The organism is Desulfoconvexum algidum, assembly GCF_055382125.1.
The window spans coordinates 3,439,116-3,496,786 of sequence record NZ_AP042394.1 but is presented as its reverse complement, the minus strand read 5'-3'; the positions used below and the strand labels follow the sequence as shown (position 1 = coordinate 3,496,786).

At 44.3% G+C, this 57,671-nt stretch carries 54 protein-coding genes (2 of these 54 cut by a window edge); 29 read left to right on the top strand and 25 right to left on the bottom strand.

The window, feature by feature from the left end; genetic code table 11:
• The 19 genes from ACZ45G_RS16000 to ACZ45G_RS15910 form a co-directional block, all read left to right on the top strand.
• Positions 1–687, top strand: the 3' portion of a protein-coding gene (locus tag ACZ45G_RS16000; RefSeq protein WP_464171446.1) for an NAD-dependent epimerase/dehydratase family protein. The gene continues 231 nt to the left of window position 1, outside the view; the window shows 687 of its 918 coding nt (coding positions 232–918); its start codon lies beyond the left edge, outside the window; the stop codon is at positions 685–687.
• The gene (locus tag ACZ45G_RS15995) at positions 671–1,663 is read left to right on the top strand and encodes a sulfotransferase family protein (RefSeq protein ID WP_464171445.1); all 993 of its coding nucleotides are present in this window, start codon (positions 671–673) and stop codon (positions 1,661–1,663) included. The genes ACZ45G_RS16000 and ACZ45G_RS15995 overlap by 17 nt, the downstream gene beginning before the upstream one ends.
• Positions 1,656–2,759, top strand: coding sequence for a DUF1972 domain-containing protein (locus ACZ45G_RS15990; protein ID WP_464171443.1), 1,104 nt, complete (start codon positions 1,656–1,658; stop codon positions 2,757–2,759). Before ACZ45G_RS15995 ends, ACZ45G_RS15990 begins: the two co-directional genes overlap by 8 nt.
• A gap of 66 nt (positions 2,760–2,825) precedes the next feature.
• A complete protein-coding gene (locus ACZ45G_RS15985) occupies positions 2,826–3,851 on the top strand; it encodes a VanZ family protein (protein ID WP_464171441.1) in 1,026 nt (341 codons plus the stop codon).
• Between the two features lie 965 nt (positions 3,852–4,816).
• Positions 4,817–6,034 (top strand): nucleotidyltransferase domain-containing protein, encoded by a 1,218-nt coding sequence (locus ACZ45G_RS15980; protein ID WP_464171439.1) that lies wholly within the window; start codon positions 4,817–4,819, stop codon positions 6,032–6,034.
• An 80-nt stretch (positions 6,035–6,114) separates the two neighbouring features.
• Positions 6,115–7,557, top strand: a complete 1,443-nt coding sequence (locus ACZ45G_RS15975; protein ID WP_464171438.1) for a sugar transferase — start codon at positions 6,115–6,117, stop codon at positions 7,555–7,557.
• 152 nt (positions 7,558–7,709) lie between these two features.
• Positions 7,710–8,666 (top strand): VanZ family protein, encoded by a 957-nt coding sequence (locus tag ACZ45G_RS15970; protein WP_464171436.1) that lies wholly within the window; start codon positions 7,710–7,712, stop codon positions 8,664–8,666.
• Positions 8,663–9,157: a S26 family signal peptidase gene (locus tag ACZ45G_RS15965; protein ID WP_464171434.1), complete on the top strand. Its 495-nt coding sequence runs from the start codon at positions 8,663–8,665 to the stop codon at positions 9,155–9,157. The genes ACZ45G_RS15970 and ACZ45G_RS15965 overlap by 4 nt, the downstream gene beginning before the upstream one ends.
• On the top strand, positions 9,147–10,073 hold the full coding sequence (locus ACZ45G_RS15960; protein ID WP_464171432.1) for a hypothetical protein: 927 nt from the start codon (positions 9,147–9,149) through the stop codon (positions 10,071–10,073). The genes ACZ45G_RS15965 and ACZ45G_RS15960 overlap by 11 nt, the downstream gene beginning before the upstream one ends.
• Positions 10,063–10,359, top strand: a complete 297-nt coding sequence (locus tag ACZ45G_RS15955) for a PqqD family protein (protein WP_464171430.1) — start codon at positions 10,063–10,065, stop codon at positions 10,357–10,359. Before ACZ45G_RS15960 ends, ACZ45G_RS15955 begins: the two co-directional genes overlap by 11 nt.
• Before the next feature lie 142 nt (positions 10,360–10,501).
• Positions 10,502–10,633, top strand: coding sequence for a hypothetical protein (locus ACZ45G_RS15950; protein ID WP_464171429.1), 132 nt, complete (start codon positions 10,502–10,504; stop codon positions 10,631–10,633).
• 49 nt (positions 10,634–10,682) lie between these two features.
• Complete coding sequence (locus tag ACZ45G_RS15945) at positions 10,683–11,393, top strand: PEP-CTERM sorting domain-containing protein (protein ID WP_464171427.1); 711 nt, start codon at positions 10,683–10,685, stop codon at positions 11,391–11,393.
• Positions 11,394–11,479: 86 nt separating this feature from the next.
• Positions 11,480–13,303, top strand: a complete 1,824-nt coding sequence (locus ACZ45G_RS15940) for an ABC transporter ATP-binding protein (RefSeq protein WP_464171425.1) — start codon at positions 11,480–11,482, stop codon at positions 13,301–13,303.
• A 142-nt stretch (positions 13,304–13,445) separates the two neighbouring features.
• The gene (locus ACZ45G_RS15935; protein WP_464171423.1) at positions 13,446–13,820 is read left to right on the top strand and encodes a PilZ domain-containing protein; all 375 of its coding nucleotides are present in this window, start codon (positions 13,446–13,448) and stop codon (positions 13,818–13,820) included.
• 99 nt (positions 13,821–13,919) lie between these two features.
• Positions 13,920–14,450, top strand: a complete 531-nt coding sequence (locus ACZ45G_RS15930; protein WP_464171422.1) for a hypothetical protein — start codon at positions 13,920–13,922, stop codon at positions 14,448–14,450.
• Between the two features lie 183 nt (positions 14,451–14,633).
• Positions 14,634–15,980 carry a surface lipoprotein assembly modifier gene (locus ACZ45G_RS15925; protein WP_464171420.1) on the top strand — a complete coding sequence of 449 codons (1,347 nt, stop codon included), beginning with the start codon at positions 14,634–14,636 and terminating at the stop codon, positions 15,978–15,980.
• A gap of 10 nt (positions 15,981–15,990) precedes the next feature.
• Positions 15,991–16,794 (top strand): polysaccharide biosynthesis/export family protein, encoded by an 804-nt coding sequence (locus ACZ45G_RS15920; protein WP_464171418.1) that lies wholly within the window; start codon positions 15,991–15,993, stop codon positions 16,792–16,794.
• A gap of 2 nt (positions 16,795–16,796) precedes the next feature.
• A complete protein-coding gene (locus tag ACZ45G_RS15915; RefSeq protein WP_464171416.1) occupies positions 16,797–18,986 on the top strand; it encodes a GumC family protein in 2,190 nt (729 codons plus the stop codon).
• Positions 18,987–18,991: 5 nt separating this feature from the next.
• Positions 18,992–21,337 (top strand): O-antigen ligase family protein, encoded by a 2,346-nt coding sequence (locus ACZ45G_RS15910; RefSeq protein WP_464171415.1) that lies wholly within the window; start codon positions 18,992–18,994, stop codon positions 21,335–21,337.
• 17 nt (positions 21,338–21,354) lie between these two features.
• Here the strand turns inward: ACZ45G_RS15910 and ACZ45G_RS15905 are convergent, their stop codons facing one another.
• The 5 genes from ACZ45G_RS15905 to ACZ45G_RS15885 are packed head-to-tail and all read right to left on the bottom strand — an operon-like array spanning position 21,355 to position 24,577.
• The gene (locus tag ACZ45G_RS15905; RefSeq protein WP_464171413.1) at positions 21,355–21,885 is read right to left on the bottom strand and encodes a M48 family metalloprotease; all 531 of its coding nucleotides are present in this window, start codon (positions 21,883–21,885) and stop codon (positions 21,355–21,357) included.
• 15 nt (positions 21,886–21,900) lie between these two features.
• Positions 21,901–22,539, bottom strand: coding sequence for a methyl-accepting chemotaxis protein (locus ACZ45G_RS15900; RefSeq protein WP_464171411.1), 639 nt, complete (start codon positions 22,537–22,539; stop codon positions 21,901–21,903).
• On the bottom strand, positions 22,536–23,264 hold the full coding sequence (locus tag ACZ45G_RS15895) for a hypothetical protein (protein ID WP_464171409.1): 729 nt from the start codon (positions 23,262–23,264) through the stop codon (positions 22,536–22,538). The genes ACZ45G_RS15900 and ACZ45G_RS15895 overlap by 4 nt, the downstream gene beginning before the upstream one ends.
• A 48-nt stretch (positions 23,265–23,312) precedes the next feature.
• Positions 23,313–23,741 (bottom strand): hypothetical protein, encoded by a 429-nt coding sequence (locus ACZ45G_RS15890; protein WP_464171407.1) that lies wholly within the window; start codon positions 23,739–23,741, stop codon positions 23,313–23,315.
• 50 nt (positions 23,742–23,791) lie between these two features.
• The gene (locus ACZ45G_RS15885) at positions 23,792–24,577 is read right to left on the bottom strand and encodes a S1C family serine protease (protein WP_464171405.1); all 786 of its coding nucleotides are present in this window, start codon (positions 24,575–24,577) and stop codon (positions 23,792–23,794) included.
• Positions 24,578–24,628: 51 nt separating this feature from the next.
• Between ACZ45G_RS15885 and ACZ45G_RS15880 the strand changes: the two genes are divergently transcribed.
• On the top strand, positions 24,629–26,626 hold the full coding sequence (locus ACZ45G_RS15880) for a molybdopterin-containing oxidoreductase family protein (RefSeq protein WP_464171403.1): 1,998 nt from the start codon (positions 24,629–24,631) through the stop codon (positions 26,624–26,626).
• A gap of 3 nt (positions 26,627–26,629) precedes the next feature.
• Here the strand turns inward: ACZ45G_RS15880 and ACZ45G_RS15875 are convergent, their stop codons facing one another.
• Both ACZ45G_RS15875 and ACZ45G_RS15870 read right to left on the bottom strand, forming a co-directional pair.
• Positions 26,630–27,070 (bottom strand): DUF2147 domain-containing protein, encoded by a 441-nt coding sequence (locus ACZ45G_RS15875; RefSeq protein ID WP_464171401.1) that lies wholly within the window; start codon positions 27,068–27,070, stop codon positions 26,630–26,632.
• Between the two features lie 192 nt (positions 27,071–27,262).
• Positions 27,263–27,742 (bottom strand): GNAT family N-acetyltransferase, encoded by a 480-nt coding sequence (locus ACZ45G_RS15870; protein ID WP_464171400.1) that lies wholly within the window; start codon positions 27,740–27,742, stop codon positions 27,263–27,265.
• A gap of 246 nt (positions 27,743–27,988) precedes the next feature.
• On the opposite strand from ACZ45G_RS15870, the gene ACZ45G_RS15865 reads away from it, so the two are divergent.
• Entirely contained in the window at positions 27,989–28,804 is an 816-nt protein-coding gene (locus ACZ45G_RS15865) for a protein phosphatase 2C domain-containing protein (RefSeq protein WP_464171399.1), read from the top strand.
• 35 nt (positions 28,805–28,839) lie between these two features.
• Here the strand turns inward: ACZ45G_RS15865 and ACZ45G_RS15860 are convergent, their stop codons facing one another.
• The 4 genes from ACZ45G_RS15860 to ACZ45G_RS15845 form a co-directional block, all read right to left on the bottom strand.
• Positions 28,840–30,072 carry a glycosyltransferase family 4 protein gene (locus ACZ45G_RS15860; RefSeq protein WP_464171398.1) on the bottom strand — a complete coding sequence of 411 codons (1,233 nt, stop codon included), beginning with the start codon at positions 30,070–30,072 and terminating at the stop codon, positions 28,840–28,842.
• A gap of 89 nt (positions 30,073–30,161) precedes the next feature.
• On the bottom strand, positions 30,162–31,322 hold the full coding sequence (locus ACZ45G_RS15855) for a hypothetical protein (RefSeq protein WP_464171397.1): 1,161 nt from the start codon (positions 31,320–31,322) through the stop codon (positions 30,162–30,164).
• 5 nt (positions 31,323–31,327) lie between these two features.
• Positions 31,328–32,416, bottom strand: a complete 1,089-nt coding sequence (locus tag ACZ45G_RS15850) for a GNAT family N-acetyltransferase (RefSeq protein WP_464171396.1) — start codon at positions 32,414–32,416, stop codon at positions 31,328–31,330.
• Positions 32,417–32,478: 62 nt separating this feature from the next.
• Positions 32,479–32,826, bottom strand: a complete 348-nt coding sequence (locus ACZ45G_RS15845; RefSeq protein WP_464171395.1) for a hypothetical protein — start codon at positions 32,824–32,826, stop codon at positions 32,479–32,481.
• A gap of 223 nt (positions 32,827–33,049) precedes the next feature.
• Between ACZ45G_RS15845 and ACZ45G_RS15840 the strand changes: the two genes are divergently transcribed.
• The 6 genes from ACZ45G_RS15840 to ACZ45G_RS15815 all read left to right on the top strand — a co-directional run bounded on the left by ACZ45G_RS15840 (position 33,050) and on the right by ACZ45G_RS15815 (position 41,348).
• A complete protein-coding gene (locus tag ACZ45G_RS15840; RefSeq protein WP_464171394.1) occupies positions 33,050–34,840 on the top strand; it encodes an SLC13 family permease in 1,791 nt (596 codons plus the stop codon).
• Positions 34,841–35,077: 237 nt separating this feature from the next.
• The gene (locus tag ACZ45G_RS15835) at positions 35,078–36,004 is read left to right on the top strand and encodes a formate dehydrogenase accessory protein FdhE (RefSeq protein WP_464171393.1); all 927 of its coding nucleotides are present in this window, start codon (positions 35,078–35,080) and stop codon (positions 36,002–36,004) included.
• Between the two features lie 85 nt (positions 36,005–36,089).
• Positions 36,090–39,149 (top strand): formate dehydrogenase-N subunit alpha, encoded by a 3,060-nt coding sequence (gene fdnG, locus ACZ45G_RS15830; protein ID WP_464171392.1) that lies wholly within the window; start codon positions 36,090–36,092, stop codon positions 39,147–39,149.
• Entirely contained in the window at positions 39,149–39,907 is a 759-nt protein-coding gene (locus ACZ45G_RS15825; RefSeq protein ID WP_464179830.1) for a 4Fe-4S dicluster domain-containing protein, read from the top strand. Before fdnG ends, ACZ45G_RS15825 begins: the two co-directional genes overlap by 1 nt.
• An 18-nt stretch (positions 39,908–39,925) precedes the next feature.
• Complete coding sequence (locus ACZ45G_RS15820) at positions 39,926–40,372, top strand: cytochrome c3 family protein (protein WP_464179828.1); 447 nt, start codon at positions 39,926–39,928, stop codon at positions 40,370–40,372.
• 106 nt (positions 40,373–40,478) lie between these two features.
• Complete coding sequence (locus ACZ45G_RS15815; protein WP_464179826.1) at positions 40,479–41,348, top strand: SLC13 family permease; 870 nt, start codon at positions 40,479–40,481, stop codon at positions 41,346–41,348.
• Positions 41,349–41,385: 37 nt separating this feature from the next.
• Here the strand turns inward: ACZ45G_RS15815 and ACZ45G_RS15810 are convergent, their stop codons facing one another.
• The 5 genes from ACZ45G_RS15810 to fdhF are packed head-to-tail and all read right to left on the bottom strand — an operon-like array spanning position 41,386 to position 47,802.
• Positions 41,386–41,838: a DUF302 domain-containing protein gene (locus tag ACZ45G_RS15810; RefSeq protein ID WP_464179823.1), complete on the bottom strand. Its 453-nt coding sequence runs from the start codon at positions 41,836–41,838 to the stop codon at positions 41,386–41,388.
• A gap of 52 nt (positions 41,839–41,890) precedes the next feature.
• Complete coding sequence (locus ACZ45G_RS15805) at positions 41,891–42,697, bottom strand: NYN domain-containing protein (protein WP_464179821.1); 807 nt, start codon at positions 42,695–42,697, stop codon at positions 41,891–41,893.
• Between the two features lie 25 nt (positions 42,698–42,722).
• Positions 42,723–44,570, bottom strand: a complete 1,848-nt coding sequence (nuoF, locus tag ACZ45G_RS15800) for an NADH-quinone oxidoreductase subunit NuoF (protein ID WP_464179819.1) — start codon at positions 44,568–44,570, stop codon at positions 42,723–42,725.
• A 14-nt stretch (positions 44,571–44,584) separates the two neighbouring features.
• The gene (locus ACZ45G_RS15795; protein ID WP_464179816.1) at positions 44,585–45,079 is read right to left on the bottom strand and encodes an NADH-quinone oxidoreductase subunit NuoE family protein; all 495 of its coding nucleotides are present in this window, start codon (positions 45,077–45,079) and stop codon (positions 44,585–44,587) included.
• Between the two features lie 23 nt (positions 45,080–45,102).
• Positions 45,103–47,802 carry a formate dehydrogenase subunit alpha gene (gene fdhF, locus ACZ45G_RS15790; protein ID WP_464179814.1) on the bottom strand — a complete coding sequence of 900 codons (2,700 nt, stop codon included), beginning with the start codon at positions 47,800–47,802 and terminating at the stop codon, positions 45,103–45,105.
• 1,160 nt (positions 47,803–48,962) lie between these two features.
• On the opposite strand from fdhF, the gene ACZ45G_RS15785 reads away from it, so the two are divergent.
• Together ACZ45G_RS15785 and ACZ45G_RS15780 are read left to right on the top strand one after the other, a co-directional pair.
• Positions 48,963–49,343 (top strand): TrmO family methyltransferase domain-containing protein, encoded by a 381-nt coding sequence (locus ACZ45G_RS15785; RefSeq protein WP_464179812.1) that lies wholly within the window; start codon positions 48,963–48,965, stop codon positions 49,341–49,343.
• A 139-nt stretch (positions 49,344–49,482) separates the two neighbouring features.
• Positions 49,483–50,151: an ATP-binding protein gene (locus tag ACZ45G_RS15780; protein WP_464179810.1), complete on the top strand. Its 669-nt coding sequence runs from the start codon at positions 49,483–49,485 to the stop codon at positions 50,149–50,151.
• A 102-nt stretch (positions 50,152–50,253) separates the two neighbouring features.
• Here the strand turns inward: ACZ45G_RS15780 and ACZ45G_RS15775 are convergent, their stop codons facing one another.
• From ACZ45G_RS15775 to ovoA, 9 genes are all read right to left on the bottom strand, one after another.
• Entirely contained in the window at positions 50,254–50,634 is a 381-nt protein-coding gene (locus ACZ45G_RS15775) for a CGGC domain-containing protein (RefSeq protein ID WP_464179808.1), read from the bottom strand.
• Between the two features lie 40 nt (positions 50,635–50,674).
• The gene (locus ACZ45G_RS15770) at positions 50,675–51,628 is read right to left on the bottom strand and encodes an MBL fold metallo-hydrolase (protein ID WP_464179806.1); all 954 of its coding nucleotides are present in this window, start codon (positions 51,626–51,628) and stop codon (positions 50,675–50,677) included.
• An 89-nt stretch (positions 51,629–51,717) separates the two neighbouring features.
• Positions 51,718–52,707 carry an MBL fold metallo-hydrolase gene (locus tag ACZ45G_RS15765; protein ID WP_464179804.1) on the bottom strand — a complete coding sequence of 330 codons (990 nt, stop codon included), beginning with the start codon at positions 52,705–52,707 and terminating at the stop codon, positions 51,718–51,720.
• 47 nt (positions 52,708–52,754) lie between these two features.
• Positions 52,755–53,612 carry a damage-control phosphatase ARMT1 family protein gene (locus ACZ45G_RS15760; protein ID WP_464179802.1) on the bottom strand — a complete coding sequence of 286 codons (858 nt, stop codon included), beginning with the start codon at positions 53,610–53,612 and terminating at the stop codon, positions 52,755–52,757.
• Positions 53,613–53,992: 380 nt separating this feature from the next.
• A complete protein-coding gene (locus tag ACZ45G_RS15755; protein WP_464179800.1) occupies positions 53,993–54,196 on the bottom strand; it encodes a CooT family nickel-binding protein in 204 nt (67 codons plus the stop codon).
• Positions 54,197–54,279: 83 nt separating this feature from the next.
• Positions 54,280–55,029 carry an ATP-binding protein gene (locus tag ACZ45G_RS15750; RefSeq protein WP_464179798.1) on the bottom strand — a complete coding sequence of 250 codons (750 nt, stop codon included), beginning with the start codon at positions 55,027–55,029 and terminating at the stop codon, positions 54,280–54,282.
• Between the two features lie 695 nt (positions 55,030–55,724).
• Positions 55,725–57,125, bottom strand: a complete 1,401-nt coding sequence (locus ACZ45G_RS15745; RefSeq protein ID WP_464179796.1) for a dihydrolipoyl dehydrogenase — start codon at positions 57,123–57,125, stop codon at positions 55,725–55,727.
• Positions 57,109–57,294, bottom strand: a complete 186-nt coding sequence (locus ACZ45G_RS15740) for a hypothetical protein (RefSeq protein WP_464179793.1) — start codon at positions 57,292–57,294, stop codon at positions 57,109–57,111. Before ACZ45G_RS15740 ends, ACZ45G_RS15745 begins: the two co-directional genes overlap by 17 nt.
• Positions 57,295–57,310: 16 nt before the next feature.
• Positions 57,311–57,671: the end of a 5-histidylcysteine sulfoxide synthase gene (gene ovoA, locus ACZ45G_RS15735; protein WP_464179791.1), read on the bottom strand. Its footprint extends 1,754 nt past the window's final position; 361 of the gene's 2,115 nt are visible here — the last part of the coding sequence; its start codon lies beyond the right edge, outside the window; the stop codon is at positions 57,311–57,313.

The window sequence follows — 57,671 nt, the reverse complement described above, 5'->3', positions numbered from 1 at the left end:
TCTGATCCGGTTTATGATATTGAAAGTAATTTAATAGGTACCGTGGAGTTGTTGCGCCTTATGGATGTTCAAGGTGTTCGACGACTTATTTATCTTTCCTCAGGTGGAACAGTTTATGGAAATCCACATTCTATACCTGTTCCAGAAAACGCGCCACTTAATCCTATTTGTAATTATGGTGCGGTTAAAGTCGCTATCGAAAAGTTTATTGAGATAGCAACTTTCAACAATGGACTTCAATCAATCATTCTTCGCCCTTCAAATCCATTTGGAGAACGTCAAGGCCATAAAGGTACACAGGGACTTATTTCTACTGTATTGAACAATATGATTACTTGCCGTCCAATAACAATATTCGGTGATGGTGAAACTGTTCGTGACTACCTGTATGTTAAGGATGTAGCAGATTTGGTAACTCTTGCTGTCGTGTCTAAACATAGCGGGATTTATAACGCAGGCTCTGGTGTTGGTTATAGTATTCACCAAATTATTGACATGGTTGAAGATATTACAGCCGTTACTCTTGATAGGGAATATAAGCAATCACGAGGTTGCGATGTACGAGCAGTTATTTTGAACAACACAAGGGCTAATCAGGACTTTGGCTGGACTACATCAATGTCACTGCGTTCTGGTATAAAAAAATATTATAATTGGTTGAAAACTAGATATGATAGCACAAATTGATAATCGATTTAGAAGACTTAGTCTAAAAAAAAGCTACACCCGTTATTTAAGTTATACATTGTATGAGGGACGCCCTTTGACAACTAAGGGGCGTTGGATTAACCCATTGGTATTTGCTTTATTTCGTTTGCAGGAGTTTTTATCCCTTTCAAAACTTGTTGTGAAACCAATTTTTATTTTAGGAACTGGCCGTAGTGGTACAACAATTTTAGGAATAACATTAAGCATGCATAATGATATTGGGTTTCTTAATGAGGCCAAAGCGTTATGGAGTCATCTTTATGATAAAGAAGACTTGATTGGTAGCTACCATTCAAAACCGGCTTTTTACCGTTTGGGGGCAAATAATGTTAGTTTGTCCATGTCTACCAAGGCACATCGAATATATGGTAATTATTTACGTTTTGGGTTAGCGTCTCGCGTGGTTGATAAATATCCTGAGCTGATTTTTCGGACTGACTTTGTTCGTGAAATTTTTCCTGATGCTATTTTCCTATTCCTTTATCGTAACGGTTACGATACTTGTGATTCGATTCGTTTTTGGTCTGAACGGTTAGGTGAAAAGAGAAATGATGAAATCCATGATTGGTGGGGAAAAGATGATCGCAAATGGAAATTGTTATGTGAACAAATTGTTGCTAATGATAAAAATTTAGGTCCTTATTTTACAGAAATATATCAGTATGAAAATCATGAGTTGAGGGCGGCTGTCGAGTGGATTGTTACGATGAAAGAAGGACTGTCTTTGCTGGCTGATAACTCAACATATGTAAAGGGAGTGAAATATGAAGATTATGTTAGTCGTTCAGATATTAGGCAAGAAGTTTTAAGATTTTGTGATTTGTCTCCAGATACACGCTTTGATCTGTTTTGTGCAAAAGTGCTCAAAGCACCTAAAGCAAAAGCGAAGTTGGATTTTCCACCTATAATTCAAAATGAATTTACCCATGTAATGCGAGTCTTAGGCTATGAGTAGAATTATCCAAATCCTTGGTGTTAGAGGCATCCCGGCCCAACATGGAGGTTTCGAAACCTTTACCGAACATTTTTCTATTTATTTGAAAAATAGAGGCTGGAAGGTCACTGTTTACTGTCAGGATGAAGGTGCAGGACCGATATTTGAAGATGAATGGAATGGAATTCATCGTGTGCACATTCCGGTAACTCAGGAAGGAGCTAAAGGAACTATTGTCTTTGACTGGAAATCCACACTTCATGCGGCAAAAAAGCAGGGGGAGATCGTAACCTTGGGGTATAATACTGCAGTTTTTTGTGCTTTGTACCGCCTGAAAGGAATCAGAAACATAATCAATATGGATGGGATTGAATGGCAGAGGGATAAATGGTCTTTTCTTGAGCGAGTATGGCTTTTCATCAATGAAAAGGCTGGTGCATGGCTGGGCAATCATCTGGTGGCAGATCATCCGGAAATCAAAAATCATTTATCCAAATTCGTATCAAGGCAAAAAATCACTGTAATTCCCTATACGGCAGATCTACTGGATTCTGCAGATGAAACTCTTTTAAAGCAGTTCGACCTACAAACTGGTAAATTTGGGCTGCTTATAGCCCGGCCGGAGCCGGAAAACTCAATTCTTGAAATAGTACGGGCGTTCACAGCACGGGAAAGGGGCATAACGCTTGTGGTTCTGGGGAATTACGACCCTGAATCCAATGCATACCAAAAACAGGTTCTGGATGCGGGCAATGATGAAGTATTGTTTGTCGGAGCCATTTACAATCAGGCCATGGTCCAGGCCCTTCGTTTTTATGCCAGGTTCTATGTCCACGGCCATACCGTCGGTGGAACAAACCCCTCTCTGGTGGAGGCTTTGGGAGCCGGTTCCCCTATACTGGCTCATGACAATAAATTTAATCGCTGGGTAGCTGGAGTTGGGGCTTTTTATTTTTCCACAGAATCTGAATGTTCAGAAAAAATTAGCTTGTTAATCAAAAATGATGAGATAAATTTGATCATGAGTGCCGCCAGCAAAAAGCAATATACTCAAAACTTTACTGCCGAAAAGATTCATGGGGCTTATGAACAACTTTTTGCGGAAAATGGATTTTGATGTTTAACAAAATGATTTTAAAACTTTTGTACTCACTGTAAAGGCGGTTATGAGAGGAGCTGGTAGATGATCAAATTTGTTTCGTTTGTTATTTTAGCTATTGTAACTTTTCTTTGTCATTCCTTTGTTGAGCGGTATGAAATAAATGGTCCCGAGATACTGACCAATAGTTGGCAATCTTCTTCAGATAAGGGTGAAATCCCAAAAAATGTAAATCATGAGTTATCTCTTTTGTCCAAGAATAGCGATAAGAGCGTTCAATTTCGACAAGATATCCCAAATTTTAAACAGGGTGATATTTTAATGCTTTCTGCTGATATGAAATATTCAGATATTGTTCCCGGTGAAAAACCATGGAACCTGGCAAGGCTGTTGCTTATTCAAAATGATGGGACAAAAGACCGATATGATCACATGCATGCTGTGGCATCATTTTCCGGTAACAGGGATTGGGAAAGTTATTGTGGTCTTTTTGCAATTGGAAAAGACACGAAACATATTCGGATTATTGCCCAGTTGAGCCAGTGTACAGGTTCATTTCATCTAAAAAACATTCAACTTTATTCAGTGAATCAGACCATAGTGTATCCCTGGATACAGTTTGCTATTCTTTTTTTTTGGGGAATATTTGCTGTTTTTCTTCTCGGAACCTGTTTTGGCAATGGCAACATGATTATTCTTAAGGTCTTATTGGTGGTTTCTTTTGTTATTATTATTGTTGGTACTACCATACCACGAGAAATGCGTTATCAAGTAGCGCAGGAAGTAAGTATTCAGCTCCAGAAAACAAGCAACGTATTTCAACACAGTTTTTCAAAAGATATCGCAAAACTGGGACACTTTGGTTTTATTGCCTTGTTTGGTATTTTTCTTTGTTTGCTGAAGGGGAAAAATTCCTTTTGGCAAGTTATGTTCAATATTCTGCTGCTGGCCGGAGGAACTGAGATTGCACAAATTTTTATTGACGGCAGGTCGCCGTTGTTTGCAGATTTTTTTATCGATCTGGCTGGTGGAATTTTTGGTGTGACATTAACGTCACTTATTCTAAAAAAAAAAGAGAACAACCTTGCAGTGAAATTAAAAATACCATAAAATTATTTGGTGAAAAATTATTACTGATGAGATATGCTTATATAAATGAAAAATTCGGGGCCTGTCTTGGTAAACATCTGATGCTGATCATCCGGAAATTAAAAAATACCTGGATCAATTTGCCCTGAAACATGGGAAATATGCGATACTCGTTGCAAGGCTGGAACCGGAAAATTCAATCCTTGAAATTGTTCAAGCCTATTCAAGCCATAAAAGGGGGCTGCCCTTAGTAGTCCTAGGAATTACAATTCTGATTCAAATGATTATCAAAAAGAATTTTTAGATGCAGCTGGAAATGAAATAGTGTTTGTCGGGGCAATTTATTATCAACCTTTGGTCCAGGCGTTGAGATTTTTCATACGGTTTTATCACGGACACACGGTCGGAGGTACAAATCCTTCTTAGTCGAAGCGCTTGATGCAGGATCTCCTTTTCTTGCTCATGATAATAAATTTAACCGATGGGTTGCAGGCGAAGGGTCTCTTTATTTTTCTTCAGAGACAGAATGTGCAGAAAAAATTAGAGAGTTGATTGAAAATGATAAATTGGTTTCAGCCATGAAGGCAGCAAGCATAAAACAATATACTCAAAATTTTACCGCCGATAAAGTTCATGGTGCCTATGAAAAGCTATTAACGGAATATGGATTTTGATTTTATAGTAAGATATCATCACTTAGAAATTAGTATTGTTGATATCAAATCAATGTTTGCAAAGATATAGGAACAACATAAAAGTCATTTACCTATGCAAACCGGATGATCTCGGTAAAATGGTTTATAAAAATCTTTGGAATGATTTTTTAAAAAGTATTGTTCCTGATCTCTGGAATGGCAAAACTGCGGAACTGATAACAATAATAATAGAAAAATTATCAATGAGTGTGATAAGAGAAATTTGGCATATCCCGGTGTTGAATTTTATTCTTTTATATTCCTTGAGATCTATAAAGCCTTAAAGACAATATGAAATTGCCAGTAAAACAAGAAATATTGTTCATTATTTTATGTTCGAGAAGGTATCTTGATCATGAAACTGAAAATCAAGCAAAACAGTTAATAGATACTTCTCTTTTTGATTGGGATTGTTTTTATAAAATTTCTTTCGAATTTGGGGTTCTGCCATTGCTCTATGGGCACCTCAAAAACACATTTAAAGTGTATGTCCCCGATCATATCTTTAAAAAAGTTCACCATTTTTTTATTATAAATGCAGCCAGAAATATGGTGCTCACCAATGAATTATTAAAGATTCTTGATCTATTTAAAACCAAAAATATTTTGGCTGTCCCGTTTAAGGGGCCTGTCCTTGCTGATATGGTTTATGGAAGTGATACCTTAAGGGCATTCAGTGACCTGGATATCCTTGTGCAGGAGTCTGAGGCAGTGAAGGCCCGTATAATTCTTCAGGAATATGGATACCGCCTTATTCACGAGTTGGATGAAAAGTATGATGATTTTTATGTTGGAATTGAGCATGCTTTTAATATGCAAAGCCCAGACGGCAAGGTTAACATTGACCTCCAATGGAAATTGCTTGGAACCTATACCCCTGAACCAATTACCTTGGAAAAAATAAAACACAAGCTTTCCACGCAACAATTTGCTGGAAGGGATATATTACACTTGGGTCATGAAGACCTTTTATTTTATCTTTGTGTCCACGGAACCAAGGATGGTTGGGAAAAATTCGAATGGATAAGTTGTATTGCAGAGATGTTACGAAAATATCCTGACATTAACTGGAACAAAGTTTTTGAAAGTGCAAACCAAGAACATTGCCTAAAAAAATTAAAACTGGGGCTTTATCTTGCCAGCACATTGTGCAAAGCCCCTTTGCCTATTGTGATTGAAATAAAAATACAGGGTGATAAAGGTATCAAAATTTTAGGTGAGCAGTTTAAAGAACATTTTTTTTCAAACAAAAATTTCATTTCAGTTTTTACAAATAATCAACGGTTTTCATCATTTCATATTCAAGTTCAGGATGATCTGAAGAATAAATTCAGGTTTGTTCAGCGTCAGCTTTTTAGACCCACGACAAAAGAAATACTGCTTTGGCCTGTCCCAGGCGACTTCACTTTTCTATACTATATCTACAGACCTTTAAGGCTATTGTGGAACCTCGTTTTATATTTTTTTAGTAAGCTTAATGGAAAAAGCCCTGTGGAACTAAATAACTAACACAAAAGATAAAACCTGTTAGTTTTTTTCAATATTTCTAAAATCATATAAGTTACCATTGTCCGGACTGAGGAATAAAAATGCTCAAGGAACATAGTTCATTCATTTTAGATATGCAAAAAACCATTGATATTGGTATCACGGCTTTTTCATTTATTGCAGCCTATTTTATAAAAAGAAATCTTCTCCCTGGAAAATTTAGCAGCCTTTCCATTGAGCCCAATTATTATATTATCCTTCTACTGATTATCATTGCCTGGTATATCTCTTTTAAATGGATGGGTATGTATATGTCCTACAGGCAACAACCTTTCTGGCCATTTTTCATCACAATTTTAAAATCGTGCCTCCTGGGAATAATACTGGTGAATATTGCCATGTACTTTCTACATATTCAAAATATCAGCCGTCTGTTGATGGGTATTTTTCTGGTGCTTAATATCTCTTTGCTTACCCTATCCAAATTTATTATTTTCAAAACTTTGGAAAAGGTCAGAACAGAAGGGCTTAACACAAGGAACGTTCTTGTTGTTGGGAGCAAAGAACGGGCAAAAGATTTCATTGAATCAATTGAAAAATATAAATCCACAGGATACAGAGTCATGGGGTGTTTTGATGTGGAAGAAGAACGCCTTGGCCTGACTGTTGTTAATGGTCATAAAATCATAGGCCTTGTACAGAACCTGGAAGCATATCTGCGGGATAATATTGTTGATGAATTAATTTTTGCCATGCCACTCAAGTTGCTGGAAAAAGGGGACCGGTCTCTTGCCTTTGCAGAAAGTCTGGGAATAAATGTAAGGATTATTCCAGACTGGGAACTTCATTACCTGATGTATAGGCCGGGGATAGCCGCAATCCGGTTTGAAGCGTTTTTAGGGATCCATACCATGGCCCTTCAATCTACGCCACATAATGAAGGGGCGATGCTCATAAAGCATGTGTTTGATTTTATAGGTGCCCTGGTTCTCACTATTGTTCTGTTGCCTGTTTTTATAGGTATCGGTCTTGCCATAAAAATATTTTCCAAGGGTCCTGTTTTCTACCAGCAGGAGCGGTTGGGGATGAACGGCAGGCGGTTTATGGTGTATAAGTTCAGGACAATGGTTGCGGATGCGGATGAAAGGCTCAAAGAACTTGCCGAGATGAATGAGGCCGATGGGCCTGCCTTTAAAATTAGGAATGATCCGAGAATTATTCCCTGGGTGGGTTCTTTTTTAAGGAAGACCAGCCTGGATGAGCTGCCCCAGCTGTTTAACGTTTTGAAAAGTGAGATGAGTCTTGTGGGGCCCCGACCGCCTATCCCCAAGGAAGTGGATGAATATTCCGTATGGCACAGGCGGCGGCTGTCCATGAAACCCGGGATGACCTGCCTGTGGCAGATTGCACCCAGGCGCAATGACTTGAGCTTTGAAGAGTGGATGAAACTGGATTTGGAGTATATTGACAACTGGTCGATTTTTAATGATTTTAAGATTCTGGTGCTTACGGCCAAGGCTGTTTTGACCGGGGCTGGCAGATGATTTATTGGAAGAAGATGAACGCAGCTTTTCAGGACTTAAACCTTCTAAAAGATCATTCCACTTGATAAAAAAAATATTCTTTTTGCTTTGCTGGCTGGGGTGAGATTTTTTGTCATTTTTTTATTGAGCAATATGAAAAAAGGGGCCCTGATATGCTTGGGGATAACTGGACCCTGCACTCATTTGAAAGTGGTAGGGCAGGGGGTGAAGAAAACGGGCTGCTGCTTTTTTCTTCAGATCGAAAAAAAAGTGTCTCTATTCGACAGGAGATCCCGTCCTTTGAGCAGGGTTCCATACTTGAATTGTCAGCAGATATGAAGTGCGAGAATATCCAGCCCGGTAAAAAACCATGGAACCTGGCAAGGCTTTTGATGGTTCAGCATGACGGACAGAAAGACATGTGGAACCTGCCGCACCAGGTGGTTTCTTTTGCCGGGACTCATAAGTGGGGCAGCTACAGCCAATCTTTTACCATGGGTCTGGAGACAAAAAAACTTACGGTTGTTGCCCAATTGAGCCAAAGCACAGGGGCTTTTTGGCTTAAAAATATTCATCTGTATCCTGTATTTCAGACAAAGGTTTATACCTGTATTAAAGCAGCTCTTCTTGTTTCCTGGGGCCTCTTTTCTGTCTTTTTCCTGGGGTCCTGTTTTTTTTATGGTAATCATAAAACCAATCTCCAGGTGATGCTGGTTATTACCTTTATTGCCATCATTATCGGAACCACCATGCCCCGCGGCATGAAAACCAGTGTATCAACCCAGGTTGTAAACCAGATCAATGGGGCCACTGATATATTTTCTGACAGGTTTGAACCGGTTATTGCTTCGTATATATCAAAGGCCGGGCATTTTTGTTTTTTCCTATTGTTCGGACTGGTCCTTTCCATGCTGATGGGCAGGGAGTCCGGTATTACGGTCATGATCCATATTCTGCTGCTGGCAGGCGCCACAGAGCTTGCCCAGTTTTACATTGACGGCCGGTCCCCCCTGGTATGGGATTTTGTCATTGACGGGTCTGGCGGGTTGTGTGGAATTATTTTGGTGCAATTGTCTGGTATAAAGAAGTTCGGCGCAATCAAGTCATTTGGAAAAAGGGATCCTGATTGAAACTTGAATCAAACAGTTTACTTTTATCAAGCCAGGAGATAGCTGGTTTTCTTAAAAAGACCTGTGAAAAAGGAGTCCCTTTCAAATTTACAGCAAAGGGAATGAGCATGTCTCCGTTTATCTGCAATGGTGATTCAATAATCATTGAACCTGTATTTAAAAAGAAAAAAATAGAAACAGGTGATATCGTAGCATTCATCACTCCTGATGAAGGGCATCTCATCATCCATAGAATTATTAAAAAAAACAGTCAATACCTGTTAAAGGGAGATAATGCTTTTCATAGCGATGGCTATTGTGAAAAAAATGATATCCATGGTTATGTCAAAAATATAATCATTAATGGTAAAAATGTACCAAATTATCACAAAACTATTCGGCGCTGTTTCCTTTTTTTAAACAATTTTAAAAAAATTATTGCCTTTTCAAGCCAGTATAAAATATTAACTCCTGTTTGTCGAATTACCAACAAGGTGTTAAATGAAAAATAACGTTAAATATTATCAAGTTGCTGGGATAACGGTTCAGGTCAGTTCGGATTTTTTGATTACCGAAAACACCTTCCATCCGAAATTTAACCTTTTTGAAGTTGACGGCCCAGGGGGTGATAATGTCATGATTCACCACTATTTTCTTCTACCAGAATATTTAAAAAATCCAAAAATATATAAAAATCCAATTTATGAAACTGATTCCTGGAAAGTAATTAAGACAAAGGATGCCTGGATTTATAAATACAATCCCACCTTAGAGGAAGAATCCGGATATCCGGTTGTTGGGTTATTTAATGACAATCACACTGCCATAAAGATATATTTACCCGATATTAGTGAACGCCAATATAAGGAAGCAAATTTTAATGCCTTAAGCCTTTTTAATTCGGATCAGATACTTTTTTCAAAACTTTTATGTTGTAGAGAAGGGCTTATTCTTCATTCGAATGGATTTGATATCAATGGCAATGGTGTCCTTCTAACTGGTGAATCAGGAGCAGGAAAGAGCACTCTTTCAAAAATGTTAAAAAATAAGGGGTTCCAAATACTCTGTGACGACAGAATGTTTATTAAAAAAAATGAAACATTTTTTGCATATGGCAATTGGTGCCATGGAACCGTTCCCGATTTTTCTTCAACTCAGGCTCCATTAAAAGGCATTCTCTTTCTCGAAAAATCAAAAACCAACATGATACAAAAAATTACTAGTAAAAATGAAATATTCCAGAAGCTTATCACTTCAGTAGTTAGACCTTTTCTGAATCGAGAGGAATGGGATTCAACCCTAAAAATACTTGAAGAAATCGTTGATAGTACCAGTTGTTATAAAATAAAATTTGATTTGTCCGGTGAAATATGTGAGTTATTGGATAATTTATTTGATTTTAAAGGTAAACACTTAAATGGTTGCTAATTTAAAAGCATATTACAAAATATCTGATCAGGTTGTTACACGAAAAATAGAAGAAGATATCATTATTGTTCCTCTTAATAAGGGGATTGGTGATCTTGATGCTGAAATATTCTCGTTAAACGCGACAGGGGTTGCTATATGGGAAAAATTAGATGGAACGAAGTGTCTTGATAGTATTATAGATGACACTGTCCGAGAATTTAATGCTTCCTATGAGCAAATCAAAGAGGATGTCATTAAGCTTGTCGAGCAATTGCAAAAAGTTGAATTTTTGGTTGAGTTGTAATCAATGGGAAAAAGGATAACTTCAGGAGAATAATCTCTTTTGCTATTAGAAAAAAATGGATATTTTCTTGAGATAAGTTATTTTTTTAATGTGGTATATTTGTTGCATATACATCAAACATAATAAAAAACGGAGATTAATAATGGAACATATTCAAAAAAAAGAATGGGTAAAGCCAGAACTGATTATGATAAGCTTTATCGAAACAAGTGAAACTGTTTTAAAATTTAGTGCCCAGCAGGTTCCCCAGGACGGCTCTAATAGTGGCTCCTAAGGGATTAGGCTATTTTAAACTATTAACTATTAAATTAAGGACGGTAATTATGATAAAGAAAATGCTTTTGTTGCTCATTTTATTCTCGACACTGTTTTTACCTATTCATGTTTTTGCGACAACGGTAGATATTACGGGAGGTTCTGGAGAGACTGTTAGCTATATTGTTTCTCTTGACTCTACGGACACATCCAGCTGGGCTGGACAGATCAATGCTCAATTTGGGGATTCAAGCTCTTACATCGGTGCATATTGTGTTGACTTTTATACCGATATCACTGATAAAGGCTATTCAATCGATGGGTATTCTGATGTTCTATCCTATACGGACACCTTCTTTACTAAAGGCAACGGACTTTATGCCGCTTGGTTAATGAATGAATATTCAAGTTGGCTTGGATACACTGGTTACGGGTTTGATGAACTCGCGGCTTCAGAAGCAGGTCTGCAACTTGCCATATGGGATGCCCTATATGATGGAATCACAGATACAGATAATGATGGAATTACAGATACAGATAATTTTGTTGTGACAACTGATACAACAACTACTGCTGCATACGCTTACTATTCCGAATATATTGCCGCCTTACTTGATGCAGATCTTACTGACTTTACAGGCGAAAATTTTCAAGTGGTAAAACTAACAGATGCTCAGGATCTTATAGTTTATAATCCTGTGCCTGAACCTGGAACCGTCATTCTTTTCGGAATCGGGCTCCTTGGTATCAGTGGCATAGTCAGAAAAAAAAAAGCATAGTTTGACTTTTAATAAATTTTTCTAAAAGACAGTACGTTCGTAATACGCACTGTCTTTTTTTTTGCTTTTATGTATACTCATGCCTGATGAATCCAAACTCCTTAAATACCAAGCTTAAGAATGCCGTCCGGATTGACCGGGCCCTAAAGTTTGTATGGCAGGCATCTCCTTTATATACCGTTCTTTCCGGGATTGTCGTCATTGCCCAAGGCATCCTTCCCCTCATCTCCTTATACCTGATAAAACTGATCATTGATTCTGTTACCGGCCTTGATTTTAGTCCGGGAACAAGCCTGCTGGATCAGTCTTTTTCAAAAACCCTTTTATATATAGGGATGGCCTGCGGGGTAGGGCTTTTAGCTGCATTTTTTAATTTTTTAACCGATTATGTTAAAAAAGCGCAAGCCCTTACGGTGACGGATTATATGTTTTCTGTACTCCATGAAAAATCTGTCCAGGCGGACCTTGCCTTTTACGAATCCCCGGAATACAGGGATACGCTTTTCAGGGCCCAGCAGGAAGGGCCCTACCGGCCGACAAATATTGTGAATGGTTTGTTTGCCGCAGGTCAGAGCGGTGCTTCTTTTGCTGCTGTGTTTGCCTTGTTATTCATGTTCAACCCTATCCTTCCCATTGTTATGGTTGTCGCTGTGATTCCGGGGGTTTTACTGCGGTTAAGATACTCTGGTAAAATTTATTCCTGGCAGGAAAAAAGGACTGAAGACGAGCGCCGTGCCTACTATTTTCACTGGATGCTCACGGGAGATGCCCATGCCAAGGAGTTCAGGCTTTTCAACCTTGGGAAACATTTTATCAACCAATTTAACTCCATCAGAAAAACCCTAAAGAAAGAAAAACTGTATTTTGAAAAAAGACGGGCCTTTGGGGACTTTGTTGCCCAGTCAAGCGCCACCATGGCAGTTTTCGGGTCTTTTGTCTATATTGCATTCAAGACGGCTCAGGGCAGTATTACCCTGGGAGACATGGTGATGTATTTTCAAGGGTTTCAAAAAGGGCTTGGGTTCTTGAAAACATTTTTGGAAAGCTTTGCCCAGATGTATGAGGACAATTTGTTCTTGTCCCAGCTTTATGAATTCTTAAAGCTAAAACCCAACGTTGTTGAACCTGAAAATCCATGCCAGGTTCCGGAAAAAATCAAAACCGGCATTGATTTTAAAAATGTGAACTTTTTTTACCAGGACAAGGGTAAAAATGTGTTAAATTGTGTAAACTTTTCCATAAAATCAGGGGAAGTGGTTGCCCTGGTGGGGGAGAACGGATCGGGAAAATCTACCATTGTGAAATTATTAACCCGGCTCTATGATCCACGAGGGGGGGATATTTTTCTAGATGGGGAAAATATTAAAAATTTTAAAATAGATGAATTTAGAAAAAAAATAAGTGTGGTTTTCCAGGATCCTATAAAATATCAGCTCTCGGCCCGGGAAAATATTTATCTGGGGGATATTGAGCAAAAGGATAATTTACCCGGGATCAAAGCGGCGGCCATTCAGGCGGACGTAGACAAGAAGATATCCGACTTTTCCGCAGGCTACGACACCCTGTTGGGCAGATGGTTTAAAGCTGGAGAAGAATTGAGCATCGGCCAATGGCAGATGGTTGCCATTGCAAGGGCTTTTTTCAGGGATGCACAGCTTGTTATACTGGATGAACCCTCGAGTGCCCTGGACCCTGAAACTGAAATGAAGATCTTTTCAAAACTTAAAAAACTCATTAAGGGTCGTTCGGCTTTGATCATCAGCCACCGGTATTCTACCGTTAAGATGGCAGATAAAATTCTTGTTCTGGACAAAGGAAGCATTGTTGAACAAGGATCCCATTCAGAGCTCATGGAACTTAAGGGGAAATATGCCAGGCTTTTTACTACCCAGGCAAAGGCCTATCTGTAATGTTGATTCCATTTTTTGTCAGTGGTCTGCCATTTTTTGGGGTTTTAAGTTGTAATAAATTTTAAATTTATGTATTCCTATATGAAAATTTAGTAAAGTTATATTGTGAACACTCATTGCACTTTTGCCCGAGGGTTTAAATTTGAAAAAAAGAAACTGCAAACGATTCAATATCCCAGGAGTCACCCTTTATTTCAGGGAAAAAACCTTTTTTTTCTTTTCTGGTAAATATTCTGCCGATTATTTTCCGGTTATCAATCTCAGTAAGGGCGGGGCAAAATTCTTGTGTCATCAGCGGTTTTCACCTGGTAGCCGGATTACAATTAAATTGGATGTTCCCGGGATGGATCAGGCCCATGAAATTTTAGCAAGTATAAAATGGATCTCAAAAAACCCGGAACAAAGCTATCGATATCAGACGGGTATCAGCTTTAATTCCTATGGAAAAAGGAAAAATGAAAATTCCATGGAAGTTTTTTCCTTTTTAGAAGCCCTTGAACCAGGCACCGGGGAGTAGAACAAAACAAATTTACAGACTTTTTAGTATGGCATTCATATTGCATTGATTCTAAGTCAATTACTTATTATAAAAAAGTTTAAACACAGGAGAATAGAAATGAAAAATATAATTATAATCCTATCGATTTTCATTGGGCTGGTTGTTTTTGCTTTGCCGGGTTTTGCCCAGGAAAAGGAAACAAAAAAGTGGGATACGGAATTTGTCCAAGCGTTGGAGAAAATTCGATCCCAAAAGAAGACCGGCGGTCTTGGATACACCGTCACCGAAGAAGAAGCCCTGGAAAAAGCCATTAAAAAGGCCATGGACCAGAAGGCTCCCGCCTGTGAGGCCTTGAAGCTTGCTGTGGATCTTAATTTTAACCCTTATACTGTGGTGAGCGGGATTTTCAGCTCAGGGGCGGAGATCGATCTGGATCAGCTTTGTATGTGCGCCACAGAAAGCGGTATCTCCAAAAGCCTTATGGCTCAGGCAGCGACTGCTGCAGCGGATGCCAATTTGCTGACCCGGGATGAAATCACCCAGTCCCAATGCCTCAGGGAAGGTCTTGGTTTTACTGAGGAGGCCCAACCCTTTGAAAGTATGGTTGTCGAAGGGCCCAAAATTACATACTCAGTTGCTAGTCCCTGATAAAAAGCCTGCTTTTTTATAAAAAAGCCCTGTATCCTTGCTTGATACAGGGTTTTTTTTGGGGTTGACAAAATCTGTGTATTGGGATTAAGTGGACGTTTGATGTTATTTATACTAGTAGTTGCTTTCTATGCTATCTTTAATTGAAGTAACAGGCAGGCAAGATTATAAAGGACGTGCAGAATGAAGTGTGACGCACACCATAGATATTTTCTTTTTATCGGTTTATTTGTTTTTTTTACACTAACCTGTTCCTATGCAGCAGAAACGCCTCCCATGGGTCAAACAACGGAGTCTTCCTCCGTTCCAGTGGGCCAGTCAGAAGGAGAACTGGTTTCTGAAGAGGATGGCATAGGAGCGGATATCTTTGGCGGAAAAGGGGGGATTTTCCATCCGTTTCTTGTGGTCGAAGAACGATGGACAGACAACCTTTTTCTCACGGAATCCGATACAAAGAGTGATTTTGTCACCACCATCGCACCCGGCCTCTGGTTGGCAGTTCCGGCCAACAAGGAAAAACTCTTATCCCTGCAGACCACTACCACTTCGGTGGGAGGTCTTCAGCTGAGCAGGGTAAAACCACCGGCCACCCGAAAATACCAGGCCTATGCTCTTTATTCTCCAGAATGGGTCCTCTACTCCGACCATTCCACCCAAGATCATTGGAATCATAATGCAGAAGCCTTATTTCAATATAATTTGAATATGGGGCTTTCCTTTGATTTTATTGATGTGTTCAACGACAGAGAAGACATCAGCGGTAACGGTCTTACCGATACGCTCTACCGGTATCAGGATAATCTGCTGGATTTTATCACTACCTACGAACCATCGGAAAAGCTCAAATTAAGATTTGATTACGCCAATTATATGTTGGATTATGATGAAGACATCAACAACTACAGGGACAGAATGGATAATTCTGTTGCCCTTTACGCCTTTTATCAATTTTGGGCCAAGACCTCTCTTTTTGTTCAATATGCATATGCCAACATCGACTATGACGAAAGGACCGTTACAGACAGCATTGAAAATTCATACTATGCCGGTGTCAGCTGGGAAATAACCGCTAAAACCCGCGGGAGTTTCAAGCTGGGGTATATGGACAAGAATTTTGACAGCGCAAGCGTTGCGGACCAGGACGGATTTTCCTTTGAGCTTCAGACCCAGCACAACCTGACCGCTAAACGGTCTGTCCAGGTCAATGCATTTCGAAAATTTAATGAATCGGATTACATATTTGCCTCAAGTTATTACGCCACGGGAATTAATGTGGGTATCCGGCAGAAATTTAGGGAAAAGTGGTCTGCCACCCTTGTAGCCGCCTATGAAAGAGATGAATATAACGGGGTTAACAACGGGGTTAACAGGGATGATGATTTTTTCAGCATTGGCCCGGCTGTAAGGTATGAGCCCAGAAAATGGCTTACCTTTGACCTTGCCTATTATTGGAATTTGAGAGATTCTAATCTTACCTTCTATGATTACGCCAGCAATGAAATTCTCCTGCGAGCAACTATTTCAATGTAAACGGATACTTATGAAGTGTACAGCAATATTATTGATACTGATATCTTTGTTTTTTTTGCCCCTTGTCTGTTTGGCACAAGATTACACCGTGGGGGAGGGGGATGTCCTGGATATCAATGTCTATGAAAACGAAGACCTGACCACTACGGTAAGAGTCACCGCCAACAGCACCATTAGAGTTCCTTTGATCGGAGAAATCAGTGTCGCGGATATGACGGTCTCCCAGGTGTCCGGGAAAATTGAAACACTCCTGGCCGACGGATATCTTGTGAATCCCCAGGTGGATGTTTTCATAAAGGAACATCGAAGCAAGCAGGCCATTATCCTGGGGCAGATTGAAAGTCCGGGACAGTATGAGCTGAGGGGAAAGATCACATTTCTGGAGTTTATCTCAAAGGCTGGGGGACTGACACCCGATGCCGGGAGTACTGCCACCATAAAAAGAATCAAAGAATCTGATAACAATTCGGATAACAACAAGGAGACCCTTGTTGTTGACCTGGAAAGACTAATAAAAAAGGGAGAGACCTCTTTAAACCTTTTAATCCAGGATAAGGACAGTGTTTATATATCAAAGGCAAAAACCTATTATGTTTCAGGGGAAGTCAAAAAGCCGGACTCCTACAAATATGAACCAGATCTCACGGTTATCATGGCCATAACAATGGCCGGCGGATTTTCCAAGATTGCTGCCAAGGAAAAGGTCAGAATTATCAGAACCGTGGACGGCGAAAAACGAATTTTTGAACGAGTGAACATGGATGCAGCAGTTCTGGCCGATGATGTCATTGTTGTTCCTGAAAGCCTGTGGTAATTATGAATGAACGAGAGATCCATTTAAGAGACTATCTTCGTATTGTCAACAAGCGAAAAGCCACCATTCTCACTTTTTTTATTCTCACCCTTTTGGTCGTCATTATTGCTACATTTACAGCAACCCCCATGTACCAGGCATCAACAAAGGTTATTATCGAAAGGAATACGGCCGGTGGTTTGACAAATTCCTATACCTATACCCCCTATGACCCGGAATTTTTAGAAACCCAGTACCAGCTGATTAAAAGTGCTGCTGTGGTTGAAAAGGTTGTCAAAAAACTGGACGCTGAAAAAATGTACGATCTTTTCTTTCCGGAAAAAGAGGAAGATAAATCCTATATTGCCAGTGCAAAAGAGTGGTTTGCAGAACAGATGTCATCCTTAAAACAGATGGCAGGGATTGAAACATTTTTTTCTTCCAAGGATAGTCTTGAAAACAACATTCCCCTTAAAATGAAGATTCCCCCCACCAAGGCACGAATGCTTGAAGATGTCATCAAATCTGGCATTGCAGCTGAACCCGTGGCGAACTCCCGGGTGGTCCAGCTCAGTTTCATGTCAGATAATCCGGCAGTGGCAACCCGGGTGGTAAATTCCGTTGCCCAGGCCTATATCGACGAATTGCTGGACATGCAGATGGAGGTCTCGGGGTATAGTATCGGGTGGATGAAAAAAAAATCTGAGATACAGCGGGAACGTTTGGAAGAGTCTGAACGGGATCTATACGGCTATAAAAAAAAGCATGATATTGTCACCATTGAAGACCGCATCACGGTTCTGCCAGAAAGGCTTTCAGACCTGTCAAAAAATCTGACCCAGGCGGAGACCAGGCGAAAGGAACTTTTTGCCGTATACGAGCAGATCAAAAATATTAAAAAAGACCAGCTTGAAACCATCCCGGTCATTGTCGAAAACACCTCTGTAGACGCCATCAACAAGTCAATCCTGGCAGCTGAACAAAAAATTTCAGAGCTTTCTAAAAAATACGGTTCCAAGCATCCCCGGATGATCACGGCAAAAAATGATCTCCAGGGCCTTAAATCAAAAAAATACAAAGAGCTGGAAAAAGCGGTTCAGACCATTAAAAACGAATACCAGCTGGCCAGGTCCAATGAGCGGGATTTAAAAGAGTTGGTGGACCAGACCAAATTCCAGGCAGCCCGGCTGGGGGAAAAATCCATCCAGCTGGACATTCTAAAGAGAAAGGTGGAGACCAACCGGTTTTTGTATGATGCCCTTGTCAAAAAAATGAAGGAAAAAGGGATTACCGAGCAGAACCAGTCCGTGAATGTCTGGGTGATTGAAAAGGCACAGATACCGGATTTTCCTGCAACTCCTCGGAAAAAAAGAAATATTCTGCTGGGAATTATACTGGGGCTATTCGGCGGTGTCGGTATTGCTTTTTTCCTTGAGTACCTGGACAATACGGTTAAGACCCCGGAAGATGTTGAAGAAAAATTTAATATCCCTGTGATCAGTACCATTGATCTGTTTAAGAGTAAAAATGAAACCATTGTTGAAAATGTACTAAACGATCCCTCCTCCTTAACAGCAGAGAATTTTAAGGGCCTTCGGACTTCCATTCTTCTTTCTTCCGCAGACAAGCCCCCCAAAATATTGCTTATTACCAGCATGACCCCCGGTGAGGGCAAGTCATCGGTTTGTGCCTGCCTGGGGGCCACCATCGCCCAAACCGGGAAAAAGGTTCTCATTATTGGCGGGGACATGAGACGGCCCACCCAGTATAAAAATTTCAAGATTGAGAATAAAGTGGGGTTAAGCTCTTTTCTTGCCGGAATTTCACCGGCAATTGAAGAAATTGTGACCCGACTGGATAAAAATTTACATATCATTCCATCGGGTCCCATTCCCCCCAACCCCTCTGAGCTGTTAAGTTCAACAAGGCTTAAGGCGATACTGGTGCAGCTTGGCAAGATTTATGACATGATCCTCATTGACTCGCCTCCCTTGGCAAGTGTCACCGACCCTCTGATCATAAGCCAGCATGTGGATGGTGTTGTCATTGTAACCTGGGCAGGGAAAACAACCCAGGAAATGCTGGGAAAGGGGCTCAAGCAGCTGGAAGATATTTCAGCGCCCATCACAGGTCTTGTGCTGAACCGGTTTAGTGCCAAGAAAAGCGGATATTATTATAATTATGGTGATTATTATTATTCATCAGATGTTTGATTGACATGTCCCCAAGATTTTCAAAAGCAATTCTTTTTTTTCTGATCCTTTTCACCCCCCTTGCCTTTGGGACGGTGGAGCCTTGGTCTTATGCGGTGATGGAAATTTTAGCTGCCACGGCTTTTCTCTCGTTTGCCATTACCCTGGTTCAAAAAAAAGAGGACCTCTATGCGGTTCCCGGCATGGTTCCCCTCCTGTTATTTCTGGCATATATCTTGTTTCAACTGGTTCCCCTTCCCCCCGTTGTGGTGGAATTTCTTTCTCCCGGTGCCTTTTCAATCCAGGAAAAAGCCTTTGCCCTGACAGATACCCATTCCTGGATGACCCTGTCGGTTAACCATAAAGCAGGCCTGTCTGAGTTTTTCAGGTATGGCACCTATGTTCTTTTTTACCTGTTGACGGTTCAGAGTTTAAAGGAAAAGGATACCCTCCAGGCCATGGCCCTTGTCATTGCCGTTTTTGGCGGATTGCTGGCCTTCTCTTCCATCCTCCAGTTTTACCTGACAAAAGATATGGCCTTGTGGTTCAGGTACTCCCCTATCAATTCTATTATTGTCGGGCCCTATGTAAATCACAACCATTATGCCGGGCTCATGGAAATGATATTTCCCATTGTATTGGCCTTGTTCTTCTTTTACCGGCCGCGAATCGGTAAAACCTCATTCTTTCGGGGTATTGCCGAAATTTTGAGCCAGGAAAAGGCAAATATTCATATTCTCATCGGCAGTTCGGCCCTTTTAATTCTTGTGTCCATTTTTGTAAGCCTTTCCCGGGGGGCCATGATCAGTACCGCATTCTCCCTGGTTTTGTTCTTTTTCCTGCTGTTAAAACGGAAAATAAGCCGGGGGAATACTGCTATGGTTGTTGGCCTTGTGGTGGTTGCCTCCCTTGCAATTGGGTGGTTTGGCTGGGACCAGATACTGGACCGTTTTGCAAAACTTAAAACTGCCCAGGGCGTTGTGTATGAAGCCCGGTTGGACTTCTGGAAAGACAGCAGCAATATTATCCGGGATTTTAAACTAACCGGGTCGGGCCTGGGAACATTTGCCCATATCTACCCGCCCTATAAATCTCTCATAGACGACCGTACCCTGACACACGCCCATAATGACTATATTGAATTGCTTGTGGAAGGCGGGGTCATCTCCTTTGCCCTGATAACAGCCTTTTTGGTGACCTGGTTCCGTAAGACCTACAAAACCTTTTTACAGCGGCGGGATGCCTTTTCCATTTACCTCTATATGGGCAGCCTGACGGCTATCACTGCCATTTTGATCCATAGTTTTACCGATTTTAATCTGCACATCGGGGCCAACGGGCTATGGTTCTTTTTTGTTGCAGGGTTAGGTGTTTCTTTTGCCAATACCAATATAAGAAGGACAAATACCTTAACCCGGCTGGAACCGGTTACCGCCTCCTTTAAGCGAGGAATTTTTATTTCAGCCGTCACCCTCTTTGCTGCTGCGGCAATTGTCTATAATGTTTCCAATCTATTGGGTGGGTTTTATTACAACCCTATTAAAAATATTGAGATGGGCGATAAAACCCCTGGGGGCACCTTGGAAAAAATAGATGCCATTGCAAACCTGGCCATAAAATTTGATCCCTTCCATGCGCAATCACGATACGTTTCCGGCAATGCCGCATGGTTTTTAAAAGATATGGACGCTGCCGAATCAAATTTCAAGGCGGCCGTTCTTCTGGACCCTTTGAATTCCCAATTTTTGAAACGGTATGGCATTTTTCTGGCCCAGACAAAAGCACAGGACAAAGCTGAAACAGCCTTTTTTTTGAGCACCCTGTATACCCCGACCCGGCCGGAATTTTCTTTTCAATATGGGACCTGGCTCCTGTCAAAGGATAAAAAAGAAGCGGGCATTGCCCAGATGAGAAAAAGTCTTGAACTGGATGAAAAATATGCAGACAAGGTTTTGACATCCATGATTCTTGCGGGGTTGAGTTACGAAGAAATGGAAATGGCAATTCCGGATCTGCCCGGCCCTTTCCTGGCCTTTTCTGAATTTTTATACACAACCGGGAAACGAGAAGCGGCAACTATTATGTATATGGAGACCCTGGACCTGATAGAACGCCAGGAACCTGCCAAGCACTGGCAGTTTTATAAAATATATCGATTTTTTATCCGGCAGAATAATTTAAAAAACGCCATGGAGGTCATGGAACGGGCGGAACGAGCGTTGCCCATGAATTCCGCCATTAAAGTTACGCTGGGAGATCTTTACAAGCAACAGGGCATCTTATACAAGGCAGTAGAAAAATATGAACAAGCCCTTTATGTGGATCCAAAGAATAAGAAGGTCTTAAAAAAAATAGAGCAGATTAATAATTAGGCTGATAATTGAAACGCTTAATCATTGATGTGCTTTTCAGCATATTGGGCCAGAACTTCATGGATCTTCTGGGGAGGGGACACCTTGAAATAATTTTCCACGATTACATGACCGATCTCATGGGCCACCACCCTTAAACGCCCATTATCCGCCGAATAAAACACCCTGTTTTTGCCCGGGGAGTAAAATGCGATATAATTGACATCTATCTTGTAAAGACGCTGGAAATGCTTTTGGACGGCCTCTTCATCCGGTTCAATGACAATGTAAAACTTCAGTTGAGGGGGATACATATCCAATACCCCCATTGCTCGTTCCACAATGACATTGATTTTTGCCACCACCTCTTGTTCAATGGTATCGGGTCCCTGTCTTTTAACCATGGCCCTTAAGGTTCCCATGTATAATTTTGAGTTGAATTTTTTCAGGGCCCTGGGGTCCTGGTAGGTGATGGTTGCGTATCTGGAGTTGAGTTCAACACCAGGGCATTCGAGAACAAAGAGGGATAGCCCCAGAATTGCCATTAAAAGAATATACAGGGTGCGCATGAACAAGACCCGATCCTATGATTTTGGGGTGCTGTTAAGTGTATATTTTTTTACCTCGGCTTCAATGTTTTTTTGGCCCTCTTTTATGATCTCAAGGATGCGCAGCATTTCTCCGGGATCTTGATCGACTTGAATCGCTTGATCCTTTTGAGCGAGAATCGTTTCAAGTTGTCCGGATGCCATGGCGATTTTATAATTTTGATCATCAATAAAGGTTAACTGCCGGGCGAGGCCTAAATTAAATTCATTGAGTTGTTGGGCCAACTCTTTTCCCTCGTCTTTTTGTCTTAAGACAATCTTTTTTGAAATATCATGGGCCGTCATCTCAGCCAGCGCTTTTTCAAACCGGAAAAAAGGTCCTGCCACCCTATGGGTCAGGCGCAGGGTGATGAAAATAATGGTAATGCCGCCGATGACGATGAACAGCCATTGGGCGCTCAGCATTTTTTTAAACAAAATTCCCGGGGTAGTTCCCAGCTGGAGGTGATAATTGTCATATACAATGGAAAGGGTGTTGGCAGAAAAAAAACTGAATATTCCCACAAACAAAAAAGTGCCCAGGGCCAGCAGGATAAAATAATTGAAAATGGTTCTTCCCTGAAATTCTTTGTTAATAAAATACTGCCGGCGTTTGTAAGAACCTGTATTACTCATTTCTGCCTCCAGATTTCAGCATTTTCTTTGAGTTTTTTTGACCATTCATCCATTAGAACTTCCTTTTTTTTCTCCTGGATGAACAGAGCAATTTTTTCCATATCGATTCCAGAAATTTTTCCTGCATCCAAAGATATTATCTCTTCCAGTCGATAAACAATCACCCCGGCATTGGTCACAAAGGGCGCAGATGATTGACCTTTTTTAAGGGTGAAAACAATGAACTTGAGATCATCGGAAATATCCATAAAATCCGATTCTATTTTCTGGAGAATAGGGTTTTCCCCTGCCAATGCCGCAGCCAAGGTCTCATACCTGAGTTTCGAAACGTGGATTTTGCTTTGTGATAAAGAATGATAGCGCTCAATCTCTTGCTCAGAAACCTCCACAGCAAGGGTCGTAAGTTGTCTGTCCAAAAGAAGTTTGATCAGGGATTGCTCATAATAATTTTCAACACTCGCTCGAAAGGTTTCTTCCTTGTTAATGTCCTGTTTGACGCCTTCCTGTATTAAAAGCTGTTTGGTGATGATGGAATCAATAAACTGATCTTCGGTCATATAATAGGGCTTGGACGGCAATAGCGCGTTATACTCAGATTCGGTTATGATTCGGTCATTTATCACAATAGCGGGTTTTGAGATTTCAACTCGGGTGTCTTGAAGCCCATAGACGGCTAACATTGAGAAAACAACCAGAATTCCGGCAATATAGTAGATATACTTCATATGGGTTCATCCTTTTCCAAAGTTATCTTTCAAAGTTATTTTTTAAAATTATGTTTCACGGATCAGGCGCCCTGTATTCTTTTCAACCTGTACACATCGGTCATCATAGAGCCTTTGCATATAAAAATCTTTAATATTGGTTATTTCAAGTTCAGGAAGGCCATTGGATTTCAGCCATTTTCTTATCAGAGGCAATTGCTCTGGATCTGTTGCTCTGGCCGTAAAAATTTTGACCCGGATGTTGTTATTGATCATTTTTTTAACCAGCGCCAGCATATCGGGAATGGCCGTTCCCACCTCTTCGATGGATGAGCGTTCATCATAGTAAGCCAGGGTTCCGTCAAGGTCAACACCGATCCAGGCCTTGGGCTGAGTCGGTCCCTTATCTTTCTCTAAAGATTCAGAAAGGCCAATTGAATATTCTTTTGACATTTCTTCTTTGGCTTTTTGAAGATATTTTTTAATTGAAGTCAGCATGATTCAGTATAGCATAGATAAAATTTCACTGAAAACAATTAAAATGGGCCTTATTGAATGGACCGGTTGAGTTCATGGACAAATTTTATGGGAATGGCATAGGTGATACCGGTGGGCTCCTGCAGGATATGCTCTTTTTTGCCCTTAACAAAAACCATATTGATCACGCCCACGACTTCGCCTGTGGCGATTGAGTATACCGGGCTTCCGCTGTTGCCAGGGTAGGCCGTCGCATCGATCTGAAAAATATCAAAGGGATCTTTCAGGTGTTTTATTAAATCTCCATTGATAATTCTTGCGGTGGGGCTTGGCAGAATAATCGGGGCGATGGCGGAAATAATGCCGGTGTGGGTGGTGGGGTTTAAGCCCAGGATAAACCCGATGGGATAGCCTGTGAAGGCTATTTTATGTCCCTCTTTGACCTGTCTTGTTTTTTCCAGGGGTAATGCCGGCAGGTTTTTTTCTTCAATCTCCAAAATGGCAAGATCGTGAAACTCATCTTCCGCTACTATCGTCGCCTTTATTCCTTTCAAGGGCAGGTCTTGATGGAACACCCTCAGGTTAAAGAGTCTTTTTTTCTCTTTGATGGCGGCAATCACATGGAGATTTGTGACAATCCGGGTCCCGTTCCCAATTAGAAAACCGGTTCCGGCAAACTGGACCGTGGGTTTGGTGTTAAAATGAAAGGTCCCGATGGCGACAATAGCTTTCTTTGACCGTTGAATCAGGTCGGCAAGCTCGGTGTCGTCTCGCTGAAAATCAGTCTGGGCAAAGGAGAGGCTGAAAAATAAACAGATAAAAATAGTCAGGACAAGAATTTGTCTGGATTGTTTCATTGTTTTTTTTTATCATCCCTTAACCAAATATTCAATAGAAGGGAATGCCCCATGCAAAAACAGGTATATGTTTCCTGTCCCATGGATTGTTTTGATCTGTGTCGTTTTAAGGTGATAGTTGAAAATAACAAGGTGATCGGCCTTGCAGGAGACCCTGACCATCCGTTGACCCGGGGAGTGGTTTGCAAAAAGGGAAAAAAACTTCTGGAGCAGCTTGTCCATCCCGGGCGGCTTCAGCATCCCTTGATGAAAAAAGATGGCGCTTTTGTACAAATTTCCTATGACCGGGTTTTTGATCTATTGGCTGAAAAATTATCCAGCATCAAAAAACGGTATGGAAATACGGCCATATTAAATTATACCAGTGATGGGTATGGGGGATGCAAAAACAGGATACAGAGTATTTTTTTTAATTGTTTCGGCGGAGACACAAGGTTTGAGGGAAGTCTGTGCTGGGGGGCGGGTATTGCGGCCCAAAAGTATGATTTCGGTGCTGCCAGGGGACATCTGCCCCAGGACATCCTCAATTCTAAATTGGTTATTTTATGGGGAAGAAATCCCAAACATACCAGTATCCATTTGCAGTCGCTTTTGGTCCGGGCCCGGAAAAAGGGCACCCGGGTGATTGTGATTGATCCGGTTAAAACCGCAACAGCCAAAGCCTTTGACACCCATATCCCCATTGCACCCTCAACGGACGGAGCCCTGGCGCTGGCCATGGCCAATGTGCTCATTCAAGAGAACCTGGTGGACTCGGCTTTTGTCCGGGACTATGTCAAAGGGTTTGAGCGCTTTAAAGCTTATGTAGCAAACTTTTCCCCTGAAGTTGCCCAGAAGATAACCGGGATTGATGCCGCTGTCATTAAAGCCCTGGCAATTGACTATGCCACGGCGGATCCGGCGGCCATCTATATCGGATATGGGATGCAGCGATATGAAAACGGGGGAAACAATATCCGCTGTATTGATGCCCTGGCTGCTCTGGCAGGTCATATCGGTAAAAAAGGGGGCGGTGTGAATTATGCCTCAAGCTCCCTGGCGCCTTTTTTAAATTTCCCTGAAACAAAGAGTCAACACTTTGCCACCCAGACCCGGACCTTTCCGGCGGCAAAGTTGGGGGAATTTCTGAAAGATAAACCGAATCCGCCCATCAAAATAGCCTTTGTCGCAAGCGGCAACCCCCTGGTCCAGAGCCCGGATCTTTTCACCACGGTGGACCAATTTTCTAAAATTGATTTTAAGGTGGTGTTTGATCATTTTATGACAGACACGGCAGCGCATGCCGATATTGTGCTGCCGGCAGCCTTTGTCTTTGAGCAGGAAGATATCTTTGCCACCTCCATGTATTCCCATGTGCTAAATTTTTCCCAAAAAGCCATAGATCCGCCGGAGACGATTTTGCCGGAGTTTGAGTTCTTTTTGGAATTGGCCAAAAGAATGGGGATTGAAACCCTGGGCTTTGATTCGTCTGCCCAATATTTGAATCAGTGTGTGGATCCGCTTCTGGCTCAAACCAAAACTGTCTTTGACCGGGATCTTGCCGGGCTTGCATCTGCATATGTTCAGATCAAGGCCCATGACATTGCCTGGGAGGATAAACAATTTTTAACTGCCTCGGGTAAAATTGAAATTTACAGCGAAAAGGCATTGGCCGATGGCCTGAGCGCCTTGCCCGAATTTATACCTCCCCTGGCGGGGGGACTTAAATTCCCTTTGCGGTTGCTCACCTGCAAAGCCAAGGACAGGATGCATTCCCAGGGGTTTATGGATGAAACAAAGACGCCGATTCTTTATATCAATGAAAAAACAGCCGAAGACTTCAAGGTTTACCAAGGGGACAGGGTCAGGGTCTGTGGCAAAAAAGCGTGGATTGAGGCAATGGTCTGCCTGGATGAGGCCATATACGAAAACACCGCTTTCATGTACGAGGGATACTGGCATAAAAGCGGTGCGGTCAATTTTCTGACAGAGTCAAGGGTGTCGGATATGGGCGGTCAGGCCGCCTATTATGACAGCTTTTGCACCCTTCACCCTCTGTCTGATGTTTAAGAATTATTTTACAAGGTGCCAGGTCTGGGTGCGGGAGATGAACAAAAAACTTCCCTTCATCTTAAGTGTGTCGCCTTCCCTTGTTATTTTGCAATTGTATTCTTTGCCTTTTTTAGGATCGAGGATTTTTCCCCATGAATAAGAATCCCCATTGGGCTTAAGGTCCTTGATGATTTCCATGCCCAGGGTGGGCTGATCTTTTCTGGGATCATCTTTGTCACATTTGTCACAGGTGGGATTTTGATCGGCATCAGCCTTGAGAAACAGTTCGATTATTTTGCCATAATATTTTCCGTCTTTTTCAAAAATTTCCACAATGGATTTTGCTTCTTTGGTTTCATCGTCAATGGTTTTCCATTTGCCCACAATGGGGCCTTTGGCAAAAGCAGAACAGACAAAGCATACAGAAAAAAGAATTGCACCGAGCTTAAACATGGTTTTCATAAAATACTCTCCAATGAGTTAGGTTAAAAAAAAGAGCCGGTAAAACAAAACTGATAAAACAAAACTGATAAAACAAAACTGATAAAACAAAATTGGCAAAACAATGTTATTGTTTTTAATCGTCTGTTTTTTTTGTGTCAAGTAAAAAATGCCAGTGGATGCTAATTTTTATTGTTAAATTGGAGTAATTTCCTAGGCGGGGCCAAATTCCGGTTCATAGCCAACAACGAATGGAGTGGTGGCAGTGTTGCGAATGGCCAGAAAATGTCGGTTGTTTTTGGTAAAGGGACAGACGGGGAGGGCGCAGTGCTTAAATCCGAATCGCTGGTAAAATCCGGGAATTCCCAAAACAAAGAGGGGGCTTTTTTTAATGGCTTCCTGGCGCAGGGCAAACCCAAGCAGTTCAGAACCAAAGCCCTGGCGTTGAAACGGGGGCGCCACAGCCAGGGGAGCCAGGTGAAGGCCGCAAATTTCATCCCCATTGTAGGCGTTTGAAAATGCAATATAGGCAACGACCTTGTTCATATGGATACACACCCATTCATGGATGGGGGTATTATTGTCATGGAATTCTTCCACCAGCCCTTGTTCGTAACGGCTCTTGGGAAAGGCCGATTTCAGCAGGGCCGATACCTTGACATAGATTTCCCCGGTCGGTTTTCGTATTTTCATTGTTGTCTCCTAAATCAGTTCCAAACCGTTTTGCTTAAATCCTTTTTATATATAAAAACAGATTAAAAATCTATACTTACCCTGTAAAATGATTTTGTGAAAAAATAGGTTCTCCAATCAAAGTTTGCCTTGGGATCACTAATACAGGCAGAAGATCAACCCTATTGAAAATTTCAATGGATTGTTAAAAACCCATCGAAATTACCATTTTGACAATCTTCTTACCTGATACTATTTTTGATCGTTATGGGAATAAAAATAAAGTATAAGATAAAAACAGAGCATATCCTTGAAAAGGGATCTGGACGGCTTAACGAAGACAGCCTGGTAATTGGTGACAACCTTTTCGGTGTGTTTGATGGTGCCACAAGCCTTGATACCCATGCGTTTGAGGGAGGGCAAACTGGTGGAATGATTGCAGCCCAAACCGCCAGTCATGAGTTTTCAAAAAATCATTTTCCACTGGATCAATTGGGCATCCGGGCAAATCAAGCCATCCGGACAAAAATGATCGATCAGAACCTTGATATGGAACACCGCCAAAATTTATGGAGCACCAGTGCTGCGGTCATAAGAATTGAAGAAGAGCTTGAATGGTTTCAAACCGGAGATGCTCAAATTATTTTGTTTTATGATGATGGATCTTTCAGAGTTTTAGCAGACCGGAAGGATCATGATTATGAAACCCTGACAATGCTCAAAGCAGAAAAGTTTAAATTTAATGCTGCAATTAAAGATCAGATTAAAAAAGTCAGGTTCCAGATGAATCGGTCTTACGGTGTTCTCAACGGAGAACCAGAGGCGCTTAATTTTACACAAAGTGGATTTGAATCCCTTGAAGATGTCACCAGCATTCTTTTGTTCACAGACGGACTGCAACTTCCCTCAACAACGCCTGCACAAAAAAAATCCTTTGACCTATTTGCCCAAAAATTCCAAGAGGAGGGGTTGACAGGCGTTAAGGAAAGCATTCGGAAAATTGAATCACAGGACCCTGATATCAGGCGATACCCCAGGTTCAAATGTCATGATGATATTGCAGCCATTGCAGTCCATCTTTAGTATAGGCAGGGGGGATTCCTTTAGATTGAATCGATTTATGGCATTGTTTTTCCGGCCAACTCCCCATAGACACCCGCAATTTTCAAAAAGATTTTTTCCCATGTAAAATTAGATGAATTGGATTGAACATATGCCATATCCGGCTGGGGATGCGTTTGAACCATGGATATCAATTCCGCCATCGTAATTGAAAGTGCTTTTTCCATGGCGGGTTCATCTTGTTTAAATGGTTTATCAATGGTTTCAAGTCTTGGCAGTTTAACCAGCCGGACCATTCCCGGATGATCTGTTTTAAAGATTTCATGAACGCCGGGAAGGGCGGTGGTGATAATTCGGCAGCCGCATGCCAGGGCCTCCATGAGTACCAGGGGCAGTCCCTCAAAAAAAGAGGGTAAAATAAAAATATGTGCCTTTCTCATTAAATTACTTAATTTTTCATGGCTCAAGGCCCCATGGTAGAGGGCTTTTGAACCCAGACGATCCGCCAGAGACAGGCAAATCTGTTTTTGCTCCTCATTGGCATTACCCGCCAGGTGCAGCCTGAAAGGCAGTTCTCGAATCAGATACAGACTTTTTAACAGCCAGGGCACGCCCTTTGGTGAACTGATTTTTCCTGCGTAGAGCAGTTCCACTGTGCCGTCAAAAGGCTTGGGTTCACTGTAAAAACAATCTTTATTATAACCGCCGCTGACAATCGATATTTTTTGGGGATCAATGGACAAGGCACTGACGATCAATTGTTTTTGATCACAGCTCAAGGCAATGACCTTGTCAATTCCTTGAAGGTCCAAAAGAATCTTTTTGCTGATATCCGGACAATTGTGATGCTGGCGCAGACAGGTCCCATGACAGGTTGTCACCATGGGGATGTTTTTGGCTATTTGTCTTGTAATCGCTGAAACAATCCACAGGTGATGTGTGTGAATCAAATCAGGATTGAATCGGTCAATGGCCTGCTTGATTTTTTTCCCAAAGGCCAGTTTGTATGCTGACAGATGATTGTCATCAAGCCGTGAGAACAAGCTGCTCGAATAGGGCATGATATCGCTCATTCCCGGAATGGGAAAATCAAGGTCCATGCCGTCAAACCGGACAAAGAGAGTATGGTCCCGGGGGATTAATGAGGAAGATATGGTAAAATCAGCCTGGGCCCCTGCCAATAAAAAATTATCATGACCATTCTTTGTGCTTTGCCGGATAATCTCCTGGATATATTTTCCACTGCCGGTAAAATCCGGTGACTGGCTGATAATGTGAAGAATTCTCATGGTCAAAGGATATCACAGGCACCCGTAAAATTAAATACGTTTCGACCCTTGCGCCAGACAAAGATGCATTAGATGTTGGTTGGGCTGGATTAATGGGGATTTGCCGGGAAAATGACGATTTCTTTTTTCCCTTGTTCGGGAAGCAGTTTCAGTGTGACCAGGTCCTCTGATACCTTTTTTTGCTCCAGAATTTTTGCGTTGTCAGCCTGCCAGGACAAATTGTGCCCCCCCTGTATGGTTATGGAAAAAGCACCAGAGATCGATGAAAGCTTTGGCAGGGAGTTCAGATCGACGATAATCCGGTTGTTTCCGGTTTTGATTTTTGCCAGATAGTGAACAGCCGCTTGCCGCCAGCAGGCGGCTGCATCTTCTGCCAAAATAAAATCCGGGCCGGATGTTTTTGAGAGCAGCATATCTGCCCACTGGTCGACAATTTCAAAATTTCGTTCCGGCTGAGAATGCAGAAGGTTTCCCCAATGAAGTGCCAGGATCGGTTGGGGTCCATTCCAGGCTGGTGGACTTGCCACCTTGTCCCATGACGCCAAAGCGTCTCCCCTTTCCAGAAGCATCACACCGGATTCCCAGGTCAGTTTCGGGTGTTTGGGCGCTGTAAATTGACGGGACCGACAAAATTTTGTTGTTACATAATCGATGCCAAAGCGTTTGAGCAAGGCCTGGATCGAGCCGTCACCAAAGCTGTGATTCAAGGCTGGGGGAATAAATAATCGCGGAAAAGATAGAATATGATTTTGTTCAAGCAGCCGTTCAAAGGCTTCAAGATGACGGATAACACAATTTTTCGATCTCATGTTGCCGTCACTGTCATGGAACTCTGATCGTTCCATCTGCCCATCGATCCAGAATTCATGCCCAACCCCATGCAGGGCAATCTCAAACAGGTGGGCATGGGCGTTTAAATACTCAGAAACCCGATCCAGTTGTGGCCCTGTGTTTTTCTGATTATTCCAGGCCTTGCCCATCCAGGTGGCACCGGGGATATTTTTTAAGAAGTCTGTCCGGTCCCATTCACACATCACCATGCCAAGGGCAATTTGCATGGAAAGCCGTTTGGCCAGATGGGCGAGTGCCTGATAATCCTCTATACAATGGCACCTATTTAAATTGTTACGAAAGGGTTCCTGATAAGAGGATCCGTCAACGCCCTGCCACCAGCCCACGTCCTCAATGACCAGGAAAATTGGCATGGGCAGTGTAATCTTGATATTCCTATGTTGAATATCGGTCATCATAAACCTTAAAGGCTTATCCATCGCCGGATGGATGGACCAAGCGTTTGTGATGCCTCAACCGTCAGGCGTTTCCATTTCTCATCCACAAGACTTTCACCTTCAGGCTTCCATGGGGGATGTGCCAGTGAAAAAACGTGCCAGGTCAAGGGCTGCTGTTTAGCCCCCCATTGACATTTAAACCGGCAGGTGGACCCATGGGGGGAGGAACGGCCAAAGTCAAACTGTTGGCATCCTTTTTCAAGTGCATAGGACAGCATACGCCAGTAGAGCAACATATTGGGGCAGGCAGGCCTGAATCGTCTCAGTGAAGACGCCCAGGGGTTAAACAGGGCCTTGTTATGGAAAAAAACCATGGCCGTTGCAACCGGGAGATCCTTGATGGTTACCAGTAAAATTTTCAACTGCTCTGGCAAGTGACGGGCCATCCGGTCAAAAAGTATCCTGTCATGGACCGGTGATCCAAGATCTCGCATATTTTCTGAAAAAACAGCATAAAATTGAGGCAGGAGCTCTGACCCGCCAATAATGACCTTCCCCCCGCTTTTTTCTGCTTTGCGTACCTGATTTCTGATTTTTGGCCCCATCTTTTGCCAGAGTGCTTCCACAGAATCCGGCAAATCGCGGGTTAATCCGACCTTGAATGTATTCGGAGTATGGGTCATAGGGGGCTTTGTCCTGGGAATGGCCAGGTCCCCTGACTGGCGAAGCTCCAGGTGACTCGCGCCAAGATCTTGGGCAAGCTTCAGCGCCGCCAGCAGCAATTTCTCCTGAGTTGCGGCATCTTGTGCAAGAATTCCTGCGGCATCACTATAGGGCAGGGAAATAAGTCGGGGATCCTGCCCGGGTGCGGGAAATAAAATCAGGGGCAGGATACCCACTATTTTATTTTGTTTTTCCCGGTCCCGGGCAGCCAGGCGAAATAGTTGCAAATCATAGACGGATGCCAGGGTCTCCCCCCAGCCATGAAGATGGGAAAAAGAGCTATGATTCTGTTGAGACACGTAGGCATCCCACTCATCTTTTCCAGAACAAAGTTGGATGTCGGTCATGGGTGACTCGGTCATGGGTGACTCGGTCATGGGTGACTCAGTCATGGGTGACTCTTACCTTGGTAAATCTTACCTTTTTCGTTGCCTGGATGTTATTTGCCTGGATGTTATTTGCCAGGGAAATTTTTCGACCCATTCAGATCCTCCAGGGTATATCCTTTGATAATATGGTAAGCCGGCTCTTCATATGGATGGACCTCAATTAGTTTGTTTACAACTTTTTTAATGGCATCCTTCTGACAAATGAGTTCAACTTTATATTCATTCACCTGTGTGATGCGGTTTTGTTCGCCTATATGAGGTGAACTGCCTTCCAGGGGACGAAATTGGCCTGTGCCCGATGTTTGCCATGCGCAGGAATCATAACAGCCAAGTTTTCCTGCACCTATATCAAACAATGCACGCTTGATCGTTTCGACATCTGATTCAGGCGCATAGAAACAAAGTATATACATGACATCAATTCCTTTGTTTGAGTTTATTCCCATTCCAAAATAGAGCAGGCAACCTTTTTTATATATTGTATCTGTTTAAAAATAAAATGATTTTTAGTGATTTTTTTGACAAATATAAGCCAAGCTAAAAACAGGTAGTGAATAATTATAAAGAATGTTTATATTCAATAACGATTATATATTAAAAGAGATTTGGGGTCATATATGGACAAGGGAATATATTATGCCTGAGCTGAACATAGAGATTATACTTGTTTCTGCCATTCTGATAGCGGCATTATTCCTTTTGATTACTGAGAAAATAGCGGTTGATAAGACCGCTATTGGCATTATGGTTGCCCTGGCCATCACGGGAATACTGAGCCCTGCTGAAACAATTTCCGGTTTTGCCAACCCGGCTGTGATCACAGTGGGGGCCATGTTTCTTTTAAGTCACGGTCTGATCCGGACAGGAGCGGTCGGGTTTATCAGCGAGCGTATTCTGTATTTTTCAAAAGGCAACAAAACCCGTGCCGTAATCTTAATTTTAACAACCGTCGCCCTGGCGTCTGCGTTTATCAACAACACCCCGGTTGTTGTTTTATTTATTCCCATTGTTATGGGGTTAAGCTGTGAATGCGATTTTTCACCCTCCAAGCTGCTGATTCCTCTGTCCTATGTGTCTATTCTTGCCGGTACCTGTACCCTGATCGGGACGTCCACCAATATTATTGTCAGCGACCTTTCAACACAATTTGGTTTTGAACCCCTGTCCATGTTTGAACTCAGCAAGGTCGGCATTCCCATCGCCATTATTGGTATGGTTTTTTTATTTTTTATCTCTCCGAAAATATTACCCGGCCGGACCGCACCGGTCTGTGAGTTGGATGAAAACAAATCAAACCGATATATTGCCGAGCTCATAGTTTCTAAAAACAGTCCCCTGATCGGCGAAGAACACATCATTGAACATGCAGAGGAACACTTGGGCTTAAGTGTTATTGAGGTGTTTCGAAATGGAAATATCTTTGATCCTCTCCGAAGTCAGGTTACCATCAAACAAGCGGATATCCTCCTGGTAAAGGGCTCTGCAGAAGATATTGTTTCATGCCTGAAAAAGCAGACCCTGGAACTGGCACATGGAGAGGAAGACCTCGCCTTCGGCCAAGGCGTAAAAGACGACCTTATTATTGAATTGATCGTTCCGCCCATGTCCGGATTACTGCACGAAAAACTATTGTCCACCGAACTTCAAAATGATCCGGAAATTAAAATTATTGCGATCCGGACCCGTCGCCACCATTATTCATACCGAAAGATTACAACGGTAAAGCTGAAAGTCGGTGATACCATACTAGTGCGCTGTCCCAGGGAAAAACTTTCCAAAATACGAAATTCCAATGAGTTTATTGTTGTTGAAGATATTCACCATTCCATGATCGATACGGAAAAAGCCCGGATGGCAGCCCTTATTTTTGTTGGTGTCGTCCTCTGTGCATCCAGTGGCCTTGCAGATATCCTCACCTGCTCTCTGACGGGAGTGTTCCTCATGGCACTCACCCATTGTTTCCGCCTGAAAGATGCCTATCGTTCCCTGGAATCCGAGGTCCTGCTGCTGATTGTCGGCACCATTGCCCTGGGGGTTGCCATGCAGAAAACCGGTGCCACTGCGCTATATGCCGATGCCTTTTTAAGCCTTTTTGCCGGCCAAAGCCCCCATATAGTTCTTTCCGGGGTAATTCTTCTCGCCAGTATCTGTACCCATATATTGAGCAATAATGCCACGGCCGTTCTTTTGCTGCCTATTGCAGTAACGACGGCAGCATCCCTTGGTGTGGATCCCAAACCCTTTATAATCGGTATCTGCTTTGGCGCCAGTGCCTGTTTTGCCACCCCCATCGGGTATCAAACCAATTTGCTGGTATATACTCCCGGTCGGTACCGGTTTTCAGATTACATAAAACTGGGAATGCCGCTCAATATAATGGTGATTGTCCTTTCTGCCCTGTTGATCCCTGTTTTCTGGCCGTTTTAAACAATCTCACAAAAATAATTTTATTTGTAAGCCCATCCCATTTCCCTATTTTTCCCTAAGAATTTAATATCTTATCCTTTGTTTTTGAATCAATCGAATCAGGCGGGGGTCCTCCTGTAACCTTTTTGTAACCCTGGTCATGATAAACGCATAAATTTTTTTATCATGTGTACCTAACCGCCCGATCACAGCCGTGTAAACGGACTGCCCGGGAGTGACCCAGGAGGAAAACCAGAGGTGACAACAGAGAACAAATCATTGACAAGCCTGTCCCGGACAATTACCCGGACAGTTGATCGGATGAAGACCTTGGATCATTTACCCCAGGATCTGGTCCGGCTTCTCGGCCGGATTGCCGCCTGGCAAGTTGAGGCCGGAGACGGACTTTGTCTTGACCTCTTGGGTCTGGATCTGTCCGGATCCCCCCTGTGCCGTCCCGGCCAATTCCCCCGGGACCGGGCACATTTTTTGTCCATGGCCGAAAATGTGCTCGGTCTGATTTTTGATCAGCCAGAGCCGCTGCCCCCGGCCATGCTAGAGGCGGCAGAAAAATTCAAGACCGGTTTGGACGAAGGAACCCTGGACCTGGAAGGGGCCCTGAAGGAAATTCTGGACCATCCACAGGACCAGCCCCGGGATCACAGCCAAACGGAAAGCACACCGATTCTGGCGGCCTGGGCGGATCAAACCCCTGGGGCACCGGCTGCTCTGACCTTCCTGGTCTTGGCCGCAGCGGCACCCGGCCTTGAGGCTTGTAGAACTGCCATTGCCCAAGCCGGGGGACTGGACGCTGACCAGATCAGTTCCCATGGTGCCTGCCCGGTTTGCGGCAGTCTGCCTTACATCCTTGAACTGCGGGGAAAAGAGGGGGCCAGGTATGCCCATTGTTCCCTGTGCCGTCACGATTACCGTATCAGTCGTCTGGCATGTCCCGCCTGCGGTACCCAGGACCCGGAAAAACTCAAATATTTTACAACGGATGGGGAAACAGGGTTTCGAGTGGAGACCTGCGACAATTGCAAGGCATATGTCAAGACCATTGACTTCAGGGCCTTGGACCAAAAAGTATTTGCCCCGCTCAACGACCTTGAATCCCTGGCCCTGGACCTTTTGGCCCAGGATCAAGGATATCATCGTCTGGCCCCGTCGGTGTGGGGAATTTGACCTTGTGAAAAAAGGCAGCATGGTTGCAACGCTTGCCTGTATGATATGAACCTGTACCAATTTGAAATCAATTGAAGGAGAAACAATGGAAATAACCCGCAGAAAATTTGTAAAACTTGCCTCTGCGGCAGTTGCCGGTATTGCCTCGGCTCCGGTGTTCAGCGGACTTGGACAAGCAGCCGTTGAAAAATCCAAGGAGCGGGCCAGCCAGCTGTCCCCCCAGTGGACCCGGCAGACGACCTCGGTGTGTGCATTCTGCTCAGTAGGATGCGGTCTTGTGGTGAATACGGACATCAAGTCCGGACAGGCCGTGAATGTGGAAGGGGACCCGGACCATCCCATCAACCAGGGAGCCTTGTGCGCCAAAGGCGCCGCAACCATCCAGATGACGGTGAACCCCAAGCGGACTACCACCTGTCTTTACCGGGAACCCTATGGGGACACCTTTGTGGAAAAAGATTGGGACTGGTGTAAAAAACGGATCGCCCGTCTGATCAAAAAATCCAGGGATGAATCCTTTGAGGCAAAAAATGAAAAAGGGCAGGTGGTGAACCGCACCATGGGCATTGCTTCTCTGGGATCGGCAGCCATCGACAATGAAGAGTGTCTGGCCATGCACAGTTTCATGCGGTCGTTGGGGCTGGTCTATGTTGAACACCAGGCCCGTATCTGACACAGCGCAACTGTAGCGGCTCTGGGAGAGTCGTTTGGACGCGGTGCAATGACCAATCACTGGATTGACCTTCAAAACTCTGATTGTATTCTTATCATGGGCAGCAATGCTGCCGAAAACCACCCCATTTCTTTTAAGTGGGCCATAAAGGCCCAACAAAAGGGTGCAAAAATTATCCATGTGGACCCACGGTTCACAAGGACCTCAGCCAGATCTGACATGTACATGGCCTTGCGGTCCGGAACCGATATTGCCGTTTTGGGCGGAATGATCCGGTATATCCTGAAAAACAAATTTTATTTTAGAGACTATATGGTGGACTATACCAATGCCTCTTTTATTGTGGGTAAGGATTACGATTTCCAGGATGGCCTGTTCGCCGGATTTGACTCGGAAACCAACACCTATGACCGGTCTAAATGGGACTTTGAAACAGACAAGGCAGGTATACCCAGACAGGATAAAACCCTGTCCCACCCCAGGTGTGTGTTCAATATTTTAAAAAAACATTATGAGCGGTACTCCCTGGACAAGGTCTCTTCCATCTCAGGTATTTCAACGGCAGACCTCAAATCCTTGTACCAGACCTATTCTGCCACGGGCAAACGGGGCAAGGCCGGCACCATCATGTATGCCATGGGCTGGACCCAGCATTCGGTGGGTGTTCAGAATATCCGTGCCATGGCCATTATTCAGCTTCTGCTGGGCAACATGGGCATGGCAGGTGGCGGTATCAACGCGCTTCGAGGTGAGTGTAATGTACAGGGTTCCACAGATTATGCGCTGCTGTACCACATCCTGCCTGGATATCTCAAAACCCCCCTGGCCGGCCAGGATACTCTGGAAATATACAACAAAACCTATACCCCGACAAGTGCAGATCCTAAAAGCGCCAACTGGTGGCAGAATTATCCCAAGTATTCAGCCAGCCTGATCAAGGCCATGTACTCCGAGGACACGGTTGAACAAGGATATAACTTCCTGCCCCGGCTGGACTCCCACGCGGCCTCTGTGTACTCGTGGATTCCACTGATCCATCGCATGCACGAGGGTAAATTTTCCGGCGGCCTGATTTGGGGAATGAATCCGGCCTGCTCCGGATCGGACTCGGTTAAAACCCGGGAGGCCCTGGGCAAACTTGACTGGATGGTCAACGTCAACCTGTTCCAATGCGAAACCAGTGACTTTTGGAAGGGACCGGGCATGGATCCCAAAAAAATCAAGACGGAAACCTTTTATATTCCCTGTGCCTCAGCCATTGAAAAAGATGGGTCTGTGGCCAACTCAGGCCGGTGGATGCAGTGGCGCTACAAGGGCCCCCAAGCACCCAAGGGCGTTCTCACCGATGGCCATTATTTCCACGAGTTGTGGGAAGAGTTGGCCCATCTCTATGAACAGGAGGGCGGTGCCTATCCCGAACCCATTACCCGGTTAAGTTTTAATAACATGTGTAAAAAAGATGAGGCCGGAAAGTACCACTTCAGTGCGGATCAAACGGCCAAACTTGCCAACGGCTGGTTTACCCGGGATATTACGGTCAAGGGTAAATCCTTTAAAAAAGGCCAGCAGGTGCCAAGTTTCGCCTATCTACAAGATGACGGGTCAACGGTTTCCGGCAATTGGCTCTATTGTAATTCCTATACGGATCAGGGCAACATGTCCCAGCGAAGGGACGCAACTCAGACCCCTGAGCAGGCAAAGATCGGCCTGTTTCCCAATTGGACCTGGTGCTGGCCTGTGAACCGGCGGATCCTCTATAACCGGGCCTCGGTGGACCTTAAAGGACAACCCTATAATCCGGACAAGGCCGTGATTCAATGGGATGGAAAATCCTGGCAGGGAGATGTGCCGGATGGCGGATGGGCGCCCGGGACCAAGCATCCGTTTATCATGCGGAAAAATGGTTTTGGACAGCTGTTTGGTCCGGGACGGGCGGATGGTCCTCTGCCTGAGCATTACGAACCCCTGGAATGCCCGGTGGAAGCCCACCCCTTTTCTTCCCAGCTCAACACCCCCACTGCAGTGGTGGTTGGCCATGAGAAAAAAGCGGTGTGTGATCCGCGCTATCCCTTTGTCGGAACCACCTACCGGGTCACAGAGCATTGGCAGACCGGTTCCATGACCCGGTGGATGTCCTGGCTGATCGAGGCAGAGCCCCAGATGTTTGTGGAGATCAGTCCGAAGCTGGCAAAGCTGCGGGGGATTGAAAACGGAGACAAGGTGACGGTTGAAAGCGTGAGAGGATCTTTGTGGGCCATTGCCATGGTGACAGAACGAATTCAGCCTTTTCTGGTAAACGGAACCGAGATCCATATGGTGGGGATGCCCTGGCATTATGGATGGATTACACCCCTTGACGGCGGGGATTCGGCCAATATCGTCACCCCCAATGTGGGGGATCCAAACACCGGGATACCCGAGTATAAGGCCTTTATGGTGAACATGCGCAAGTGGCAAAAGGGAGACAAATAATGAAGGGGAAAAGTTTTTTCGTGGATCTGACCCTGTGCACGGCCTGCCGGGGCTGTCAGGTGGCCTGTAAACAATGGAAAGACCTGCCGGCGGAAACCACCCGGAACCTGGGGTCCCACCAGAACCCCCAGGATCTCTCGGCCCAGACCCTGCGCCTGGTCCGTTTCAACGAGACCCGGGACAAAAACAACCAGCTCCACTGGTTCTTCTTTCCGGAGCAGTGCCGGCATTGCATCGAGCCGCCCTGCCAGTACATGCTCAATATGTATCATCCGGATGCCGTAACAAAAGACAGTGAAACCGGAGCAGTGGTCTATTCAGACAACGCCAGACTGGCCAGTCATATCCACCTGGAACCGTCACAGATTTGTCCCTACAACGTCCCCAGACAGGACAAGGAAACCGGGAGATGGTACAAGTGCGATATGTGCATCGATAGGGTCCGGGAAGGCCTCAAGCCTGCCTGTGTCCAGAGCTGTCCTACGGGCACCCTGAATTTTGGTGACAGGGACGAGATGATGGCCCTGGCCCAGGAGAGGCTCAAGGTGGTGAAAAAAGACAATCCCAACGCCTATCTGGCGGATCCGGAATCGGTGCGGGTGATCTATCTGTGTGAATCCGAGCCTGAGAATTACCACGACCATCTTTTGGCAACGGTGAATCAACGGACTGAGATTATAGCCCAGGCCCGCCCTGAAAAACAGTCCAGACGAGAATTTTTGTCCGGAAAGATCCGGTTCAAGGCCCCCAGGGCATAAACAAAAGGAGATACGCCGATGTATAAAAAAATCATCACCATTTTGGCGGTTTTAGCCCTGGGCATCTGTCTTTCGGTCCAGGCCGACGATCATGAGACACTCTCTTTTGATCCCCCGGATGACGGGCTTGAAATCAACCATATCCCCGGTCACAGTGACCGGGACTTGTCCGTGGAATTTAACCATTCCAGCCACGAGAGCTTCAGCTGCCAGGATTGTCACCATAGGATGGCCGAACTCAAAGGCCAGGCCCCGCCAAGAAGCTGTGCTGTCTGTCACGATAATTTCGACCCGGACAATCTGAAGGGGTATAAAAGTTATTTTAAGGCCATGCACAAGATCCGGTTCGCTCCCAACGGCGACCGGCCGTCCTGCCTGGGCTGTCACACCAAGGAATTTGGTGCGGATGACAAGGGTTACACAGGCTGCCTGAACTCTGCCTGTCATTCAGCCGGTATCCGCTGATAAAATAGCGTTCCAAGCGGTTTAAGTTTTACCCAAAAGCCGGGGAAGGGGGCCATGCCCTTTTCTCTGGCTTTTTTTATCCGGCCGGACTGCACCGGTCTGTGAATTGGATGAAAACAAATCAAACCGAGATATTGCCGAACTCATAGTTTCTAAAAACAGTTCCCTGATCGGCGAAAAACAAATAATTGAACATGCCGAGGAACACTTAGGACTGAGTTTTATTGAGGTGTTTCGGAATGGAAATATCTTTGATCCTCTCCAAAGCCTTGTTACCATCAAACAAGAGGATATCCTTTTGGTAAAGGGCTCTGCAGAAGATATCGTTTCATGCCTGAAAAAGCAGACCCTGGAACTGGCACATGGAGAAGAAGACATCGCCTTCGGCCAAGGCGTCAAGGACGACCTTATTATTGAATTGATTGTTCCGCCCATGTCCGAATTACTGCACGAAAAACTATTGTCCACCAAACTTCAAAATGATCCGGAAATTAAAATTATTTCGATCCGGACCCGTCGTCACCATTATTCATACCGAAAAATAAAAACGGTAAAGCTGAAAGTCGGCACCATTGCCCTGGGGGTTGCCATGCAGAAAACCGGTGCCACTGCGCTTTATGCCGATGCCTTTTTAAGCCTTTTTGACGGACAAAGCAGCCATACCGTTCTTTTCGGGGTGATTCTTCTTTCCAGTATCTGTACCCATATATTGAGTAATAATGCCACGGCCGTTCTTTTACTGCCCATTGCAGTAACGACCGCAGCATCCCTTGGTGTGGATCCTAAACCCTTTATAATCGGTATCTGCTTTGGCGCCAGTGCCTGTTTTGCCACCCCCATCGGGTATCAAACCAATTTGCTGGTATATACTCCCGGTCGGTACCGGTTTTCAGATTACATAAAACTGGGAATGCCGCTCAATATTTTGGTGGTTGTCCTTTCTTCCCTGTTGATCCCTGTTTTTTGGCCTTTTTGAAAGCCATTATTTCCTTTTTTGAAAAATTCAGTCCAGATTATTTGCCGGCTGCTGATTTTGTGATATTGGCAAGCACGTTCTCTACTTTAGCAATTGCTTTTTCACAATCAGAAATTTCATGTCTTTTTTCTAAATATCTCGGGTTATTATAAGATATCCAGACTTTATTATTCTCGTCTTTCCAGATGAGTGCTTTTTGCGGTAAATCAATGCCGATGCTCTGCTGACATTTCATGAGGGGGCTGCCAGCCTTTGGGTTTCCAAATATTATTAATTGGGTATCCCGTAATTCAATACCAATTTTACCGGCACTCTGTGAATGGTTAATCCTGTTGAAGATCGTCATTCCTTTTTCTTTTAAAATATTTTCCATTCGATTGGCTGTATTTTCAACGCTGAACATACTTTCTACATTCACCATCCCCTCTCCCGCGTAGACAGTTGACATGACAAATAACAGGGTTAATAATACAAATGTTGATGTTTTCATTTCATTCTCCTTTAAAATAATTATTCATGATTTCCATGAAGAGAAAAGACAATCAATCCGCTTCTAGGTCTGTAATCATAAGGTGCCCATCTTTATTTTTTTTTGTTTTTAGCCAGCCTTTGGTTTCAAACTCTTTAGCAAGTGTGGTCATTTTTTTATAATTGGTATTTCGAATTTTAAAAGATTTATCCAATTGTCTCATTTTGTTTGCAATGCCGTTTAATAAATGCTTTTCACTTGGATCAAGGCGAACCAATACCTTCATAAATAATTCTTTGGCCATTTTATCTTTACCATCTGTTTTGGTGGCCTCTTCAATATTCTCATTTGTATTTGTATCGATTTTTGCCGGTGTTGGTTTTTGTTTTAGCGGCATATGTTTTTCTGTTTGCGGACTGGATTTGATACGGGGGATTACGATTATATTATCAGTGCAATTTCGGAAAATAGGTCTTTGTTCATCCCCTTCCTGGGTGATTAACCACACCTCTTTTCCATATTTTCTCAGCACATCCATAATGACAGAAAAGTCGGAATCCCGGGTTACGAAAACAAACCGATCAATTGAGGGTTTTTCAAGGTATAATTTTTCAAATGCATCAAGGCTGATGATTAAATCAGCTCGGTTTTTTTTGCCCGTTATATGAGGGGCTTCTCGAATTTCAAAATTATAATTAATGAGTTGATCTCTCAGTTTTGTTATGGAATTGGTGTTCCCGCAAGCAAACTTAACCGCAAAAACATAATCTTCCGAATCTTCTTTGTTTTCTTCAAGAATGATATCTTGGATCATGACATCCAGATCTAAAATACCGGCAACGTTTTCAAGATCAATATAGATTGCAATAAATTTTTTCATTTTTAGCTTTCGTTTCCTTTTATTTTTAGAAAATGGCTCCGAATGGGCATTTATCAAAGCAACTCATGCATTTAACGCATTTATCCACATGGATATACGCCACCTGCTTTTTCTCCCAGTCAATGGCATCCGCAGGACAGCTCTTAAAGCACAGTCCGCATTTTTTACACAGGTCCGGATCCACTTCAAATTTGAGCAATGCCACGCAGCGCTTGGCCGGGCATACTTTTTCATTGACATGGGCCTCAAATTCCGCCCTGAAGTATTTTAAAGCGGACAGCACCGGATTGGCAGCCGTCTGACCCAGTCCGCACAGGGCGCTCTGGTGGATCACATGGGAGAGTTCCTCCAGGTCTGTAATATCTTTGGGTTCCCCTTTTCCAGCGCATATCTTTTCCAGGATCTCGAGCATTCTGAAGGTGCCTTCCCGGCAGGGCGTACATTTTCCGCAGGATTCATCCTGGATGAAATCCATGAAAAACCGGGCCATGTCCACCATGCAGGACCGTTCATCCATGACAATGACACCGCCCGATCCCATTATCGCGCCTACCTTTGCAATTTCTTCATAATCCACGGGGGTATCCAGCAGGTGTTCGGGAATACATCCTCCCGAAGGTCCTCCCAGCTGAACCGCCTTAAATTTGCGTTTTTTGGGAATACCGCCGCCGATATCATAGATCAAGGATCTTAGCGGCGTACCCATGGGAACTTCCACAAGCCCGATATTGTTGACATCCCCGGAAATGGCAAACACCTTGGTACCCTTGCTGGTTTCAGTCCCCACGCTGGAATACCAGTCTCCGCCCTTGAGCATGATCTGAGGCACATTGGAAAGGGTTTCCACATTGTTGAGAATACTGGGTTTTTCCCATAGGCCTTTGTGGGCCGGGAAGGGCGGCCGGGGGCGCGGCATACCGCGTTTGCCCTCGATGGACCGCATCAGGGCCGTTTCCTCGCCGCAGACAAAGGCGCCGGCACCCTGGTAGATTTCGATATCAAAATCAAAACCGGTCCCAAGGATGTCTTGGCCGAGCAACCCATGGGATTTGGCCTGTTCGATGGCGATACCTAAGCGTTTAATGGCCAGCTGGTATTCGGTCCGGCAGTAAATATATCCTTTTCGTGCCTGAATCGCTTTGGCTGCAATGGTCATGCCTTCCAGAACACAATGGGGGTCTGCCTCCAGAATGCTCCGGTCCATGAAGGCGCCGGGATCACCCTCATCTGCATTGCACAATACATATTTTATTTCACTCTGGCTTTGCCGGGCAAAATCCCATTTGAGTCCGGTGGGGAATCCGGCACCGCCGCGTCCCCGCATGCCCGAGGCTTTCATCTCCTGGATGATCTCTTCCGGGGTCATTTGGGTCAGGGCCTTGGCAGCACCTTTGTAACCGTCCCGGGCAATATAGTCGCCAATTTGTTCTGGATCGATTAATCCCTTGTTTCTGAGGGCCCGGGGGCTTTGATGGGCAAAAAAGGAGATGTCATTCAGACGGGCCACCCGTTTTTTGGTGGCGGGATCTTTGTAGAGCAGACGATCCACAATTTCCCCATTGATCAAATGGGATTCAACCAGTTCGGGAATATCATCTGCTTTGAGTTTGGTGTAAAAAATACCGCCCGGCTGGATCACCATCAGAGGGCCCAGGGCGCAAAAACCATTGCACCCTGTCTCAACCACCTTGACACGATTTTCCAGCCCTTTGTCGGCAATTTCATGGTTCAAGGCATTTTTTACGGCAATGGAACCGGTTGCATGGCAACCGGTTCCCCCGCAGATGAGCAACCGGGTTACATCAGGGTCGTTCAATCGGGCTGTTTCTTTTTCGCAGAGGGCGTCAAGAGCCGATACAGTTAATTTGGTCATCTGTTCCCTCTCCATTATTTGTATTTATCCAGAATCTGAACAACTTTTTCAGGCTTCACATCCCCGTGGGTATCCTCACCCACCACCATTACCGGCGCAAGTCCGCAGGCACCCAGGCACCGGACTCCCTGCAGGGAGAATCGTCTATTTTCGCTGGTCTCTCCTTCACACAGGTCAAACTCACCTTCAATCCGGGACAATACTTCACGGATACCCTTGACATAGCAGGCCGTGCCCGTACAGATCTTAACCGTATGGCGGCCCTTGGGTTTCAGGGAAAAGAGTGAATAAAAGGATGCCACTCCAAAAACTTCGCTAGAGGGCAGGTTCATGCCGTCGGCAATATAATCAATCAATTGGGTTGGCAGGTAGTTGACAATATCCTGGCATTCCCGGAGTACGGTGATGACGGCTCCCGGGGTTTGTTTGTGGGTTTGAATCACCGCATCTATTTTTTCCCACATGTCATTGGTTATATCTTCATGGCAGTATTTTTCATTGTGACACATTCTTCTTGTTTCTCCATATTGATTTAATTATTTGAGTCCAGTGGTGCCAGTGTAACGGCACAGACTTTGAGTTCAGGGATTTTGCACACTGGATCCAACGCCGAATTGGTCAGGCGGTTTGCAGCGGATTTAGCAAAATGAAAGGGGACAAAAACAGTTCCCTTGACCGCTTTAGAGGAAATTTTTACCCGGGCCGTTATGGTTCCCCTGCGGGAGGAGATATTTGCCATTGAGCCGTTCTCAACCTTAAATGCTGCCGCATCCTGCCGACAGATTTCAATAAAATTTTCAGGCGCTTGAACATTCAGATCATGGGTTTTCATGGTCATGGTTCCCGTATGATAGTGGTAGAGCAGACGTCCGGTGGTCAGGATCAGCGGATAGGCTTTGTCTGTTGTTTCGGCCGGGGGCCGGAATTCTACAGGACAAAAAGCACCTTTGCCCCGGGTAAACGTGGTTTTAAACAGCATGGGAGTTCCGGGATGAGCTTTACCCGGGCATGGCCAGCACAGATCTTCCTTTTCAAGCCTGTCATAGGAGATCCCTGCATAGGACGGGGTCACCCGGGCAATCTCTTCCATGATTTCCCGGCTGGTGGTGAAATTGAACCCTTTGGCATTCATTTTTTGCGCAAGCGCACAGAGGATCTGCCAGTCACCCTGGGCAAGCCCTGGCGGAACAACCGCCTGTCGGACCCGCTGGATCTTACGCTCGGTGTTGGTGAAGGTCCCCTCTTTTTCTGCAAAGCAGGAAGCGGGCAGTACCAGATCCGCTCGTTGTGCAGTTTCTGTGAGAAACAGGTCCTGAACGACCAGAAAATCAAGGCTGTCCAGGGCACGTTCAGCGTGGGCAATATCTGGATCCGACACCAAGGGGTTTTCACCGATGATATACATGGTTTTAATTTTCTTGCCCGCTTCCGGGATCATCTCTGTGGCGGTCAATCCGGCAACGGTTGAGAGTCCTTGGGTCTGCCAGGCAGCTTCCATAACTTTGGTCACGGCTTTATCTGTTACCGGGCGATAACCGGGAAATACGTCGGGAAGTCCGCCCATGTCACAGGCTCCCTGGACATTGTTTTGCCCCCGAAGCGGGTTGACGCCGCCCCCCTTAACACCCAGATTTCCGCAAAGCATGGCCAGGCCGGCCAGGGCCTTGACGTTGTCCGTTCCGGATGTGTGCTGGGTAATGCCCATGCAATACAGGATGCTGGCAGGGGAGGCTCCGGCATAAATGCGGGCGGTTTCGATGATGTCCTGGGCGGGGATTCCTGTTATGTCACTGACCTTTTCCGGGGTATAGGCCTCAAGGTTTTTTTCAAGGCTGTCAAATCCTTCTGTCCGGTTTGCAATAAAGGGTTTATCATGCAGATTCTCTCGGATGATCACATGCATAATTCCGTTGAGCAAGGCGGTGTTGGTCCCGGGTTTAGGGCGCAACCACTTGGTGGCAAAGCGTGTCAGATTAATCTGCCTTGGATCAATGACAATGAGCCGGGCGTTTTTGAATTTAACCGCACGTTTAATATAGCTGGAAAGGACAGGGTGGTTTTCAGTGGTGTTGGAACCGGCCACCAGGATCACCTCTGCTGATTCAATATCCGCAATGGGGTTTGTCATGGCACCGCTTCCGAATGTGGCAGCAAGACCTGCTACCGTGGAAGCATGTCACAATCTGGCGCAGTGATCGACATTGTTCGTTTTTAGAACCAAGCGCGCAAATTTTTGGGCAATATAATTGTCTTCGTTGGTGGTTCGCGCAGATACCAGCATGCCGATCTGGTCCTTTCCGGATGCTGTGGTTTTTTGGAAAGCGTCTGCCATGCATTCCAGGGCTTCATCCCAGGAGGCGGGCCTGAATTCCCCATTTTCCTTGATCAGCGGTGTGGTCAGCCTCTCTTTTGAATGGATAAAATCATATCCAAAACGTCCTTTGACGCAAAGGCTTGCAAAATTGGGTGCCACATCAGCACCGGTTATTTTGACCACCTGGTTGTCTTTGGTGTGAAGATCCATCTGGCAACCGACGCCGCAATAGCTGCAGGTGGTCCGCACTTTCTGGGTTTCACTGAAACGCGGCTTGTTCAAGGCATCCCTGGGGTACAGAGCGCCCACAGGGCAGGCCTGGATACATTCTCCGCAGAATACGCAGTCAGAGTCTTTTAAGGCCCGGTCACCGGAGGTCACCACCTTGGTGGCAGTTCCCCGGAATCCCAGGTCAATGGCGTTGTTCACCTGGATATCATTGCAGGCCTGGACACATCGTCCACACAGGATGCATTTGGAAAAATCTCTTATGATGAACGGATTGGTGTTTTCAAGGGGATGACGGGCCTTTACCGGTTTAAACCGATTGGTTGTAACTTTATAGCGGAATGCCAGCTCCTGCAACTTACAGTCGCCGGTAGCCGGGCAGAGCAGGCAGTCATGATGCCCTGAAGACAGCATCAGGGACAGGGTCAGTTTTCTGGAACGAATGACTTCTTTGGAGTCCGTCTGCACCTGCATCCCTTCTGTTGCCGGTGCAGCACAGGAGGCGATAAGAGAACGGGCGCCTTTCACCTCTACCATGCAGATTCGGCAGGCGCCTGTGGGCGTTGTTCCTTTTAAGTAACACAGAGTGGGGATGAAAATACCGTGGTGTTTCGCCACTTCCAGGATTGTCTCGCCAGAGCGGAACGGCAGCTGCTCACCGTTTATCGATAAATATTGTTTCTCTTTCATAACACATCCATTAAAAATAATTGTAAAATACAAACCCGACTGGATTATTTCCCCAACAAGTCTATAGTATGGTGGACCCTAAAGTACGAACCGGTTTAATCAAAATAAAAAAACTTAGTTTCGTCTGGCCGTACTTTATATGTGTCCCGAGAGTGTAGAGAAAATACACTATAAGCCGAAAAATTTCAATGCAGATGTCTTCTTTTTATTACAGGCCGGGTGTTAACCGGCCTGTAGAGGCTATTTTATAAAATGTCCTGAAGGCAGTGGTGAATTATCTGAAGCTTAAATTTTTCAACGGGTATTTTTTCCTGGATCACGTGACGATAAAGCCCGGCATTGGAAATATCGCCCATAAGAACCATTCCAACGAGATGGCTTACATCAGAGCTGAAAACCATTTTTCTGTGCCAGGTACATATTTTTCATTTTCTTGATTGTGTGTATCCACCCCTCAAAATGAAAATGATTAACCAATATCGATATCAGCAGCAGGGCACCTAAACTGATTTCTTTATGCAGATACAAAGAAACGACAGCAAAGGCTCCCAGGCACCCCGGCGTTACGCCTAAAAAAGCGGCCAATAAATATTGTCGCCAGCGACCGCCGCGCAACCCCCTTTTAAAGATAAAAACACAACAACCGGACAGATATTCTATGTAATTTCAAAAGTACTCAGACCGTTTTGATTTTTTTATCTGCGTTGTCTCCCGCCACCCCCATATCTCGTCCTCTTCTCCCACCCTGTTCTAAAGGTGATATAGCAATTTCGTTCAACTTATAAGCTTTGCGGTCCTAAGGCCAAAAAGACAAATTTTCACTGCAATAATGCAACCTTGGTGTATTTTTTCAATAAGTAAAAGTGTTAAAATAAAAAATAAGGGCGTTCGTTTTTTTTACAAAATGTAAAAAAATGGTTGGCATATTCCTTTTTTAAACCTATCTGTATAATAAAAGAAGTGAAAAATTAGTTTTGGATTAAATATTGCTGTATTTATTGTATTGTTTATTAACAATGCATAGGGAGGAGACAATTACCATCGAACCTAAAATTGCTAAAATATTTCATTGTGCTGATTGCAATGCCGTGTGTACCGATAATGACCTGTTTGCTATCGATGACCGTCAAGTGTGCTGTAAATGTTTATTCGGTGAGGAAATGCCTGTTAGTATTTATCCCATTGGCATTGTTCATAACGATTTGGAAAGAGATAACACCCCGTTTGGCAGAACGGGGACCGGCACGATTTCCAAAATTGAGCTTTTCCCTTCCCAAAAGCAATTCATGTACGGGCTTGATGAAGAGCCTGAGATTACAATTGTTTATTACCTGCATAAATCCCGTTCGGTGAAAACTCTTTTTAACCGGGGACTTGATGGTAAACGCGTTGGCGTGTTTGCATCCAGATCCCCGGACAGGCTCTCCAGAATCGGTATCCAGAACGTAACACTTATGAAAATCAGAGGCACTATGTTGACCGTTAAGGGACTGGACGCAATCAGCGGTACTCCGGTGCTGGATATTAAATTAAAGATCTAATTCGACCCACTTCTTGTTTCTTTTATACATTTGTGTTTTTTTTCCACGGTATTGATCAGGGGATGTATTTATACTGAAATTATGGTTAATTAAATGCAATACAATTGCCGGAAATGTGACTTAAACCTGGGAGTAATGTATGGATTCATATTTATCAAAGTATTCCAATCGCTACGATAGATGGTTTGGCAACAGTAAAATTGCCTATACATCCAGAGTAATTCCCATTAATAAATCCCTTGAAGCCAGACAATGGGTGATGCCGACACAACAGGCCATATCCATACTCGCACAGGCCAATACCTTTGCTCTAACCGCATGTTCCTGCCGGACGCATTATCAATGTGATAAACCCAAAGAGGTCTGTTTTTTACTCAATGATGTTGCCGATAAGGCAGTTGAACAAAAGGTAGCCCGAAGAATTGATTTTAATGAGGCTAAAAAGGTTCTGAACAGTGCGGCAGAGGCAGGTCTTGTTCATATGAGTTTATATCGACCGGACCAGGAAGTTTTTGCATTGTGCAATTGCTGCTCGTGCTGCTGTCATGATTTGCAATTACTGATTAAATACAATCGGAACGAGTTGGTGGTACATTCAGAATTCATTGCAGTCACCAATGAAACCTTATGCACAGACTGTGGCCTTTGTGCTGAAAATTGCCCGTTTAAGGCAAGGAATTTAACAGATAATGGACTTTTTTTTGATTCGGAGCGTTGCTATGGGTGCGGGGTTTGTGTTCCGATGTGTCCGGAAAATGCCATTGATATGAGAAAACGAAATGAAATTGAAATGCTTAATGGGGAGTGAATACCCTCAGGATAAAGACATGAAAAATTTGTACTTGAAAAAATTATACTTTTTCAAGTACAAATTTGCTGCCATGGCAACGGGCACCATTTTCACCGATTTTTATTTCCAAATTTTTATTTCATAGCCCTTTGGCAGATGTGCAGTTCCTTTGACACATGGAAGACCGGTCGCCGTGTTCACTTGTTCAATCAAAGTATCAATATTCTCACAAAAACCATTATGAGTGGCATCCCATCCATCCTCTGTCTTTTTTGCAAACATGCAGGTACAAAAATGAATAACCTCTGCTCCTTTTGATTTAAGTATTTTAGCTAAGTCTGATAGGTTATCACCTGGACACCGACACGTAAAAACACCAGTGAGTGTGCAGTCATCATACCCGATAAAGCCCTCTTTTTTTTCAGCAAGACAATTAAAACAACTTGTTAAAGGGCACCTTGTTTCATTTTTTTCACAACGAATTATTGCTACTTTTGTCATTTTTTCCTCCATTGTTTCACTGCCCATTGGGCAGTTCTTTTTATGTTTGATTTCTGTCAAAGGTTTTTATCTGTCTGGGTCTGAATTGTTGAAAGTCTTTTGTGCTAACTTTCCCTAGCGCATAATCATGGTGCCATCCCAAAGGGACCGGCGTCTCGTCATAAAGTTTTTTTCTATCCGCTTCGAGAAGGCGGCGTGGTTCTCGCATGAAATCAGCCGCACAAAGGACTTGACGGCCGGATTCGAAGGAAAGCCTGTCCAGCCATTTCAGCCCTTCAAAACTTCGCATCAAATGATGGTCAAGAATCAATGTGTCCACCGAACCGGCCAGCCTTAGTGCGTTTTGCCAGGCCCGTTTGCGCATATTTGAACTCAACTGATCAAGGTAGAGGGGCGGACCATCTGCCAGCAGAATATTTGGCTGCCATTCAAGAACAAGATCAACCGTGTCGTCATCCAAAAGCTGAATATCCGAGGTGTGAACAAACACAATGTCATTTTCTTCGATCCGGGTCATCATCACCATTTCGTTGCGTTCTGTTCTTTCTCCATGGGGTACAGGTATGGAAAAATGCAGCGGCTTGATTTTTGATGTTGCCTCCTGCCATCTGGCATCAAGCCGTTTTTTGAGGGCTGCAAATCTTTTTTGTTCCTTGGCAGATAAAAAACCGGGTGGCTTTGTCCAGATCCGGACCCCTGGATTCAGATTCTCAACCCTGGCGATATCCAGTTGATAGGGGTTAGCATCCGCAAGAGGGATATGATCACCATGGAAATGGCTCAAGACAATGTCCGTGGCAAGCCCCCAGGCCTGTATGATTTTTTCCCGGATGACCTCGCTTGCCGCCACCTGAACCGGATGGGGCGCCTGGCCCTTGCGAAGAAACCCCAAAGCAATCCCGGGATCAATGAGGAATTTCTGTTCGGCAACACCAACCAAACAACACAACCCTCTGACACCAAGTGATTCAGCCCCGATAATTTCTATCTTCATGCTATATATCCTTTTTAACCATCATATTTTCAGGGACGCGTTAATGTCATTGGCGGCACGGGAAAAGTAGATGGTCTGGCTGATAAAAATCAAATACTGATTTTCTGGCCAACCTTAATATCATGGTATTTGTCTTGAAACGCAGCCCTGAACAATTCAATGCTCCAGTCGGAGCTGTCATGGGGTGAAAGGGCAACAAATTGCGGGTTGACCTGTTTAACGGCCTGAATCGCATTTTTTACATCTTGTTCTCTTATCCCCTGCCAGGGAAACCGATGGGTTCCGACAATATTTTGAATGTTAAGCGGTCCCAGCATGATCCGACCCGTTTTCACTGGAAAATGCAGTCCACCGATAATGCCGTATATGGGTGCATCAAACAGGGCCTGGGCCCTTTCAATAATCCGTTCAATGGTCTGATGCCCGCATCCGATGATCAAAACAATCCCCTTGCCGGCCACATTGACGGCCAAACTGTTTTCAAGGGTGTGTCCCAAAATAAAAAGGTTCCTGGGGATACTGCCGATACTGGCAACTCCCTCGATTAATTCAAAGGGGGTATTGATGACCTCAACTTTCGGTCCGGGGTTCCAATGGGAAGGTGAGATCCGGGTGGGCGAATAAACGGTTATCTGAGGAAGGTCTGTCTTCCCCTGGGAAAGACTGAACTGCTTAGTTTTTTGTTCCTTCATTCCACCAATGTGATCCAAATGGCGGTGGCTGATAAAAATAAAATCCAGGTCAGGCAGGGATACATTTAATTTTTTAGCGTTGGATACCAAGGGGGAGGGATGCTCTTTGTCCTTGTTAAACCCTAAATCCATCAAAATTTTTGTGTCGCCAGCCTGGATAAAATAGGACACGCCAGCTTCTGTTTTTAAGGAAGGGTCATCTGTGTAAAAATCAATCAAGGGAAGAATGGAAAGCGTCTTGACGGTACCCATTGGTAATTTTTCAAATTGAAGACCGGCCAATTCTTTTTCAACCTGTTTGTTTCCCTTGATCAACTGAGCCAGCTTGATACCCAGTATCACACCAACTATTGCGACCAGACAGAACATGACGTAAACAACTACCATATCAAACTCCTTTGGCATTATTGCCCCCAGTCCCGATGGGGGCTGGTTTAAAAATCTTTGAACCGCCCGACAATGGCATCACCTGTTTTGCAGCCGATATGGTTTGCAATTACAGGGCATTTGGCTTTGAGTAAAAAATAAATATTTTTATTTATATGGGACAGTGTTTCAAAATTTCCCTGTCCTTTGGCAATGATCAGATCGGCTTCATTAAAATTTTTTAAAAATTCTTTGGAACAATCTTCTAAAAGTGTGCCAGGCGCATCCGACCCATTATTAATAACCTGAACCGTATCTGTCATGCCGGTCTGGATAGCATCTTCCATGGTTGCATCATTGAGGACCGGCATCCCCCTGACCGAATAAATCACCTTGTGCATGGGCAAGATTTCGATCAATAATCGATCAAAAACAATTTCCCCGGTATTGTCACCCAAAAATAAAATCTTATTTGCCTCAGATACGGCCTTCGACAAATGATCTGTGTTTCCGATCAAAGGATCAGTAAATGATGACTGGATGGTCTGTTTGATCATTGTCTGATCCACTACCAGACTGGCCCCAAAATCAATGATATTTCCTGCAATGGCAAGGCGAACAGCGGTTTCAAACCGGTTTGGAGAATCTAATAGGGTTGCCTTCATTTCAGGATAAAGGTCTAAAGCATATTGATTATACTTTATTTTTAATTTTTTATAGGGGTCATCGCACCCGGATAGGTCTCGAATTTTCCGGTGAATATATTGGGCCATGACAGGCGGAGACTGTTGTAAATCCATCTTGCTGACTGCTTTTAAAACCTGTCTGAGAATAGTTTCCTGTGCCGGTTTTTCCGAAATTACCATGCGGACGGCATCAAGGGTCTGCTGCATAAAACAGGGTAGACAATCAAAATAGGTTTCCATATATAAATAAGTCCTTTGTCCTATCAAAGATAATTTTATTTTTAAGCAATACCCTTCATTTTATTTAATTGGCATGCATTGAGAACTTTGAGATGCAAGGCATATGCCATAAAACAAGGCCAGTCAGAATATTTTATATCGTATTTAATTCCAGCAAGTTGAATTTAGTTCTACACTTTTTTATCCGGCGAAGGTCGAAATAGTAAGACATCAAAAGCCGCATTGTTGCGACATCCACTATGGCAATCTAAGGATGAGTCGTCATGGCAATACTATTTCATCCAGATCCGAGGACAGTTTTGTGACGGTTCTGATAAATTCATTTTGAAAGTTATTATTGCAGCATGGTTCAAAAAGACCCTGTCGTGACCCGGACGTAGTTATTGCTTGACCTTTTCACTAGAGAGTATAATCAAGTTTTCATCAACCAGATCAATGCTTTGAATAGAACCTTCAATAAAAACTTTTTCACCGAACAGATTGGTTAGCCAAAAGCCCGCGCCTTCAGCCTCGATACGGCCCACATCCTGCATAATTTCCTTTTGTAAATCGCCTGTATTCATACATACGTTGCTCAAACACATTTTAGTCTCCTAGGTAAAAGGGTTTCGGTAATTTGTTTAAATACACGATCATCGCATATCAGATCCGACAGCATAGGCCGTTCTTACAGCAGGGCATCCAAAACCTCACCGGCGGCATTGAAGGCGGGTCCTTTCTTTAAACCGTGACCCGCAAATCCGGCCTCGAAAACAAGGGGGTCACTGGGAAGAGTACCTATAACATTAATGCCCCGGTCACGGAGTCTATCTTTCAGCTGCCCGGCAATTTCAGAGGAGGGGACTTTGCTGAGCACAGCAGCGACTGATTTTTGCATGCCGACAGCAAGTTTTTGAATCCTATCCGCAATTTCAAGAGACTCAAAGGATGGCTCGACCATTAGGAGCAATTTGTCGATTCCTTCGTCAATTCCACGCCCAAAATGTTCCACTCCAGCCTCCATATCAACAATAGCGATCGTGTTTGCATCCAGACGCAGTTTTTTTAAAAATTCTCTATTTAAAACGCCCATAGGGCAGGCGCAACCTTCCAGAGCTTGCAGGATTTTCCCGATGCTTACCAGCCTGAGACCGTCGTGCCGCTGGATAAATTCCACAGGGATATCCGCTATCTCGATATGCTTAGCATTGAAAATGTCCCTCTGACCGATCTTATCCTTTATCTTTTTCTTTCCCCCTACTAATTCCATCAGGGGAACCGGTGGTTGGTCAAAATCGAGCAGTTTGAACAGCCCCGTGTTTGATTCATCGGCATCAACAACCAGAACACCCAAATCTCTGGCAATTGCCTGGTTAGCTAAAAGTGTTACCAGTGTGCTTTTGCCGCTGCCGCCTTTACCACAAACCGAAATCTTCATATATTTAACTCCTGACCATATGTTTGTTTAACTTTTTGTTAATTTTTCCAATGTCAAACGGGCTCACCACCCACTGCCCCGGGAACCGTATCCTTTCTTGAAAAATTTTTGTATCGCACTTGTTTTCCAATCTCAACGCTGCCTTGATTTTAACTATTCATTCATACATAACCAAATGCGTGATGTTTAAATTACATACCACATAGTATGAATATTAATAACCTTATAGTATGATGTCAAGTCCTGAAAAATATCAAGGAGGGTCGCCAGGTCCAAAGCGATGGAAAATTATTTACATAAACGAAAAATTATTGTCAATTCCGCCAAGATTCCATGGTATTCCATCAGAAGATGAGATGGCTTTACACGTGAATAAGCTTGTGTAATTCTTTTTGGTGGCTGTAAATTCTCCATGCCTTATGGTGAAATTCTGACCTATGAGCAAATGATCCGAGTCGTTAAATTATGTGCCGGGAAGGGAATCCGAAAGGTCCGCGTGACAGGAGGTGAACCCTGGTTCGAAAAGGAGTGATGTCATTTTTGAAACGCCTGTGTGACATTCAAGGTCTGGAGGAAGTCACTTTGACAACCAACGGTCCTGACGGTTTTTGTTCAAAATAATGGCTTTAGCAATGGTGTCTGTAACTATTAGGTATTCTGTTTTATGAAACCGTCTTCAAGTCGTCATTGTCCCCTCAGCAGGGTTCAAGTCTGGAATCAGGGGCAGGATCATCCATCTGCTTTAAAATCTGACCCAGGGCAGACCTTAAGGCCTCCTCGGGCACCGGATGGTAAATGGGCATAGCCAGGGCATCTGCCGCAGTCAGGCCGGCGCCAACGGCCCAAGATAAAAGATGGGCCATGTGCTCGGCGGCTGGTGCCATAAGTTCTGCCCCCAAAAGCCTGCCGTCCTTTTTATCCGCGTAGATACGACCGATGCCCGCGGCCTTCCCCAGGATCATCCTGGCCCGTCCAAGTTTCTCCCATGAGGCTTTGCCCGTTACAAACGCTATTCCCTGGTGTGTCAGCTCCCTGTGGGAGAGCCCGGCTATGGCGATGTCCGGTGATGAAAAGGTGATGGCCAGCGGGGTACGTTTTTTAAAGCAGCAGATGCTGTCAGCCGTGGCGTTCTGTCCGGCAATAGTTCCGTCATCGGCGGCTTCGTGGAGGATGGGCTTGTGTCCGTTGACATCTCCTGCCAGGAATACGGGTAGGTCCTTGATTTGAAGGGTACCAGGATCAAAGTGAGGGATACCCCTGTCATCCAGTTCAACCCCCAGATTTTCCAGGCCAAGACCCTGGACTGCCGGACGACGTCCTGTGGCCAGTAATATCCGGTCAACGGTCCATTCTCCGCTTTCACATCCGACAACAATTTTGTTTCCTGACTTGCGGCGGATGTCGGCTGTACCCAGCTGGATGTTCATCTCCTTTGAAAAATGTTCGAAGGCATAGGTCTGAAGGTCAGGGTCGGTCAGACCGCCAGCGGTTTTGCGTCGGCTGAAGGCGACGATTTCCACTCCAAGGCGGTGCAGGGCCTGGCCCAGTTCGATACCAATGGGGCCCAGGCCAAAGACCGCCATTTTTCCGGGCAGTTCCTTTAGTTCAAAGAACTGGTCTGTGTCAATGATAAAGTCCTTGAAGGGCTGCCAGTCTTTCGGGATCCACGGTTTTGAACCTGTAGCGATGATGATGCGCTTGGCCCGAATCCGCTCGTCTCCCAAGTCCAGGGTATTGGGATTGACAAACCTGGCACGCTTTCGGATCAGCTTGTCCATGAATGGCGACATCTCATGGATGACGCCGCCGGCAAATTCGTCCCTGAGCATCCGCACCCGGGCCATGATCCGGGAATAAACGGGCTGGAGGGCGTTTGCCCCTGAGATGCCGTATTCGTCAAAAAAAAGACGCTTGTGAAAATCGTTTGCCATGGCAATGAGCGCCTTGGATGGCATGCATCCCACCCGTGCACAGGTGGTACCCAGGGGGCCGTCATCAATGATCACGTAATTGTCAGTTTTCTGCACGACAATATCCTGGGCGGTCAAGCCGGCAGTACCGGCACCGATAATGGCTACATCAACTTCTCTTTCCATACAATTCTCCATTGCGAGTTTCAGGTGAAAAAACAGGCAGGCAAACAGCGATATATTTTGCACCATCCGTTTCAAGAGTGCTGTATTGAATCCATTCTCCCGCATTTGCAATAACGGTTTGGCCGGCAGATATGTCAATACTGGAAGGTTTTTCAATATTAACCGGCATGCGTGTCAGACCTCTGTTAATTTATCTTTTCCCATACGGTCATCTGGGATATTGTATGCTGAAATTTTCTCCGGGTTTCACGAATTACAAACTCAATATCACGAGGCGCATCGAGCATTTTGAAATGATGACTGAGAATATCCTTTAATCCCTCCAGCGTTGTATAGGGTTCTCCATCCTTTCGAATTCCTCCCACCCAGTTTTCTTTTGTTGTAACTTCTTCCAGCCAGGTATAAGGAGACGTCAGCACCAGCAGCCCGTTGGTATTGAGTCGAGAGTGAATCGTGGTTAAGAATTTCACCGGGTCGGTGAGTCTATCGATCAGGTTGGCAGCCAGGATAAGGTCATACCCCGTGAACTGAGGCTTAAGGTTGGAC

Excerpts from the sequence above, each read along its gene's own strand:
- ACZ45G_RS15995 (WP_464171445.1), top strand. The coding sequence starts at position 671 with ATGATAGCACAAATTGATAATCGATTTAGAAGACTTAGTCTAAAAAAA.
- ACZ45G_RS15990 (WP_464171443.1), top strand. The coding sequence starts at position 1,656 with ATGAGTAGAATTATCCAAATCCTTGGTGTTAGAGGCATCCCGGCCCAA.
- ACZ45G_RS15985 (WP_464171441.1), top strand. The coding sequence starts at position 2,826 with ATGATCAAATTTGTTTCGTTTGTTATTTTAGCTATTGTAACTTTTCTT.
- ACZ45G_RS15980 (WP_464171439.1), top strand. The coding sequence starts at position 4,817 with ATGAAATTGCCAGTAAAACAAGAAATATTGTTCATTATTTTATGTTCG.
- ACZ45G_RS15975 (WP_464171438.1), top strand. The coding sequence starts at position 6,115 with ATGCTCAAGGAACATAGTTCATTCATTTTAGATATGCAAAAAACCATT.
- ACZ45G_RS15970 (WP_464171436.1), top strand. The coding sequence starts at position 7,710 with ATGCTTGGGGATAACTGGACCCTGCACTCATTTGAAAGTGGTAGGGCA.
- ACZ45G_RS15960 (WP_464171432.1), top strand. The coding sequence starts at position 9,147 with ATGAAAAATAACGTTAAATATTATCAAGTTGCTGGGATAACGGTTCAG.
- ACZ45G_RS15955 (WP_464171430.1), top strand. The coding sequence starts at position 10,063 with ATGGTTGCTAATTTAAAAGCATATTACAAAATATCTGATCAGGTTGTT.
- ACZ45G_RS15950 (WP_464171429.1), top strand. The coding sequence starts at position 10,502 with ATGGAACATATTCAAAAAAAAGAATGGGTAAAGCCAGAACTGATTATG.
- ACZ45G_RS15945 (WP_464171427.1), top strand. The coding sequence starts at position 10,683 with ATGATAAAGAAAATGCTTTTGTTGCTCATTTTATTCTCGACACTGTTT.
- ACZ45G_RS15940 (WP_464171425.1), top strand. The coding sequence starts at position 11,480 with ATGAATCCAAACTCCTTAAATACCAAGCTTAAGAATGCCGTCCGGATT.
- ACZ45G_RS15930 (WP_464171422.1), top strand. The coding sequence starts at position 13,920 with ATGAAAAATATAATTATAATCCTATCGATTTTCATTGGGCTGGTTGTT.
- ACZ45G_RS15925 (WP_464171420.1), top strand. The coding sequence starts at position 14,634 with ATGAAGTGTGACGCACACCATAGATATTTTCTTTTTATCGGTTTATTT.
- ACZ45G_RS15920 (WP_464171418.1), top strand. The coding sequence starts at position 15,991 with ATGAAGTGTACAGCAATATTATTGATACTGATATCTTTGTTTTTTTTG.
- ACZ45G_RS15915 (WP_464171416.1), top strand. The coding sequence starts at position 16,797 with ATGAATGAACGAGAGATCCATTTAAGAGACTATCTTCGTATTGTCAAC.
- ACZ45G_RS15910 (WP_464171415.1), top strand. The coding sequence starts at position 18,992 with ATGTCCCCAAGATTTTCAAAAGCAATTCTTTTTTTTCTGATCCTTTTC.
- ACZ45G_RS15905 (WP_464171413.1), bottom strand. The coding sequence starts at position 21,885 with ATGCGCACCCTGTATATTCTTTTAATGGCAATTCTGGGGCTATCCCTC.
- ACZ45G_RS15900 (WP_464171411.1), bottom strand. The coding sequence starts at position 22,539 with ATGAGTAATACAGGTTCTTACAAACGCCGGCAGTATTTTATTAACAAA.
- ACZ45G_RS15895 (WP_464171409.1), bottom strand. The coding sequence starts at position 23,264 with ATGAAGTATATCTACTATATTGCCGGAATTCTGGTTGTTTTCTCAATG.
- ACZ45G_RS15890 (WP_464171407.1), bottom strand. The coding sequence starts at position 23,741 with ATGCTGACTTCAATTAAAAAATATCTTCAAAAAGCCAAAGAAGAAATG.
- ACZ45G_RS15885 (WP_464171405.1), bottom strand. The coding sequence starts at position 24,577 with ATGAAACAATCCAGACAAATTCTTGTCCTGACTATTTTTATCTGTTTA.
- ACZ45G_RS15880 (WP_464171403.1), top strand. The coding sequence starts at position 24,629 with ATGCAAAAACAGGTATATGTTTCCTGTCCCATGGATTGTTTTGATCTG.
- ACZ45G_RS15875 (WP_464171401.1), bottom strand. The coding sequence starts at position 27,070 with ATGAAAACCATGTTTAAGCTCGGTGCAATTCTTTTTTCTGTATGCTTT.
- ACZ45G_RS15870 (WP_464171400.1), bottom strand. The coding sequence starts at position 27,742 with ATGAAAATACGAAAACCGACCGGGGAAATCTATGTCAAGGTATCGGCC.
- ACZ45G_RS15865 (WP_464171399.1), top strand. The coding sequence starts at position 27,989 with ATGGGAATAAAAATAAAGTATAAGATAAAAACAGAGCATATCCTTGAA.
- ACZ45G_RS15860 (WP_464171398.1), bottom strand. The coding sequence starts at position 30,072 with ATGAGAATTCTTCACATTATCAGCCAGTCACCGGATTTTACCGGCAGT.
- ACZ45G_RS15855 (WP_464171397.1), bottom strand. The coding sequence starts at position 31,322 with ATGATGACCGATATTCAACATAGGAATATCAAGATTACACTGCCCATG.
- ACZ45G_RS15850 (WP_464171396.1), bottom strand. The coding sequence starts at position 32,416 with ATGACTGAGTCACCCATGACCGAGTCACCCATGACCGAGTCACCCATG.
- ACZ45G_RS15845 (WP_464171395.1), bottom strand. The coding sequence starts at position 32,826 with ATGTATATACTTTGTTTCTATGCGCCTGAATCAGATGTCGAAACGATC.
- ACZ45G_RS15840 (WP_464171394.1), top strand. The coding sequence starts at position 33,050 with ATGCCTGAGCTGAACATAGAGATTATACTTGTTTCTGCCATTCTGATA.
- ACZ45G_RS15825 (WP_464179830.1), top strand. The coding sequence starts at position 39,149 with ATGAAGGGGAAAAGTTTTTTCGTGGATCTGACCCTGTGCACGGCCTGC.
- ACZ45G_RS15820 (WP_464179828.1), top strand. The coding sequence starts at position 39,926 with ATGTATAAAAAAATCATCACCATTTTGGCGGTTTTAGCCCTGGGCATC.
- ACZ45G_RS15810 (WP_464179823.1), bottom strand. The coding sequence starts at position 41,838 with ATGAAAACATCAACATTTGTATTATTAACCCTGTTATTTGTCATGTCA.
- ACZ45G_RS15805 (WP_464179821.1), bottom strand. The coding sequence starts at position 42,697 with ATGAAAAAATTTATTGCAATCTATATTGATCTTGAAAACGTTGCCGGT.
- nuoF (WP_464179819.1), bottom strand. The coding sequence starts at position 44,570 with ATGACCAAATTAACTGTATCGGCTCTTGACGCCCTCTGCGAAAAAGAA.
- ACZ45G_RS15795 (WP_464179816.1), bottom strand. The coding sequence starts at position 45,079 with ATGTGTCACAATGAAAAATACTGCCATGAAGATATAACCAATGACATG.
- ACZ45G_RS15785 (WP_464179812.1), top strand. The coding sequence starts at position 48,963 with ATGCCTGTTAGTATTTATCCCATTGGCATTGTTCATAACGATTTGGAA.
- ACZ45G_RS15780 (WP_464179810.1), top strand. The coding sequence starts at position 49,483 with ATGGATTCATATTTATCAAAGTATTCCAATCGCTACGATAGATGGTTT.
- ACZ45G_RS15775 (WP_464179808.1), bottom strand. The coding sequence starts at position 50,634 with ATGACAAAAGTAGCAATAATTCGTTGTGAAAAAAATGAAACAAGGTGC.
- ACZ45G_RS15770 (WP_464179806.1), bottom strand. The coding sequence starts at position 51,628 with ATGAAGATAGAAATTATCGGGGCTGAATCACTTGGTGTCAGAGGGTTG.
- ACZ45G_RS15765 (WP_464179804.1), bottom strand. The coding sequence starts at position 52,707 with ATGGTAGTTGTTTACGTCATGTTCTGTCTGGTCGCAATAGTTGGTGTG.
- ACZ45G_RS15760 (WP_464179802.1), bottom strand. The coding sequence starts at position 53,612 with ATGGAAACCTATTTTGATTGTCTACCCTGTTTTATGCAGCAGACCCTT.
- ACZ45G_RS15755 (WP_464179800.1), bottom strand. The coding sequence starts at position 54,196 with ATGTGTTTGAGCAACGTATGTATGAATACAGGCGATTTACAAAAGGAA.
- ACZ45G_RS15750 (WP_464179798.1), bottom strand. The coding sequence starts at position 55,029 with ATGAAGATTTCGGTTTGTGGTAAAGGCGGCAGCGGCAAAAGCACACTG.
- ACZ45G_RS15745 (WP_464179796.1), bottom strand. The coding sequence starts at position 57,125 with ATGGAAAGAGAAGTTGATGTAGCCATTATCGGTGCCGGTACTGCCGGC.
- ACZ45G_RS15740 (WP_464179793.1), bottom strand. The coding sequence starts at position 57,294 with ATGCCGGTTAATATTGAAAAACCTTCCAGTATTGACATATCTGCCGGC.